At 72.7% G+C, this 57,671-nt stretch carries 39 protein-coding genes (1 of these 39 running past the window's edge); 15 read left to right on the forward strand and 24 right to left on the reverse strand.

Features of this window, described 5'->3' with window-relative positions; genetic code table 11:
- From V6R91_RS00005 to V6R91_RS00045, 9 genes are all read right to left on the reverse strand, one after another.
- A partial coding sequence (locus V6R91_RS00005; protein ID WP_336393544.1) for a DUF5684 domain-containing protein occupies positions 1 to 977 on the reverse strand: 977 nt, incomplete at its 3' end.
- Positions 974 to 3,541 carry a transglutaminaseTgpA domain-containing protein gene (locus V6R91_RS00010; RefSeq protein ID WP_336393545.1) on the reverse strand — a complete coding sequence of 856 codons (2,568 nt, stop codon included), beginning with the start codon at positions 3,539 to 3,541 and terminating at the stop codon, positions 974 to 976. The genes V6R91_RS00010 and V6R91_RS00005, both read right to left, overlap by 4 nt.
- Complete coding sequence (locus V6R91_RS00015; RefSeq protein ID WP_336393546.1) at positions 3,538 to 4,950, reverse strand: DUF58 domain-containing protein; 1,413 nt, start codon at positions 4,948 to 4,950, stop codon at positions 3,538 to 3,540. Before V6R91_RS00015 ends, V6R91_RS00010 begins: the two co-directional genes overlap by 4 nt.
- Positions 4,947 to 5,912 carry an AAA family ATPase gene (locus V6R91_RS00020; RefSeq protein WP_336393547.1) on the reverse strand — a complete coding sequence of 322 codons (966 nt, stop codon included), beginning with the start codon at positions 5,910 to 5,912 and terminating at the stop codon, positions 4,947 to 4,949. Before V6R91_RS00020 ends, V6R91_RS00015 begins: the two co-directional genes overlap by 4 nt.
- A 57-nt stretch (positions 5,913 to 5,969) precedes the next feature.
- Positions 5,970 to 11,930 carry an Ig-like domain-containing protein gene (locus V6R91_RS00025; protein ID WP_336393548.1) on the reverse strand — a complete coding sequence of 1,987 codons (5,961 nt, stop codon included), beginning with the start codon at positions 11,928 to 11,930 and terminating at the stop codon, positions 5,970 to 5,972.
- Positions 11,930 to 13,069, reverse strand: coding sequence for a serine/threonine-protein kinase (locus tag V6R91_RS00030; RefSeq protein ID WP_336393549.1), 1,140 nt, complete (start codon positions 13,067 to 13,069; stop codon positions 11,930 to 11,932). The genes V6R91_RS00025 and V6R91_RS00030 overlap by 1 nt, the downstream gene beginning before the upstream one ends.
- A 157-nt stretch (positions 13,070 to 13,226) precedes the next feature.
- A complete protein-coding gene (locus V6R91_RS00035; RefSeq protein ID WP_336393550.1) occupies positions 13,227 to 13,895 on the reverse strand; it encodes a spermidine/putrescine ABC transporter substrate-binding protein in 669 nt (222 codons plus the stop codon).
- A 69-nt stretch (positions 13,896 to 13,964) separates the two neighbouring features.
- On the reverse strand, positions 13,965 to 14,465 hold the full coding sequence (locus V6R91_RS00040; RefSeq protein ID WP_336393551.1) for a hypothetical protein: 501 nt from the start codon (positions 14,463 to 14,465) through the stop codon (positions 13,965 to 13,967).
- A gap of 70 nt (positions 14,466 to 14,535) precedes the next feature.
- Positions 14,536 to 15,537 carry an ABC transporter gene (locus V6R91_RS00045; protein ID WP_336393552.1) on the reverse strand — a complete coding sequence of 334 codons (1,002 nt, stop codon included), beginning with the start codon at positions 15,535 to 15,537 and terminating at the stop codon, positions 14,536 to 14,538.
- A gap of 166 nt (positions 15,538 to 15,703) precedes the next feature.
- Here V6R91_RS00045 and V6R91_RS00050 point away from each other — a divergent pair, with 166 nt between their 5' ends.
- Positions 15,704 to 16,297, forward strand: coding sequence for a hypothetical protein (locus tag V6R91_RS00050; protein ID WP_336393553.1), 594 nt, complete (start codon positions 15,704 to 15,706; stop codon positions 16,295 to 16,297).
- Positions 16,298 to 16,303: 6 nt separating this feature from the next.
- Here the strand turns inward: V6R91_RS00050 and V6R91_RS00055 are convergent, their stop codons facing one another.
- The gene (locus tag V6R91_RS00055; protein WP_336393554.1) at positions 16,304 to 16,915 is read right to left on the reverse strand and encodes a hypothetical protein; all 612 of its coding nucleotides are present in this window, start codon (positions 16,913 to 16,915) and stop codon (positions 16,304 to 16,306) included.
- 296 nt (positions 16,916 to 17,211) lie between these two features.
- On the opposite strand from V6R91_RS00055, the gene V6R91_RS00060 reads away from it, so the two are divergent.
- From V6R91_RS00060 to V6R91_RS00070, 3 genes are read left to right on the forward strand one after another with little or no spacing between them, the layout of a single operon-like run.
- On the forward strand, positions 17,212 to 18,006 hold the full coding sequence (locus V6R91_RS00060; protein ID WP_336393555.1) for a hypothetical protein: 795 nt from the start codon (positions 17,212 to 17,214) through the stop codon (positions 18,004 to 18,006).
- Positions 18,003 to 18,422 carry a phage holin family protein gene (locus V6R91_RS00065; RefSeq protein WP_336393556.1) on the forward strand — a complete coding sequence of 140 codons (420 nt, stop codon included), beginning with the start codon at positions 18,003 to 18,005 and terminating at the stop codon, positions 18,420 to 18,422. The genes V6R91_RS00060 and V6R91_RS00065 overlap by 4 nt, the downstream gene beginning before the upstream one ends.
- On the forward strand, positions 18,422 to 19,063 hold the full coding sequence (locus V6R91_RS00070) for a DUF3618 domain-containing protein (RefSeq protein ID WP_336393557.1): 642 nt from the start codon (positions 18,422 to 18,424) through the stop codon (positions 19,061 to 19,063). Before V6R91_RS00065 ends, V6R91_RS00070 begins: the two co-directional genes overlap by 1 nt.
- Before the next feature lie 164 nt (positions 19,064 to 19,227).
- Here the strand turns inward: V6R91_RS00070 and rpoC are convergent, their stop codons facing one another.
- The 3 genes from rpoC to V6R91_RS00085 form a co-directional block, all read right to left on the reverse strand.
- A complete protein-coding gene (rpoC, locus tag V6R91_RS00075; protein ID WP_336393558.1) occupies positions 19,228 to 23,100 on the reverse strand; it encodes a DNA-directed RNA polymerase subunit beta' in 3,873 nt (1,290 codons plus the stop codon).
- A 41-nt stretch (positions 23,101 to 23,141) separates the two neighbouring features.
- Positions 23,142 to 26,642 (reverse strand): DNA-directed RNA polymerase subunit beta, encoded by a 3,501-nt coding sequence (gene rpoB / locus V6R91_RS00080; RefSeq protein WP_336393559.1) that lies wholly within the window; start codon positions 26,640 to 26,642, stop codon positions 23,142 to 23,144.
- Between the two features lie 308 nt (positions 26,643 to 26,950).
- Positions 26,951 to 27,301 carry a hypothetical protein gene (locus V6R91_RS00085; protein ID WP_336393560.1) on the reverse strand — a complete coding sequence of 117 codons (351 nt, stop codon included), beginning with the start codon at positions 27,299 to 27,301 and terminating at the stop codon, positions 26,951 to 26,953.
- 199 nt (positions 27,302 to 27,500) lie between these two features.
- Between V6R91_RS00085 and V6R91_RS00090 the strand changes: the two genes are divergently transcribed.
- The 4 genes from V6R91_RS00090 to V6R91_RS00105 all read left to right on the forward strand — a co-directional run bounded on the left by V6R91_RS00090 (position 27,501) and on the right by V6R91_RS00105 (position 37,420).
- Complete coding sequence (locus V6R91_RS00090; RefSeq protein ID WP_336393561.1) at positions 27,501 to 30,119, forward strand: DUF4062 domain-containing protein; 2,619 nt, start codon at positions 27,501 to 27,503, stop codon at positions 30,117 to 30,119.
- Complete coding sequence (locus V6R91_RS00095) at positions 30,113 to 32,749, forward strand: DUF4062 domain-containing protein (protein WP_336393562.1); 2,637 nt, start codon at positions 30,113 to 30,115, stop codon at positions 32,747 to 32,749. Before V6R91_RS00090 ends, V6R91_RS00095 begins: the two co-directional genes overlap by 7 nt.
- Before the next feature lie 177 nt (positions 32,750 to 32,926).
- A complete protein-coding gene (locus V6R91_RS00100; protein WP_336393563.1) occupies positions 32,927 to 35,149 on the forward strand; it encodes a CHAT domain-containing protein in 2,223 nt (740 codons plus the stop codon).
- A gap of 63 nt (positions 35,150 to 35,212) precedes the next feature.
- Complete coding sequence (locus V6R91_RS00105; RefSeq protein ID WP_336393564.1) at positions 35,213 to 37,420, forward strand: caspase family protein; 2,208 nt, start codon at positions 35,213 to 35,215, stop codon at positions 37,418 to 37,420.
- A 168-nt stretch (positions 37,421 to 37,588) separates the two neighbouring features.
- Here the strand turns inward: V6R91_RS00105 and V6R91_RS00110 are convergent, their stop codons facing one another.
- Both V6R91_RS00110 and V6R91_RS00115 read right to left on the reverse strand, forming a co-directional pair.
- Positions 37,589 to 39,220 (reverse strand): 5-oxoprolinase/urea amidolyase family protein, encoded by a 1,632-nt coding sequence (locus V6R91_RS00110; RefSeq protein WP_442928100.1) that lies wholly within the window; start codon positions 39,218 to 39,220, stop codon positions 37,589 to 37,591.
- Positions 39,221 to 39,290: 70 nt separating this feature from the next.
- Positions 39,291 to 40,046: a 5-oxoprolinase subunit PxpA gene (locus V6R91_RS00115; RefSeq protein WP_336393566.1), complete on the reverse strand. Its 756-nt coding sequence runs from the start codon at positions 40,044 to 40,046 to the stop codon at positions 39,291 to 39,293.
- 226 nt (positions 40,047 to 40,272) lie between these two features.
- Here V6R91_RS00115 and V6R91_RS00120 point away from each other — a divergent pair, with 226 nt between their 5' ends.
- Positions 40,273 to 42,153 carry an ABC transporter ATP-binding protein gene (locus V6R91_RS00120; RefSeq protein ID WP_336393567.1) on the forward strand — a complete coding sequence of 627 codons (1,881 nt, stop codon included), beginning with the start codon at positions 40,273 to 40,275 and terminating at the stop codon, positions 42,151 to 42,153.
- 32 nt (positions 42,154 to 42,185) lie between these two features.
- Here the strand turns inward: V6R91_RS00120 and V6R91_RS00125 are convergent, their stop codons facing one another.
- The 3 genes from V6R91_RS00125 to V6R91_RS00135 form a co-directional block, all read right to left on the reverse strand.
- Positions 42,186 to 43,148, reverse strand: coding sequence for an ABC transporter permease (locus V6R91_RS00125; protein WP_336393568.1), 963 nt, complete (start codon positions 43,146 to 43,148; stop codon positions 42,186 to 42,188).
- On the reverse strand, positions 43,145 to 44,149 hold the full coding sequence (locus tag V6R91_RS00130; protein ID WP_336393569.1) for an ABC transporter permease: 1,005 nt from the start codon (positions 44,147 to 44,149) through the stop codon (positions 43,145 to 43,147). Before V6R91_RS00130 ends, V6R91_RS00125 begins: the two co-directional genes overlap by 4 nt.
- Before the next feature lie 105 nt (positions 44,150 to 44,254).
- A complete protein-coding gene (locus V6R91_RS00135; protein ID WP_336393570.1) occupies positions 44,255 to 45,925 on the reverse strand; it encodes an ABC transporter substrate-binding protein in 1,671 nt (556 codons plus the stop codon).
- A gap of 257 nt (positions 45,926 to 46,182) precedes the next feature.
- On the opposite strand from V6R91_RS00135, the gene V6R91_RS00140 reads away from it, so the two are divergent.
- The 3 genes from V6R91_RS00140 to V6R91_RS00150 all read left to right on the forward strand — a co-directional run bounded on the left by V6R91_RS00140 (position 46,183) and on the right by V6R91_RS00150 (position 48,403).
- A complete protein-coding gene (locus V6R91_RS00140) occupies positions 46,183 to 47,046 on the forward strand; it encodes a spermidine synthase (RefSeq protein ID WP_336393571.1) in 864 nt (287 codons plus the stop codon).
- Positions 47,047 to 47,336: 290 nt separating this feature from the next.
- On the forward strand, positions 47,337 to 47,864 hold the full coding sequence (locus V6R91_RS00145; protein ID WP_336393572.1) for a hypothetical protein: 528 nt from the start codon (positions 47,337 to 47,339) through the stop codon (positions 47,862 to 47,864).
- A 44-nt stretch (positions 47,865 to 47,908) separates the two neighbouring features.
- Positions 47,909 to 48,403, forward strand: a complete 495-nt coding sequence (locus tag V6R91_RS00150; protein WP_336393573.1) for a SprT-like domain-containing protein — start codon at positions 47,909 to 47,911, stop codon at positions 48,401 to 48,403.
- Here V6R91_RS00150 and V6R91_RS00155 read toward each other — a convergent pair.
- Entirely contained in the window at positions 48,397 to 49,056 is a 660-nt protein-coding gene (locus tag V6R91_RS00155; protein ID WP_336393574.1) for a 2-phosphosulfolactate phosphatase, read from the reverse strand. The genes V6R91_RS00150 and V6R91_RS00155 overlap by 7 nt on opposite strands.
- Before the next feature lie 121 nt (positions 49,057 to 49,177).
- Here V6R91_RS00155 and V6R91_RS00160 point away from each other — a divergent pair, with 121 nt between their 5' ends.
- Positions 49,178 to 49,726: a hypothetical protein gene (locus V6R91_RS00160; RefSeq protein ID WP_336393575.1), complete on the forward strand. Its 549-nt coding sequence runs from the start codon at positions 49,178 to 49,180 to the stop codon at positions 49,724 to 49,726.
- Here the strand turns inward: V6R91_RS00160 and V6R91_RS00165 are convergent.
- Positions 49,710 to 50,303 carry an NADPH-dependent FMN reductase gene (locus V6R91_RS00165; RefSeq protein WP_336393576.1) on the reverse strand — a complete coding sequence of 198 codons (594 nt, stop codon included), beginning with the start codon at positions 50,301 to 50,303 and terminating at the stop codon, positions 49,710 to 49,712. The two genes, V6R91_RS00160 and V6R91_RS00165, sit on opposite strands and share 17 nt — an antisense overlap.
- Before the next feature lie 169 nt (positions 50,304 to 50,472).
- Between V6R91_RS00165 and V6R91_RS00170 the strand changes: the two genes are divergently transcribed.
- Both V6R91_RS00170 and V6R91_RS00175 read left to right on the forward strand, forming a co-directional pair.
- Positions 50,473 to 52,212, forward strand: a complete 1,740-nt coding sequence (locus tag V6R91_RS00170; protein ID WP_336393577.1) for a hypothetical protein — start codon at positions 50,473 to 50,475, stop codon at positions 52,210 to 52,212.
- On the forward strand, positions 52,206 to 53,516 hold the full coding sequence (locus tag V6R91_RS00175; RefSeq protein ID WP_336393578.1) for a hypothetical protein: 1,311 nt from the start codon (positions 52,206 to 52,208) through the stop codon (positions 53,514 to 53,516). The genes V6R91_RS00170 and V6R91_RS00175 overlap by 7 nt, the downstream gene beginning before the upstream one ends.
- Before the next feature lie 42 nt (positions 53,517 to 53,558).
- On the opposite strand, the gene V6R91_RS00180 is transcribed toward V6R91_RS00175, so the two are convergent.
- The 4 genes from V6R91_RS00180 to V6R91_RS00195 all read right to left on the reverse strand — a co-directional run.
- Positions 53,559 to 54,941: an ABC transporter permease gene (locus V6R91_RS00180; RefSeq protein WP_336395004.1), complete on the reverse strand. Its 1,383-nt coding sequence runs from the start codon at positions 54,939 to 54,941 to the stop codon at positions 53,559 to 53,561.
- Between the two features lie 95 nt (positions 54,942 to 55,036).
- On the reverse strand, positions 55,037 to 55,855 hold the full coding sequence (locus tag V6R91_RS00185; protein WP_336393579.1) for an ABC transporter ATP-binding protein: 819 nt from the start codon (positions 55,853 to 55,855) through the stop codon (positions 55,037 to 55,039).
- A gap of 97 nt (positions 55,856 to 55,952) precedes the next feature.
- Positions 55,953 to 56,591, reverse strand: a complete 639-nt coding sequence (locus tag V6R91_RS00190) for a response regulator transcription factor (RefSeq protein WP_336393580.1) — start codon at positions 56,589 to 56,591, stop codon at positions 55,953 to 55,955.
- Positions 56,588 to 57,671 carry the 3' portion of a sensor histidine kinase gene (locus V6R91_RS00195; RefSeq protein WP_336393581.1) on the reverse strand. The gene runs 98 nt beyond the window's last position, so only the last 1,084 of its 1,182 coding nucleotides appear in the window; the start codon falls outside the window, past its right edge; its stop codon occupies positions 56,588 to 56,590. The genes V6R91_RS00190 and V6R91_RS00195 overlap by 4 nt, the downstream gene beginning before the upstream one ends.

The raw sequence follows: 57,671 nt of genomic DNA on the forward strand, positions 1-57,671 counted from the left end.
GCGTCGGCGTCCGGCTCCGCCGGCGGCAGCGCCGGCCCGGCCGGAGTCGCCGGAGCGGGCGCGGCGGGCGCCTCGGCCGCCGGGACGGCCGGGACGGCGGAGATCGGGGCGGGCGCGCCGGGGAACGCCCCGGTCACCTCGTCGCCGTGATCGGTCGAGTCCAGTGCGAAGCCCTGCCACGGATCGGCGTCGTCCGCGCGACCGGCGGGGGCCGGCGTGGTGGCGACGGGACGCCCCGGCAGGGGCGGCGGCGCCCATCCACCGGCGGGCGGAGCGACGTCCGCGCGCGGCGCGGGTCCGTCCTCGGCACGGCCGGAACCGGACCGGGCGACCGGCGACGCGTCCGCCGCCGAGCTGGGGGCGACGCGTTCGACGGACGGCGAGGCCCCGGCGGACGGCCAGTCCGCGGCGGGAGACGACGCCGCAGCGGGCGACGGAGTCGCGACGGGAGCCGGCGGCGGCGCGAAGGCGGACGCGGCGGCCGGTGCGGGCGGTGCCGGCGGGAACGCACCCGTGTCGGCGTGCGGGGTGGTGGAGGCGAACGGCGGCAGCGGCGGGAGACCGGCGTCGGAGGAGCGGCGCACCCCGGAGCCGCTCTGCTCCCAGCCCACCCAGCGCGCGCTCCCCCAGCCCACGACGGAGGCCCACACCGGGAAGGCGAGGATGGCCAGCACCGTCATCCCCGCACCGAAGCCGAACGCGACGCTGAGGCGGTAGACGGCCAGCGCGAACACCACCAGCAGCGGGATCCAGCCGAGGAAGGGGATGAGGGCGAGGAGCAGGAGCCAGGGCGAGAGGCCGGCGAGGCGCAGCAGCACCACGAGGTTGAGCACGGGGACCCACGCCTGCCACGGCTCGACGCCGGACTTGCGGAACACCGCCGAGAGCGCGAGGGCCGTCCAGACGTAGAGGCCGGCGAACAGCAGCAGGCTGGTCAGCGATCCGAAGAGCGCTCCAGTGGCATCGGTGGCGTTCATGGCGTGGGACGCACGGGCTCGGCCCGGCGTCTCCCCCTTTCGGCGAATCTCGTGCCGACGCGCTTCTCGGGCGCCAGCGGGCGGACCAACGATCTCAACGATACGGTCGCGCGGACCCCTCGCCAGAAGCCCCTTGCGCGACGCAGAGCGCGCCGCTCCGCGTCTACAGCATCCCAGTAGCGGCGGGCTTCCTCGTCCGATACGGCGGCGTGGGAGAAGACCGCGCGATCGGCGTCGCGCGCCAGGGCGATCCCGGCAGGCGTGTCGAAGGCGACGGCCAGCTCCGTGCGGGTGCCCGCGCGGGGCAGCGGGCGGCCACTGTCCAGCGCCGCGTCGACGTACTCGTCCCAGCCGCCCGCGACGCGCGACGCCGGGCTCCGAGCCCGTCGGCGGCCGCGGCGGCGCGCCGCCTTCGCCCCCAGCACCACGAGGAACGGGCCGAGGACCAGCGCCGCCACGAGCAGCGCGATGCCGGCCGTCCGCAGCGCCGGCCACAGCCACGCGAGGTCCAGGCCCGCTCCCTCGTCGGTCGATCGATCGTGGACCGTGTCCTCCTGCGCGGGATCGGGCGGCACGACCTCCTCGACAGTCTCCGGTCGCACCTCCGTCACGTTCTCCGGGTCGCGCTGCTCGGTGACCTCGAGGCTCGGCGACTGCGCGAACTGCGGCGTGACGTCGACCGGCACCCACTCGCCGTCGGCGGACTGCACCTCGACCCAGGCCGAGAGGTCCCGGGCACGGCACGCGCCGTCGTCGCACGTCGCGAGACCGGGCTCGGCCGACGACAGGCGGGCGCCCAGCACGACGCGCGACGGGAAGCCCAGCTCGCGGGCGATGAGGGCCGTCGCGACCGCGAACTGCTCGTCGTCCCCGATCGCCGCGACGTAGTTCCCGGATGCCGCTGCGCGCGGGTCGCTCTCGCGCTCGAGCAGCCGGGCGAACATCGTCTCGATCCGGGCCAGCGAGTGCCCCGATGCGCTCGGCTGGAACCGGTAGTCGGGGAGCGCCCGGGCCCAGGCCGGCGTCGCCTCGTCCTGCGTGAGTCCGTGGCTCAGGTAGCCGCGCTCGCGCAGCAGCGCCACCAGGCCCGCGAGGGCCTCGCCATCCGCGCCGGTCGCGTGCTCGCCGATCCACGCCCGCAGGCTCTCGGGCGCGGCGACCCCGCCGGGGCTGCCCGGCGCCTCGAGTCCGGCGAGATCGTCCGTCGCGGGCTGGACGCCGCGGACGACGTAGCGATCGCCGCCTCGGAGGCCGCCGCCGGCGGTCTGCACACCGGCCGACGCCGACACGTTGTAGTAGAAGCCGTCGGCCAGGGATGCCGCCCTCTCGCCGGCGAACTCGACGGCGGACAGCCGGCCGAGCGTCGGCATCCAGATGCCGTCCCAGTCGTCGATGCGGATGCGGGCGACGACGGGCGAGCCGTCCCCGGCGTCCAGCGACGACGGCACGCGCACGAAGCGACCGGCCTCGACGGCGCCCTCGCCGCCGGAGCGGAAGACCTCGCCGTCATACGCGTCGAGGGTCGCGATGCGCAGCCGCTCGGGCAGGGCGCCCGAGACCGGCTCGACGGTGAAGAGCACGTCGTCGGCCCGGTCGTCGGCGTACAGGGCGCGGTACTCCGACAGCGGGCTGACCTCGGCCGAGACGTCGATGTCGGGGCCGACCGCCGAGCGCAGGACCTCGCGCTCCGCCCCGCGGGCGGCGAACGGCACCACGACGACGGCGATGACGAGAGCCCCCGCGACCATCGACGCGCCGAGCGCCGTGCGCCGGCGGTCCGCCGCCGAGGGACGACGCGAGATGCGGACGCCGCTGGATGCCGCGGCGCGCTGCAGCGCGCGCACGCGCTCGTCGTGGGTGCGCCAGGCCAGCCACAGCAGGCAGGTCGTGAGGCCCGCGACGCCGACCGCGGTCTCGAGCGGTGCGTGGAGGACGACCGGGCCGAGGACGAGGGGCGCGCTCACGGTGGTGCGTCCGAAGAACAGGCCGAACGTCACCATGCCGAGGGCGACGGGCACCGCCGCGTAGGCGACGCGGTCCTCGCGCCAGGCGAGGAGGAGCACGACGCACGTCCCGATGAGGAACACCACCAGCGCCGGCACGAGGAGGTTGCGGTACGCGCCGACGGGCAGCTCGACCGTGAGCAGGTCCTTCCAGCCGAACAGCAGCCCGCTCGCGAGCTCGGCGAGCCCGCGCGCCAGCTCGCTCGGCCCGCCCAGACGCGACGGCACGGCGAGCGGGATCCCGAGCACCAGCACCGCCGCCGACAGCAGGGCCGCGATGATCCAGCCGCTCCAGCGCCGGGCGCGCGCCACGGCCGCGATCGCGCCGCCGGTGACGACGCCGGCGATGACGAGGACCACGAGCCCGCCGGAGCGGTAGATCGGCCAGGCCGCCACCGCGGCGATCGTCGCGATGAGCACCGTGAACACGACGCCGGCCGCGATGCGGGGCGCCCACCACGACCCGCGCAGCCCGAGGGCGCCCGCGTCGCCGCGGGGCGCGGCATCCGTCCCCTCCCGCGCCGGAGGCGCACCTCCCATCGCCGGCTCCCGGGCGCTCACGAGGCGGCTCCCCGCAGGAGGAGGCCGGACAGGTCGTCGAGGGTGCCGACGGTCAGCACGGTCATGCCCGAGAGCGGCTGCATGCGCGGATGCGAGCGCTCGTCGCAGATGACGCCGACGACGGCGGTGTCGGCGGGGAACGCGAGTGCCGCCTGCTGGAGACGCGACAGCGAGACGGCGGAGCCCACCACGACGAACGCGATCGAGAGGCGCTCCGTCGACTCCGCCGTCAGGCGGCAGACCTCGGCCACCGGCATCGTGCCATCCAGCAGCTCGACGCCGCTGAAGCCGTCGAGCATGGGGCGGGGCGCGGCGGCGGGGATCCGGGTGATCGCACGGAGGCGACCGCGCACGACGCGGGGGATCTCGGAGCCGGTCACGATCTGCACGTCGCGGGCGTCGTGCACGGCGCGCAGCCCGAGCGACGCGGCGCACGAGACGGCCAGCTCGAACTCGTCGGCGTCGGCGTACTCCGCCTCGGCCACGGCGAGCACGACGGCCATGCGCGATCGCCGGGACTCCTCGTACTGGCGCACCATCAGCCGGCCGGTCTTCGCCGTCGAGCGCCAGTGGATCTGACGGCGGGAGTCACCGGGCGCGTACTCGCGGATCGCGTGGAACGACATGTCGGCGTCGACGAGGCGCCGCGTCGGGCTGCCCTCGAGGTCGCGGATGAGTCCCGCGCTCGAGGACGGCAGCGAGGTCGTCCTCGGGTGCACGTAGACGTCGTGCACGTCGTGGAACGAGTGCTCGCGACGCAGCAGCCCGATCGGGTCGCTGCGCACGGTCGTCGCCGGACCCACCCGCACGATCCCGCGACGCAGGCCGGGGATGTCCAGCGGCTGATCGACGGCGTGCCCCGGACGCAGCAGCGGCACGCCGAACTCCACGAGACCGGCACCGACGGGGACGTCGATGCGGCCGGGGAGGGCGATGCGGTGGCCGTCGTTGCGGACGGCGATGCTGCCGTGCACCCCGGAGCCGGCGACGACCCGCTCGTGCGTCAGCGAGAGGTCGACGTCGTACGCGCGGGCGCCGAACAGGAACGGCACGGCCGCGAGGAGCAGGAGGAGGGATGCCGCCCCCGCGACCATGAACTCGACCCAGCCGAAGACGATGCCCAGCACCATCCCCGCTGTGGCGGCGACGGCCACGAGGACGCCCGCCGGCCGGATCGTGTCGCCCGCCCATTCCGCGGCGGCCCCGATCGCCGCACCGGCCGCGCGCCAGACCCGTGTCCCCCGCACCGCCAACCGCACGAAGGCGCGTCCGCGGCCCGACGGGGCCACGCTCGTCGCGGTCGCCGTGGCGGTCGTGAGTGTCCGGCCCGTCGTCCCCGTGGACTGGGCCGTGCGGGTGAGCCGCGCCGGGGCGGACCCCACCGCGTCTCGCTGCCGGGCGGTGCTCATACCGCTTCGCGCCTCGCGGGCGGTACGACATCCAGCAGCACCTGTCCGACCACGGTCTCGGGCGTGACGCCGTCGAACTCGGCCTCGGGGTGCAGGATCAGGCGGTGGGAGAGGACCGGCACGGCGAGCGTCTTGACGTCGTCGGGCGTCGCGTACACCCGTCCCTGCGAGGCGGCGCGCGTGCGTGCCGCGCGCGTGAGGGCGAGCGCGCCGCGGATGCTGACGCCCAGCCGCACCTCGTCGGCCGTGCGGGTGCCCTCCACGAGGCGCGCGATGTAGTCCAGCACGAGCGCGTCCACGTACACCTGGGCGGCGAGGTCGGCCATGCCGATGAGGGCCTGCGGCGTGATGATCGGGGTCAGGTCCGCCGTGGCGATCGCCGCGCCGTCGAGGATCCGCACCGTCGCGGCGTGGTCGGGGTAGCCGAGCGAAGTGCGCATCATGAAGCGGTCGAGCTGCGCCTCGGGCAGCCGGTACGTGCCCGCCTGCTCGACGGGGTTCTGCGTCGCGAGCACGAGGAAGGGCACGCCGACCTCGCGCGACACGCCGTCGATGGTCACCCGGCCCTCCTCCATGACCTCCAGCAGCGCGGACTGCGTCTTGGGGCTCGCGCGGTTGATCTCGTCGGCGAGGACGATGTTGGCGAAGATCGGGCCCGCGTGGAACTCGAACACGCCCTCCTTCTGGTCGTACACGCTGAGCCCCGTGATGTCGCTCGGGAGGAGGTCGGGGGTGAACTGGATGCGGGTGTTGGTTCCCTGCACCGACTGCGCCATGGCACGCGCGAGCGACGTCTTGCCCGTTCCCGGCACGTCCTCCAGCAGCACGTGCCCGTCGCTCAGCATCGCCGTCAGGACGAGCTCCACCACGTGGCGCTTGCCGAGCACGGCGCGCTCGACGTTGTCGGCGATCTGCCCGAACGTCTGCGCGAACCAGTCGGCCTGCTCCTGGGTGATGGTCATGTCGTGTCCTTCGTCGTGGGCCCGGGGATCGGGATGGGAGGGGCGGATGCCCGGGGGTCAGGGTGCCGGAGGGTTGCCGTTGTTCGGCTGGCACGAGCCGGAGAACGTCGTGCTGGCCGGTGCGAGGCCCCAGCCCTGGGCGTCCCACGCGGCGGTGACCGCGACGCCCTCGACGCTCGCGGCGCCGACGGGGACGTTCCACGTGCCGGCCTCATGGGCGAGCGGGCGGCCCTCGGCGTCGAAGTAGCGCAGACCCCCGTTGCCGAACGTGAACGCCGCCGACGACCCGTCCGGCGCGTTGGAGGACCGTCCGCTCGCGGTGAGGGGCGACCCCCCGACGCACGAGTCGACCTGCCACGTCGCCTGCACCTGGTACGGCGCGCTGCCCGCGCGCGGGCGCACTGTGGACCAGCCCGTCGCGGTGCCCCAGAACTCGTGGACGTAGCGCACCTGGATGACCGGATCGCGCCCGAAGACGCTCGTGCCCGGGCCCCAGCCCTGGAACTCTGCGCGGTTGCGGTTGGGGAGACGCTCGGTCGTCGTCGGCTCGTCGCGGATCACCCAGTCGGCCCGCTGCTCCGACACGTCCGGCCTGCCGTCGACGACGAACGTCCACCCCTCCGGCGCCCGGCCGGACTGGTGCGCCCGCACGGTCGCGGTCGCCTCTGCGCGCCCGAACGACGTGCCGTCCCACCACGATTCGACGCACATGCGGAAGGCGTACTCCTCGCCGTCGGCGAGGCCGGGGAACGTCGCCGTCTCGCCGTCCTCGAGCACGGTGCAGCGCCGGCCGTCCTGCACGATCCCGTAGCGCAGGCGCGATCCGTCGCCGTTCGCCGTCGCGGCGGCGCGGGCGGTCACGGTCGACGTGCCGTCCCCGTCGGACGCCGAGCTGAGTGTCAGCTGCGGCGAGAGCGGGCTGCCGATCCCGTTCGCCTGCACCGTCGCGGCCGCGCCGGACGCACTGCCTCCGAGACCGGGAGGCAGGTCGAAGCGGGAGTACGGCGTCACCGTCACCGGCGACGAGGTGTTGCTTCCCACCCGGTAGGAACGAACGTCGACCCGCGTCTGGTTGGGGCCGACCGGCACGCGGATGACCTCGCCGGCGGGGCTGGAGATCTCGAGGCTTCCGGTCTCGGCCGTGTCGATCCCCTCGATGGCGAGCGAGACGACGCCGCCGGTGCCGTCGCCCGTGACGACCGGGGCGGCGGTGACGCTCTCCGGCCGCAGCGGGGCGTCGTAGGCCCACGCGACGGTGCGCACGCTCCCGCGCGACTCGCCGACGGCGTTGACGGCCCTGGCCTCGTAGGTGCGCGGTTCGCCGTTCGGAGCGGAGATCGGCGGGCACACGCCGTCCGCCGAGCATCGCACGGCGTCCTGCCCGGCGGCACGGACCACGAAGCCCGACAGTCCGGGGTACGCCAGCCGCGCCTCACCGGGATCCACGCGGAGGGTCACCGTCTCGTCGGCATAGGCGGTCTGCACCAGGCTCGCCGGCGGCTTGGGGTACCCGAGCAGGTCCAGCATCACGCGGCCGTCCCGCTCCGAGTTCGTCACACGACCCTGCGCGTCGCGCACCGAGAAGGTCGCGGTGCACGTCGCCCCCGGGGCATCCGCCGTCCACGTCGCCGTGATGGACGTCGCCGACGCCACCTGGAAGCCCACGCCCGCGCACGCGCCGGTCGGCCGCACCGCGACGACCTCGAGCGGCGTGCGCGGCAGCGGGTTGACCTCGCCGCTCGCGCCGATCACCCCGATGGTGCACGAGCCGCCCGCGGCCTGCGAGCACTGCTGCACGACCGACCCACCCTGCGGGAGGGGGGACGGCGCGGCACCCACCCTCAGGATGAGGCGCGCGGGCGTCACCGAGGTGTGGCTGGTGATGGAGACGAGGACCGCCTCCTCCGAGCCCGGCAGGGCGCGATCGGCCCCCGTCACGGTGAGGACCGACCCCTCCTGCACGACGTCGAACGCGGTGCCGTCGTACTGGACGGCGTAGTCGATGCCGGCCCAGTCCTCGCGCAGCTGCCACGTGGTCATGTTGCGCAGGTCGAACGAAGCCGTCTCGCCCGGCCCCACCGCGATGGAACCCGGGCGCAGCTCGGGCTGCGGATCGCGCGGAACGACGGTGAGGGGCACCGAGATGAGCGTCCAGTCCTCGTCGCCCACGAGGCGCACCGGCACCTGGCAGGCGTCGACCCACGGCGCGCCCGCCCCGGCGTCGTAGCGCACGGCCGTGCCCGATTCGACGGCGCACCGGGCCTCGGGGCGTGCCCCGGAGGCCCGCACGTCGCCGCCGACCTCCACGGCCGTGCCCCGCGGGCGGGCCACCAGGTCGCCCATGTCGAACGTGGTCGTCTCCAGCTCCGCGACCTGGGGCGACGCGGCACCGGCGCGCAGCGTGAGCGCCACGTCGTCATCGCCCGGGACGCGGAGGAAGCCGTAGGTCACGACCTCGCCGGAGGTGCCCTGGCCGGTCACCGCGAAGGGGATCAGCCGCGTGGTCGCGGGCAGCTCGCCCCGCAGCCGGGAGCCGGTCACCGAGACGCCGCTCTGCACGCCCCACAGCGAGACCTCGAGATCGCCGACGTCGCCGCCCGACCACGTCACCTTGCCCTCGAGCACGTCGACACCGCGGCGGAAGTCGTCGCGGGTCTCGACGGTGAGGACGGTGTCGGCCACGATCGGATAGTCCGGCACGCTCTCGCGCACGACGCGGACCACGATGAGTCCTCGCCCGGTGTTGCCCGACGACGACTCGACGTCGTAGAGGAACGACATCGTCCCCGGATCGTCCCCGGCCTCGATCACGACCGTGGTGTCGTCGGCCTCTGCGATCCGCTGCTCCAGGCGGGCGAACTCGGGATTCTCGCTGCCGTCGATCAGCGTCGCGGGGACATCGGGACGGATGCCCGTCACCCGCAGCTCGCCCATCGTCGGGTCGACGTCGTTCGACAGCGGGCTGACCCGGATCGTGCTGCCCTCGCCCGCCTGCACCTGCACGTAGTCCGTGAAGGTCACCGGACTCGGGTTGGCCTCGCCGTCGAGGACGCCGACGCGCGCGGTGCCCTCGGCGGTGTCCCCGAACGCGTCGACCACGCGGTAGCGGAAGGAGACCTGACCGCTGTCGCCGGCCACGCTGGTGTACAGGATCGACGTCCCGTCCGCCGTGATGGTGGCCGCGCCCCGCTCGGGCTGCGTCACGATGCGGTCGAGGGTGACGACGTCGCCGTCGGGGTCGGCGCCGAAGCCGTCGAACTCGATGAGCGCGGACTGGCCGCTCAGCACGCGCCCCTCCAGCGTGTCGGCCGCCGGTGCGCGGTTCGCGTCGTCGTCGATCACCCGCACCCGCACGACGGCGGTGTCGGCGAGCGCAGGCGCGCCCGTCGTGAACACCGAGTACTCGACGGCGTACTCCCCCGGCTCGCCGGGGGCGAGGTAGCGCAGCAGGTCGCCCGAGCCGAAGGCCAGCGCGACGTCGGTGGAGGACCGGACCGACGCGGCGTTGAGGGTCGGCCGTCCCCCGGCCGGGGAGATGTCGTTGTCGAGCACGGGGATGTCGATCTGCGCGCCCGCGCGCACCACCACGGTGTCGTCGACGGCGATCGGTGCGAGCTCGGGCGCGGGTGGGAGCAGATACACCGTCGCCTCGCCCGTCACGCTCGACCCGGCGTCCTCCGTGCCGTCGCTCACCACGTACGAGACGGTGCCGAGCCGGCCCGCCGCGCCGTCCGCGGTGGTGCCCGCCACCCGGAGGTGGTTCTGCCCCACGGCGTCGACGGACAGCGTGGCTCCGGCATCCGCTCTGGCGACCACGTCGCTCAGCAGCAGCACGCGCCGCGTCGGGTTGGAGACCGCATCGAACACCTCGAGGGTCGCGTCCTGCTGGGGGTGCACGAACGCCACCACCGGCGAGGTCGCGAGCTCCGCCGGGGCGTCCGCGGGCAGCAGCGTGATGCGCACGGTGCCGGTCGCCTCGCTGGTGCCGTCGGTGACCGTGAAGTCGACGCGGAAGGTGCCAGGTGTGCGCGCGCTGAAGTCGAAGGACGTCGAGCCGCCGATGACGGTCGCCGTCGCGGCGGCGTCGTCGAGCACGCGGACGGAGTCCAGCGACAGCATCCCCGCCGTGCCGGTGACGTGGTCGGCGACATCGACGGTGATCGCCGAGGCGACCGTGTCGGTGACGGCGAACGACTGGGCGGCCAGCTCCGGCTGCGGCGACACGGTGATCGTCAGGGCCTTCACCGTGGTGCGGCCGCGGGTGTCGGCCACGGTCACGGCCAGCTCGATCAGCTGCTCGCCGCCGTCCCCGCTGTCGCTGTGCTGATAGACCACCTCGCCGCCCGGCGTCGCCGCCACGCTGCCGGGTCCCGTCGTGTTCTGGACCGACAGCAGGAGCAGCGGGTCGCCCTCCGGGTCGACCCAGCCGGGCAGGACGGGGACGGTCACGGTCCCGCCGCGGGCGACCTCCGGCCGGGGCCATTCGACGAGGCAGCGCTCGACGCCGCACCACTCGGGGGCGGAGTCGGCGTCCGGGCCCGCTGCCGTGACCGTGACGGTGGTGGGCTCCGACGTCAGTCCCCCCTCGGTCGTGCCGTCCGTGACGGCGTAGGTGAAGGTCGCCGACCCGGTCGCACCGGGCTGCACGCGCACCGCGAAGCGCTGGCGATCGTCGGTGACCGTCACCGCGCCGAACGCCGGGTCGAGCCCGCTCACCGACTCCGGATCGATCGTGAGCACGTCCTCGTTCGGGTCGTGGTCGTTCAGCAGGACCGGCAGCGACGCGAGGGTGCCGGCGCGGACGCCGAAGGCGTCGGGCTCCGCGATCGGCGGCTTCGGATCCAGCACGACCTGCAGCTGCTCCTCGCTCGGCACCGCCTCCGGATCGGTCCGGTCATCCAGGCTCCAGTCCTGGCTGGAGGCGATCAGCTCGCCGTCGGGCACCGACCACGCCCACCCCGACCGGGTGTCGTTGAGGATGACCGCGGAGCCGCTCGCCACGAAGACCGGCCGGATCTCGTCGCCGAGCTCGCGCTGCCCGTAGTCCAGCAGGATGTCCGCGCCGTCCGATCGCCACAGCCGTCCGCCGGCATCCCCCTGTCCGAGCCATGCGGCGTAGGTCACGCCGTCGTGGGTGACCGGCTGCGCGGGCGTCCCCAGCACGACGCCGTCGGAGCCGCCGACCTCCCGGGTCATCGCGGAACCGTCGGCCGGCACCCGCACCAGGGCGGTCTCGTCGGCCAGATGCACCGCCGAGCCGTCGGGATCCGGGGCGCCGACCACGACGGCGCCGGTGGTGGGGGCGGGAGCGGGTCCGTCCTGGCCGCGCAGCCACACATCGCCGTCCTCCGTGTCGATCACGGCCCACGTGTCGCCGGCCGCGGTGATGGCAGGATCCCCCAGCCCGTCGGCGTCGAGGCGCTCCCGCTCGCGGACGTCGCCGGCGCGCACGTCGTAGCGCATCACCGAGTCGTCGTCGGATGAGTAGGCGAAGAGCATTCCCCGCGCATCGACGGCGATGGCATCCGCGGTGTACTGCGGTGCGTCCTCGTCGCCCGAGCGGAACGGATCGACCTGCACCGCGGTCCCGCTCGAGAGCCGCCCCGCGTACACGGCGCCCGAGTCGGTCAGATAGGCGACGTAGTCGCCGGCGGTCACCGCCTCGGTCGTTCCCGGCGGCGTCTTCTGCGACGACCGCAGCGCCTCCGCGTCGAGATCGGCCGGCATGGCCGCGTCGATGCGGGTCAGCGTGCTGTAGCTGTCGCTGAACAGGTACGCGGCCTCCCCCGTCTGCACGACCTGGTCGGGGTTGCTGATGCTGCGGACCGTGTCCAGCTCGCCGACCGAGGTGTTCACGCGGGCGTAGCGGCGGCCGTCGCCGGTCTGCAGCGCCCACACCGCGGTGTCGACGTCCGGCGTCTCCTGCGCGTCCAGCCCGGGCCATGCCACGCTGACCCCGATCACCGTCGCCACGACCGCGCCGGTCGCCACCAGCCCGGCGATCGTCCCGCGTCGCATCACAGCACCCCTGCGGCCAGGAGCGCCACCACGACGGCGCCGGCGCCCACGGCGAGACCGGCGCCGATGCCCACGACCCACGGCAGCACGGCAGCGGTGCGGCCGCCGGCGGGCGCCGAGATGTCGGTGTCCTCGTCGCGGGCGAGCGACGTGAGCTCGACCCCGCCGCGGACCTTGCGGGTGACCTCGCGGTCGACGCGCGAACGGGCGGGACCCCGCAGGCCCGAGTCCGCGAAGTCGACGGGGACGGATGCCGGCGCCCACTCGGTGCCGGGCACCTCCAGCGGCGTCGGCGAGAGGCCGAGCCCCGCCTGCACGTCGCGCAGCGCCTCGCCGAAGGCGCGGGCCGACTCGTAGCGGCGACCCGGATCGCGACTCATCGCGCGGGCGAGGACGCTCTGCAGGGCGGGGGGCACGTCGGCGCGGGGGATCTCGACGTACGTGGCGCGCGCTATGCGGCGGCGGAGGAGCTCCTTGGTGTTCTGGCCGCGCTCGCGGCGCTCGAACGGGCTGTGCCCGGCCAGCAGCGAGTACACCGTCGCTCCCAGGCTCCACACCTCGCTGGCGACGGTGCCGCTGGTCTGCTCGGCGACGACCTCCGGCGCGCTCCACGGGATGGACATCGCCAGCACCTCGCCGCCGCTCCTGCGCTGCAGCGAGGCCGAGATGCCGAAGTCGGCCAGCACGGGGGTGCCGAACGTCGTGATGAGGATGTTGCTGGGCTTCACGTCGCGGTGGATGAGGCCCGCGCGGTGGGCGGATTCGAGGGCGCTGGCCATGCGCACCCCGATCGTCAGCACCTCCTCGACGGGGATCCGCTCGACGCGGTACCGCTGCGCCAGCGACCCCGGGCAGAACTCCATGACGATGTACGGCCGACCGTCGGCGGAGATGCTCGCCTGATACACGGTGACGATCGACGGATGCGCCGACAGATGCGCCAGGACGTCGGCCTCGGCGTTGAACATGCGCCGCAGCTCGGGGTCGCGCACGTCGCTGGGCAGCACCTTCACCGCGACGTTGCGGCGGGGCATGTCCTGCTCGTACAGGAAGACGTCGGCGAAGCCGCCCGAGCCGAGCGGCCGGATGTAGGCGAGGCCCGGGAGGATCGGAGGCGCCGAGGGGAGCCGTGTGGCCACCGCATCCCCCGTCCGCTCCTGTGCACGACCCGCGCCGCAGAGGCGGCAACAAACCTGGCCATGCTAACAAAACCACCTGCGCGCACCCGCGCTCCGCGCCCCGCCGTGTGGAGGGCATCCCCGCCGCCTGCGCCGCCCTTCGCGGAAGGGGGCGCCGTCAGTCCGGCCGGTGGCCGTCGCCCGGTTCGTGCGGGTCGAACGGCGCGTCGAGCGACTTCGTCAGATCGGCCAGCATGGCCTCGATCTGCGGCTCGACGAATTCGGCGATGGCCCCCTGGATCCGCAGCCGGTGATGCAGCAGGATCGTGCACACCTCGCGGCCGACCATGTTGGCGTAGTCGTCGGCCAGCCCCACCTCCTGACGGAGCGCCGCCTTGGCCTCCTCGCTCAGCGGCGGCAGCGCGGGCACGTCGGCGTCGGCCTCCTCGGCGAGCCCGGCGACGGTGAAGAGGAACGGGGCGCCCGGGAGGGGGTCGGGATCGAGCGGGAGACCCTCGAACTCGGGGTCGAGGCCCTCGGCGGGCCGGTAGCTGCGCGCGCGATTGCGCGCCGCCTGCTGGTCGAGCTCGGCCTGCAGCATCGGGAGGTTCAGCGCGGTGTACTCGGCGACGGCACGATCGACGATCGTCTTGATCCGGGTCGAGAGCCCGTGCTGCACGCCGTGCGGGACGTCGGCCCCGATCCCCGCCGCCGACAGCACGGGGGACCCGAAGCATCGGCGGCACGGGGCCGTCCGGCCGCGGTGGGTGGCCGGCTCCCAGCGCGGCAGCCACGCCAGCCAGGCGTCCACCGCCTGGCTGACCTGGGTCTCGAGGGACCGCTCCACCTGCACAACGCTAGTACCAGGCCCTCGCGCGCGCCCGGATCCCGCGCTGACGTCGCGGTTCGGGCGGCGTCATTCGTCGTACTCGTCCTCCCACGGCCATCGCGGCCGCCGTGCCCGGGTGCGGACGAGGGCGATGCCCGACCACGCGCACACGAAGGCCGACGCGGCGACCGCCAGGCCGAACCAGGAGGTCGCGAGGCGGCCCGCCACCCCGGTCGCGACGCCGAGGTCGGCGCCGGTGAAGAGGGCGCCGAGCCACACCCCGCCGATGTAGGCCAGGAAGCTCGCGGCCGTCGTCCAGGCGGCGCCCCAGAAGGACGGATGCCGCTCCTCGGCCCTGCCGATGGCCGCCCACAGCCCGCCGGCGAAGGCGAGGAGCGCGCACACGACGCCCGCGATCCCCGGCACCTGCCCGAGGCCCGGTGTCGCGATGACGGCCTCACCGGTGGCGAGGCTCGTCATGCCGAGCCCGAAGATGACCAGCGCGGCGAACGCCATGCTCGCGAAGGCGAGCGCGACCGGCGGCCGCACGGACCCGTGCGACTCCCCGCTCCCGCGGTCGGCGGTCATGCGGCCAGCCTACGTCGCCGCACGGATCGACGGTGCGCGGGCGGCGTGCCGGCCACCGGCAGGCCGGGTGCTACACGCGGACGAGCTGCGGACCGGCCTCGAGCGTGCGCTCGTACTCCCGCTGCGCCTCGATGTTGAGCTCGGTGACGCGCTTGCCCCGCGACGCCACCCAGGCGCCGAACCAGATGGTGAGCTCGCGGCCGATGACGAACGCGGCGATGGCGAGCGGCGCGAGCAGCTCCGCGCCGACCAGCTCGGCGCCCTCGCGGGCGGTGAGCTCCCAGAACGGCGCCTGGAACAGAGCCCCCAGGATGTGCCCGCCGTACGCGGCGATGCCCACGAAGATGCCGAAGATGACCCACGCGCCCCAGCGGCCGCGGTTGATGATCGCGCCGAGCAGCCAGAAAGCGATGAAGAACACCACGGTCGGAATCCACAGCGACCATGTGGCGAGCGCCTCCAGGGCGGCGGTCCCCACGTTCTGGATCGTGACGTCGCCGGTCACGGCACCGAAGCCGAGCCAGGCGGCGAGGTACAGGACGGCGAAGGCGAGCGCGGCGAGCAGCCCGATGGCGGCGGCGGCCGCGCGGTTTCCGCGCGGCCGCGGCGCCTCGGGCGCCTGCACGAAGATCGGCTGCGGGGCCGGCGCGGTCGCCCGCTCGTCGACGACGGGCTCGCTGGGCGTCACGACGGGCGCGGCCACAGCGGTCGGCGCCGAATCGGCGGCCGGCGCGGCGGTGTGGGAGCGGTAGTCCAGGGACGCCGCCTCCGGCGTGTCCCACGGGTCGGGCTCGGCGTCCTTCGGCGCGGCGGCGGTCGAGGCGGAGGCGGCCGGCGCGAGGCCGGCGTCCGTGGTCCGCTCGGACGAGGAGGCGAGGTCGTCGCCGCCCTCGGCGGCACGGGCGTCGGCGGAGGAGTCGGTGGCCGAGGCGTGCGCGGCGTCGTCCTCGACGACGGCGCCGCGGCCGGCGGCCTCGGCTTCGGCGAGGCCCTCGTTGGCGCGACCGACGACGTCGTCGACGCCGCGAGGCTCATCCACGGGCTCGCCGTAGGTCGACTTGGGGTCACTCATCGCAGGCACTCCTCACGCAGGGCTGATCCCCGCAGTGGCAGAGTAGCCCGGGGCGGCGCGCATCCCGGGGAGGCGTGCCGTGCGTGTGCGGCGATTGGGTCGCGGCACGGCCGGGGCCCGGCGCGGTGCGGGGGGACCGCGGGACGGATGCCCCTACCCTGGCACCATGGCACCCCGGGCGACACGCGCCGCCGCAGCGGCGGCATCCGTCGTCTGTCTCGCTGCACTCGTCGCCTGCGCACCGGATCCGGGACCCGCCGGCACGGGCGCCGCCGGCACCCCCACCGCCGCCGGCTCGCCCGCGGCGACCCCCACGCCGACCCCCACGTCGTCGGTCGCCGGGCGCGCCGAGATCCCCGACGACTGCCGGGCCATGCTGACGCCGGGCGTGCTGTCGCAGCTCGAGGGGGTGCCGCTCAACGACCCCGCGTTCGGGTCGTCCGGCCCGCAGCCCGGCGGCGGCCTGATCTGCGTGTGGCGCGACCCCGCCGCCGACACGACCGGCCTCATCACGACGATCACCTACATGTCGCGCGGCCCGGCGCTGGACATGCTCAACCAGCTCGTGGCCGAAGAGGGGTACGCCTGCTACACCCCGGTCGGCGGCACCCGATGCGAGAAGACCTGGCAGAACGAGACGTACCCGGTCACCGACGGGCGCACGCTGTTCTGGCGCGATGACATCCTCATCGACACCGTGTACTCGAATCTCGCGCCGAGCGGGTACACGGACGCCGTCGTGGCGAGCATCTTCCGCTGAGCCGGGTCATCCCCACACGGTGCGGTCCAGGCGCGGGCCGTAGTCCTCGGGGTGCCAGCGGGACGCGACGCTGACCAGCCACAGCCCGTCTCGGAGGGTGTGCTCCTCGAGGACGGCACCGTCCTCGCGGGTGCAGGTCAGCTGCTCTCCCGCGCGGCACGCGTAGCCGTCGCCCGAGAGCGCGGCCTCGGCGATCGACGAGGCCTCTGGGTCGATCTTCGCCAGCGTCGTGACGATCTCGCCGTCGTCGAATCGCCACGTGCAGGTCACGAGCACCTCGGGCGACGCCGCATCGGCGAATGCCGTCGCGGACGTGGCCGCCGGCGCAGCCGACTGGTCCAGGAGCGACCCGGGTCGCCACATGAGCTCGTTCCACAGGTCGTCGGCGTACAGCGTGCGGCAGTCGATCGCGGCCCCGCCCGCGGCCTCCTGAGCAGGGGTGAGCGCGGGGGTGGCCTGCGGCTGCGGGGACGTCGCGGCGCGCAGCGTGTCGCCCACCCAGGCGACCGCCACGGGGATCATCGGGAGCGACAGCCACACCAGCACGCCCAGCACCGCGGCGCACAGCAGTCCCACGGGCACCGCGATCCACGAGTTGCGACCACCGACGCGCGCCATGGACCCCACCTTTCGACTCCACGGTAAGCCGGGGACGCGGATGCCGCGGCGCGGCGCGCGAGGAGCCCCGAGGATGCCCTGACCAGCGGCGGGATCGGCGAGCGCGCCGTCGACCTCGCCCGCCTCGAGCGCGGGTCGGAGCGGCGGCGCGCGGGCGGCACAGCATACCCGTCATCCCCCCAGGTCACCACCCCCTCGTCGCGGGGCACCGATCCGACGGACGGTATACGCCACGGCGGATCCCCCAGGACCGGCAGGCAGCCGGCCCGACGCCGCACGTGAGATGGAGGAGCAGCATGTCGACTTACGACACCGACCCGTACGCGAACCGGAGCACGAGCTCGGGCCAGGGCACCGCGGGCTCGGGAGACATGAAGGAGCGCGCCGTCGAGACCGTCGCCGAAGTGGACGCAGGGGCGATGCACGTCGCCGGTGTGGCCGGCGAGGAGGTCAAGGGCGTGGCCCACGACACCAAGCGCGCCGCACGCGGATTCCTCGACGAGACCCGCGCGCAGCTGTCCGACCAGGCATCGACCCAGCAGCGCCGCGCCGCGGGCGCGCTGCGCGGCACGAGCGACGAACTCCAGGGACTCGCCTCGGGCACCGCGACGGGCTCCGGCGGGATGGCGACCAGCGCCGTGCGCGCCGTCGGCGAGCAGACCCGCCGCGTGGCCGACTGGCTGGAGCAGCGCGAGCCCGAGGATCTCGTCTACGAGGTGCGCTCGTTCGCCCGCCGGCACACCGGTGCGTTCCTGACCATCGCGGTCGGGGTGGGCGTGATCGCCGGACGCCTCACCCGGGCGCTCGTCTCCGAGGCCCGCGACGGCGACCGGACCACCGGCACCGCCGGCACGACGTCCGGCCGGCAGCCGGCTCTCGTCACGGGCGTGCCCGCCGGATCGGCCGGCCTGGGCGGCGCCACCGCCGGCGCAGGCACCGTGGGCGCCACCGGCCTCGAGGGGGACACCCCGATCGGCGACGCTCTCGCGAGCGACCCGCTGACCGGCGACCCGCTGACCGCGGGTGCGGATCCGGCAGTGACCGGCGGCGCCGGCGACCAGTGGTCCACCACGGGAGAGGAACGACGATGACGGACATGCCCACGCCGTCTCAGCAGAAGGCGTCCGAGACATCGCTGGGCGACTTGGTGGGCGAGGTCTCGCGCGACCTCTCCATCCTCATGCGCAAGGAGCTCGAGCTGGCCAAGGCCGAGCTCTCGGAGTCGGCCAAGCGTGCCGGCAAGGGCGCGGGCCTCATGGGGGGAGCCGGGTACGCCGGGAGCATGGCGGTGCTCTTCCTCAGCATCGCCCTCTGGTGGGGGCTCGGCGACCTCATCGACAGCCTCGGGTGGTCGGCGGTCATCGTCGCCGTCCTCTGGGCGATCGTGGCCGCGATCCTCTTCGCCGTCGGGCGGAGCCGGCTGAAGTCCGTGCAAGGGGCTCCGCAGACGGTCGAGACCGTCAAGGAGATCCCCGACGCGCTCAAGAGAAATCAGGAGAACCGATGATGAGCAACCCAGAACAGATCCGTGCCGACATCGAGGTGACCCGCGACGAGCTCGGACGCGATGTCGACGCGCTCGCCGACAAGGTGTCGCCCCCGAAGATCATCGAACGGAAGAAGACGCGGATGCGCCAGATGCTGGGCGACGTGAAGGGCCGCGTCATGGGCGTGGCCGACGACGTCGGCGGCTCGGCGTCCTCCACCGGCCACGCGGTCGGCGACAAGCTGGGCGCCGCGGGGGACGCCGTGAAGGACCTCCCGCACAAGGCCAGGCAGTCCGCGCAGGGGACGCCGCTCGTGGCAGGCCTCGTGACCGCGGGCCTCGGGTTCCTCATCGCGAGCCTCATCCCCGCGACCGATGCCGAGCGGCGCTTGAGCACCCAGCTGCGCGACCAGGCGCAGCCGTTCGTCGACAAGGCCGTGGACAAGGCCAAGGGTGCGGCCCAGGAGGTCGCCCAGAACCTCAAGGAGCCGGCGAAGGACGCCGTGCAGGAGGTCAAGGAGTCCGCCACCGCGTCCGCCGAGACCGTCAAGGACGAGGCCCAGCACACCGCGGCGCGGGTCAAGGAGAACGTGGGCGGCGGCGGGTCCAGCGGCTCGCAGACGCCCACGACCCAGTATCCGACCGGACAGGGCCTCGGCTGAGGCATCCGTCCTGATCCGAGACAGACGAAGGGCCCCGGCTGATGCCGGGGCCCTTCGTCTGTCACCTCGGTGACGCGGATCTCGATACGGCGCTGGAGCGCCTACTCGATCTAGACCCGCCTCGCGTCAACGCTCGCTGGCGCTCGCATTGACCCGAGTCGCGTCTAGTTGTAATCGGTGGTGAAACCGTCGGTGGAGAAGCTGTCGAAGTCGACGTAGCTCAGGTCGGCGTCGGTGTACGCGCCGTCCGAGGCGAAGATGCGGTTGGGGTACCGCTCGGACTTCGCCTCCTCCGTCGCCTCGACCGAGACGTTGCGGTACTTCGCAAGCCCGGTTCCGGCGGGGATGAGCTTTCCGATGATGACGTTCTCCTTGAGGCCGACGAGCGGGTCGCTCTTGCCCTCCATGGCCGCCTGCGTGAGGACGCGGGTGGTCTCCTGGAACGACGCGGCCGACAGCCACGACTCCGTCGCGAGCGACGCCTTCGTGATACCCATCAGCTCGGGACGACCCGACGCGGGGCGCTTGCCCTCGGCCACGGCCTCGCGGTTCATGTTCTGGTAGCGCTTGAAGTCCACCAGCTCGCCCGGGAGCAGCGTGGTCTCACCGTGGTCGACCACGGTGACCTTGCGCAGCATCTGACGGACGATGACCTCGATGTGCTTGTCGTGGATCGGCACACCCTGCGAGCGGTACACGCCCTGGACGCCGTTGACGAGGTACTTCTGCACCTCGCGGGCGCCCTGCACGCGCATGACCTCCTTGGGGTCGAGCGTGCCGACCTGCAGCGGCTGACCCACGGTGACGTGCTGACCGTCCTCGACCAGAAGCGTCGCGCGCTTGAGGACCGGGTAGACGTGCGGCTCGTCGCCGTTGTCGGGCGTGAGGATGACCTTCTTCGACTTCTCGGTCTCGTCGATCGTGATGCGGCCGTCGGCCTCGGCGATCGGCGACGCGCCCTTCGGGGTGCGGGCCTCGAACAGCTCCTGCACGCGGGGAAGACCCTGCGTGATGTCGTCTGCCGACGCCGAACCACCGGTGTGGAACGTACGCATCGTCAGCTGCGTGCCGGGCTCGCCGATCGACTGGGCGGCGATGATGCCGACCGCCTCGCCGATGTCGACGATCTTGCCGGTCGCGAGCGAACGGCCGTAGCACTTCGCGCAGACACCGACGGCCGAGTCGCACGTGAGCACCGAGCGGACCTTGATCGACTCGACGCCCGCCTCGACGAGCTTGTCGATGAGCACGTCGCCGACGTCCTCACCGGCCGAGGCGACGACGTCGCCCGACGGGCTCGTGGCGTCCGCCGCCAGCGTGCGGGCGAACACCGAGTTCTCGACGTTCGCGTCGCGCACCAGGGTGCCGGTCGAGTCGAAGGCCGCGATCGTGAACTCGAGGCCCTTGGTCGTGCCGCAGTCCTCCTCGCGGATGATGACATCCTGCGAGACGTCGACGAGACGACGGGTCAGGTAGCCCGAGTCGGCCGTACGGAGGGCCGTGTCGGCCAGACCCTTGCGGGCACCGTGCGTCGCGATGAAGTACTCCGCCACCGACAGACCCTCGCGGTACGAGGAGATGATCGGACGAGGGATGATCTCACCCTTCGGGTTGTTCACCAGGCCTCGCATACCCGCGATGTTGCGGATCTGCAGCCAGTTACCACGGGCGCCCGACGACACCATGCGGTTGATGGTGTTGTCCTCGGGGAAGTTGTCGCGCATGGCCTTCTGGACCTCGTCGGTCGCCTCGGTCCAGATCTTGATGAGCTCCTGACGACGCTCGGCGTCGGTGGTGAGACCCTTCTCGAACTGACCCTGGACCTTCGCGGCCTGCTTCTCGTAGCCCGCGACGATCTCGGCCTTGTTCGGCGGCGTGAGGATGTCGCTCAGCGCGACGGTCACACCCGAGCGCGTGGCCCAGTAGAAGCCGGCGTCCTTGATGCGGTCGAGGGATGCCGCGACCTCCACCTTCGGGTACTCCTCGGCCAGCTTGTTCACGATCTGCGACAGCTTGCCCTTGTCCGCCTGCTCGCGCACGAACGGGTAGCCCTTGGGGAGCGTGTCGTTGAAGATCGCCTGGCCGAGCGAGGCGTCCACGAGACCGTGGCGCTCGTAGCCCTCGGGAGCCTCGCCCTCGAGGAAGGCCAGACCCGGGATGCGGATGCGGACCTTCGCCTGCAGGTCGAGGGTGCCCTCGTCCTTGGCCAGGATGGCCTCGCCGACCGACCCGAACACGCGGCCCTCACCGGCGGCGCCCTCCTTGACCGTGGTCAGGTGGTGCAGGCCGATGATCATGTCCTGCGAAGGCAGGGTGACCGGGCGGCCGTCCGACGGCTTGAGGATGTTGTTCGAGGCGAGCATCAGGATGCGGGCCTCGGCCTGGGCCTCGACCGACAGCGGCAGGTGCACGGCCATCTGGTCGCCGTCGAAGTCCGCGTTGAACGCGGCGCAGACGAGCGGGTGCAGCTGGATGGCCTTGCCCTCGACGAGCTGCGGCTCGAAGGCCTGGATGCCGAGGCGGTGGAGCGTCGGTGCGCGGTTGAGGAGCACGGGGCGCTCGCGGATGATCTCCTCGAGCACGTCCCACACCTCGGGACGCGTGCGCTCGACGGCGCGCTTGGCCGCCTTGATGTTCTGCGAGTGACCGAGGTCGATCAGGCGCTTGATCACGAACGGCTTGAACAGCTCGAGCGCCATCTGCTTGGGCAGACCGCACTGGTGGAGCTTGAGCTGCGGGCCGACGATGATGACCGAACGGCCCGAGTAGTCCACGCGCTTGCCGAGCAGGTTCTGACGGAATCGGCCCTGCTTGCCCTTGAGCATGTCGGACAGCGACTTCAGCGCACGGTTGCCCGTGCCCGTGACCGGGCGGCCGCGGCGGCCGTTGTCGAACAGCGCGTCGACGGCCTCCTGCAGCATGCGCTTCTCGTTGTTGACGATGATCTCGGGGGCACCGAGGTCGATCAGGCGACGGAGGCGGTTGTTGCGGTTGATCACGCGACGGTAGAGGTCGTTGAGGTCGGAGGTCGCGAAGCGACCACCGTCCAGCTGCACCATCGGGCGCAGCTCCGGCGGGATCACCGGGACGACGTCGAGCACCATCGAGGCGGGGCTCATGCCCGTCGCCAGGAACGAGTTGACGACCTTCAGGCGCTTGATCGCACGGATCTTGCGCTGGCCCTTGCCCTCCGAGATCTGCAGGTGGAGACTGTCGGCCTCTGCCTGCAGGTCGAAGCTCTCGAGGCGGCGCTTGATCGACTCCGCGCCCATGTGGGCCTCGAAGTACTGACCGAAGCGGTCCTGCAGCTCGTGGAAGATCTCGTCCTCGCCCTTGAGCTGGCCGACCTCGAGGTTGCGGAAGTCGTCCCACACCTTCTCGAGACGCGTGACCTGGTCATCCGCGTTCTTGCGGATGGCGGCCATCTCCTTCTCGGCGGCGTCCTTGACCTTCTTCTTCTGGTCGGCCTTGGCGCCTTCCTCCTCGAGCGCGGCGAGCTCCTCCTCCAGCTTCTGGAGGCGGGCGGCCACACGCGCGTCGCGGCGGTCGGCGAGCGTCTTCAGCTCGAGGCGGATGTTGCTCTCCTGCGTCGCGAGGTCGCGGTGGCGCGCCTCCTCGTCGACCGAGATCACCATGTACGCGGCGAAGTAGATGACCTTCTCGAGGTCCTTCGGCGCCATGTCGAGCAGGTACCCGAGGCGCGAGGGCACGCCCTTGAAGTACCAGATGTGCGTGACGGGCGCAGCCAGCTCGATGTGACCCATGCGCTCGCGGCGCACCGAGGACTTGGTGACCTCGACGCCGCAGCGCTCGCACACGATGCCCTTGAAGCGGACGCGCTTGTACTTGCCGCACGCGCACTCCCAGTCACGGGAGGGGCCGAAGATCTGCTCTCCGAAGAGGCCGTCCTTCTCGGGCTTCAGGGTGCGGTAGTTGATGGTCTCGGGCTTCTTGACCTCACCGTAGGACCAACGACGGATGTCGTCGGCTGTGGCCAGGCCGATGCGAAGCTGATCGAAAGTGGTTGATTCGAGCACTGGTTCTCCTGTGTCGGAAATTCGTTCGTTACCTGGCGCGCTTAGATCTCGTCGATCGACGACGACTCGAAGCGGCTGGAGATGTTGATGCCGAGCTCTTCGGCGGCGCGGAACGCCTCGTCGTCGGTGTCGCGGAGGTTGACCGACGAGCCGTCGGCCGAGAGGACCTCGACGTTCAGGCAGAGCGACTGCATCTCCTTCATGAGCACCTTGAACGACTCGGGGATGCCGGGCTCCTGGATGTTCTCGCCCTTGACGATCGCCTCGTAGACCTTGACGCGGCCGAGGATGTCGTCGGACTTGATCGTGAGGAGCTCCTGGAGCGCGTATGCGGCGCCGTAGGCCTCGAGCGCCCACACCTCCATCTCACCGAAGCGCTGACCGCCGAACTGCGCCTTACCACCGAGCGGCTGCTGGGTGATCATCGAGTACGGGCCCGTCGAACGCGCGTGGATCTTGTCGTCGACGAGGTGGTGCAGCTTCAGGATGTACATGTAGCCGACCGAGATGGGAGCCGGGAACGGCTCGCCGGAGCGGCCGTCGAACAGCTGCGTCTTGCCCGACGAGTCGATCAGGCGCTCGCCGTCGCGGGTGAGGTTCGTCGAGTCGAGCAGACCCGCGATCTCCTCCTCGAACGCGCCGTCGAACACCGGCGTGGCGACCTTGGTGCCGGGAGCGGCCTCGCGCGCGCCCTCGGGCAGGCGTGCCGCCCACTCGGGGTTGCCCTCGACCTTCCAGCCCTGCTTCGCGACCCATCCGAGGTGGGTCTCGAGCACCTGGCCGAAGTTCATGCGGCCGGGGATGCCGAGCGGGTTCAGGATGACCTGGACCGGCGTGCCGTCCGCGAGGAACGGCATGTCCTCGACGGGGAGGATCTTCGCGATGACGCCCTTGTTGCCGTGGCGGCCGGCGAGCTTGTCGCCCTCGGTGATCTTGCGCTTCTGGGCGATGTAGACCACGACGCGGCGGTTGACGCCCGAGCCGAGCTCGTCGTCGCCGTCCTCCGCGTTGAACTCCTTGACGGCGATGATCGTGCCCTGCTCGCCGTGAGGCACCTTCAGGGACGTGTCGCGGACCTCGCGGCTCTTCTCGTTGAAGATCGCGCGGAGCAGGCGCTCCTCGGCCGAGAGCTCCGTCTCGCCCTTCGGCGTGACCTTGCCCACGAGGATGTCGCCGGGACGCACCTCGGCGCCGATGCGGATGATGCCGCGCTCGTCGAGGTCCTTCAGCAGATCCGGGCTCACGTTGGGGAGGTCACGCGTGATCTCCTCCTTGCCCAGCTTCGTGTCGCGGGCGTCGACCTCGTACTCCTCGATGTGGATCGAGGAGAGGGTGTCGTCCTTCACGAGGTCCTGGCTGAGGATGATGGCGTCCTCGAAGTTGTGGCCCTCCCACGTCATGAACGCCACGAGGAGGTTCTTGCCGAGGGCGAGCTCGCCGTCCTCGGTCGCGGGACCGTCGGCGATGACCTCGCCGGCCTCGACGCGCTCGCCGGCCGAGACCACGACGCGCTGGTTGTACGAGGTGCCCTGGTTCGAGCGGTCGAACTTGCGCAGGAAGTAATCCTGCGTGCCGCCCTCATCCAGCTGCACCGTCACGACGTCCGCCGAGACCTCGACGACCACACCGGCCTTGTCGGCGATCACGACGTCACCGGCGTCGATGGCTGCGAAGCCCTCCATGCCCGTGCCGACCACCGGCGACTCCGAGCGCAGCAGCGGCACGGCCTGGCGCTGCATGTTGGCACCCATGAGCGCGCGGTTGGCGTCGTCGTGCTCGAGGAAGGGGATGAGCGAGGTCGCGACCGACACCATCTGGCGCGGCGAGACGTCCATGTAGCCGATCTCCTCGGCGTGGAACAGGTCGACCTCGCCGCCCTGGCCGCGACGGGCGAGGACGCGGTCCTGCGCGAAGCCGCCGTCGGCCTTCAGCTCGACGCCGGCCTGCGCGACGATGTAGTCGCTCTCCTCGGAGGCGGTCAGGTAGTCGATCTGGTCGGTGACCTTGCCGTCCACGACACGGCGGTACGGCGTCTCGATGAAGCCGAACGCGTTGATGCGCGCGAACGAGGCGAGCGAGCCGATCAGGCCGATGTTCGGGCCTTCCGGGGTCTCGATCGGGCACATGCGGCCGTAGTGCGACGGGTGGACGTCACGGACCTCGACGCCCGCGCGCTCACGCGACAGACCGCCGGGGCCGAGCGCCGACAGGCGGCGCTTGTGGGTCAGACCCGCGAGCGGGTTGTTCTGGTCCATGAACTGCGACAGCTGCGAGGTTCCGAAGAACTCCTTGATCGCGGCCACGACGGGGCGGACGTTGATCAGGGTCTGCGGCGTGATCGCCTCGATGTCCTGCGTGGTCATGCGCTCGCGGACGACGCGCTCCATGCGCGACAGACCCGTGCGGACCTGGTTCTGGATCAGCTCGCCGACCGCGCGGATGCGACGGTTGCCGAAGTTGTCGATGTCGTCGATGTCGAGGCGGATCTCCGCCTGCTTGCCACCGCGCACGCCGTCGAAGGTCACATCGCCGCGGTGCAGGCGGACGAGGTACTTGATCGTCGCGACGATGTCGTCGACCGTCAGCACCGAGTCGGTGAGCGGCTTGTCGACACCGAGCTTGTGGTTGATCTTGTACCGGCCGACCTTGGCGAGGTCGTAGCGCTTCGGGTTGAAGTAGAAGTTGTCCAGCAGCGCGCGGGCGGCCTCGGCGGCGACCTGCTCGCCCGGACGGAGCTTGCGGTAGATGTCGCGGAGCGCGTCCTCCTTGGTGAGGATCGTGTCCTTCGAGAGCGTCTCCTCGATCGAGTCGAAGCCGGCGAACTCGGCGAGGATGTCCTCGCTGGTGAGGCCGAGGGCCTTGAGGAACACCGTCACCGACTGCTTGCGCTTGCGGTCGATGCGGACGCCGACCTGGTCGCGCTTGTCGATCTCGAACTCGAGCCAGGCGCCGCGGGACGGGATGACGCGCGCCGACACGATGTCCTTGTCGGACGTCTTGTCGGGGGTCTTGTCGAAGTAGACGCCGGGCGAACGGACGAGCTGCGACACGACGACGCGCTCGGTTCCGTTGATGATGAACGTGCCCTTGTCGGTCTGGAGCGGGAAGTCGCCCATGAAGACCGTCTGGGTCTTGATCTCACCGGTCTGGTGGTTCATGAACTCGGCCTCGACGTAGAGCGGGGCCGCGTAGGTCTTGCCGCGCTCCTTGCACTCCTCGATGGAGTACTTCTCGGGCTCGAGGTACGGGTTCGTGAACGAGAGCTGCATCGTCTCGCTCAGATCCTCGATCGGCGAGATCTCCTCGAAGATCTCCTCGAGTCCAGAGACCTCGGGGACGTCGGTGCGGCCGGCGGCCTTCGCCTCGGCGACACGGGCCTTCCAGGCCTCGTTGCCGACGAGCCAGTCGAAGGACTCTGTCTGCAGCGCGAGAAGGTCGGGGACCGTCAGCGTGTCGGAGATCTTGGCGAACGAGAGGCGGGATGCTCCGCGTCCGTTCTTAGGGGTGGTGGTGGGGTTGGATGCGTTGCGCGCAGCAGCCAAGGGGATTACCTCCGTGGGCCCGTGTCGGGCTCGTTTCCTTGTCGTCAGGTGGAGTGCTCAGTCGTCCCCGAAGCCCGCGCGGCACTCCTCACGTGAACGAGAGGGGGCGCAGGCACAGCCGACCACCATATGAGGGCAGGGGGAATCCAAGAGCGCAAAGACCAACTATACGTCGCATGACGCGCCGTGTCCAGTCAGATTCTTGAAAACTTCCGGATGCTGCGGTATAAGGCCGCAGAACGCCGACGGCCGCCCCCGCGGCAGTGCGGGAGCGGCCGTGACGAGCCGGCGTCGACCGGCGTCGTGCTCTAGTGACCGCCTCCGCACTCCTCGCTCGGCGAGGGCACGAGTTGGTCGATGCCCAGCTCCTTGGACAGCGGGCGCTGGAACATCCCGTAGTTCTGCACGCCGTGGTGGCGATCCACGCCCGCGGGCGACTGATTGCCCCGCAACGCGAGGATGTCGTCCGGGAACGGGATGACACCCTCGATCGAGTCGGCGGTGTCCAGTCCGGAGAACGCGCAGATCGAGGCCGGCGTGTCGTGCCCCGCGATCGGAGTCTCTTCCCCGTTGCCGTTCACCTCGCCCGCCATCGCGGCCCCGCCGCTGCCGAGCACGAGCCCGAGCGCCATGACGGCGCATGCCAAAGTCTTCCTCATCGAATTCCCCTCCCAGTGGTGACGCCCGACGAACCCCTGCGCGGGCGGACGGCCTCCCCATCGGCGCCGTCCCGCCGCACCCTACTCCTCGCCCCACCAGAGCGGAAGAGTGCCGCAGCGGGGGCGAAGCGGTGGTGGTCGGGAGCGCTGCGCACACCGAGTGATGGCGCATTCCCCCGGATGGGGCCAATATATGCACATGACTGGGGTGGAACACCCCGTGATCCGCACGCCCGACCAGCGGATCCGGGTGTTCGTGAGCTCGACGCTGCGCGAGCTCGCGGAGGAGCGCGAAGCAGTGCGGTCGGCGATCGAACGACTGCGCCTGGCGCCGGTCATGTTCGAGCTGGGCGCCAGGCCCCACCCGCCCCGCGACCTCTACCGCTCCTACCTCGCCCAGAGCGACGTGTTCGTCGGCATCTACGGCGACAGCTACGGCTGGGTCGCCCCCGACGAGAACGTCTCCGGACTCGAAGACGAATACAACCTCGCCCCCCGCGGCATGCCCAAGCTCATCTACGTCAAAGACACCGACACCCGCGACGACCGACTCAAAGACCTCATCTCCCGCATCCAGGCCGACGACACCGCCGCCTACCTCCACTTCCACTCCGCCCAGGACCTCGAAGACCAGGTCGCCGGCGACCTCGCCATGCTCCTGGCCGAACGCTTCGATCAGTCCCGCAGGCCGGAGCCGATCAGCGTGTCCACCGCCCCGCTCGCCGCCCGCGTGCCCGCGCCGTACACCGAGACGATCGGACGAGGGGGCGAGCTCGCCGAGATCCGGGCCCTCCTGGCGGGCGGCCTGCATCGGGTGGTGAGCCTCATCGGCCCGGGAGGCATCGGCAAGAGCCGCCTCGCGATCGAGGCGTCGCACGCCAACGCCGACCTCTTCCCCGACGGGGTGTACTTCGTGCCGCTGGAGAGCGTCCTCGAGCCGGGGCTGCTGCTTCCGACGATCGCCTACGTGCTCGGCGTCCGCGACACCGGCGCCGCTGCGCTCGAGGAGCGCATCGCCCAGGCGGTCGCCGACCGGCACGTGCTGATCGTGCTCGACAACTTCGAGCAGATCGTCGAGGAGGCGCCGGTGCTCGTGCGCCTCTATACGCTCGCGCCTCGCGCCTGCTTCCTGGTCACCAGCCGGACGGTCCTGCGCATCCGGGGCGAGCGGGTGTTCGAGGTGGAGGCGCTGGAGACGCCGCGCGAGGACGTGCCGGCGACGCTGGCCCAGGCCGAGGCATCCGCCGCCTGTCAGCTCTTCGCGGAGCGGGCCGCAGTGGCGCTCCCCGGCTTCACGCTGACCACGGACAACGCGGCCGACGTCATCGAGATCTGCCGGCGGCTGGAGGGCCTGCCGCTGGCGATCGAGCTGACGGCGGCCAAGATCCGGCTGCTCTCGCCGCACGACATCGCCGAGCGTCTCGGGCGGAGCCTGCCGCTGCTGTCGACGTCGGTGCGCGACTTGCCCGACCGGCATCGCACGATGCGGGCCACCATCGACTGGAGCGTCGGGCTGCTCGATGCCGAGCAGCGCGCGATGCTCGAGGACCTCGGGGTCTTCGCCGCGCGCTTCACCCTCGAGGCGGTCGAGGCACTGGGCGCGGGGCGCTCGTGGGGAGAGCAGGCTATCGAGACGCTGGCCGCCCTCATCGACGCCTCGCTCGTCCAGCGGGTCGAATCCGGAGGCCGGACGGTGTTCTCCCTGCTGGTGATCGTCCGCGAGTACGCCGTCGACCTCCTCGAGTCCCGCGGGGCCGCGGACGAGATGCGCAACGCCCATGCGGACTACTACCTCGACCTCGTGAAGCGGATCGCGCCGCGGCTGCGCGGCTCCGAGCAGATCGCCGCCGTCGCCGACCTCGGGCTCGAGGTCTCGAACCTCCGTGCGGCGGCCCGCCACCTCGTCCAGGCGGGACGGCTGGACGACGCCGGCGACTTCGCGTGGACGCTCCTGGCGTACTGGTGGATCTGCGGCTTCTTCGCCGACGTCGGGCTGTGGATGCAGGAGCTGATGGCCGCACAGCTTCCCATCACGCCCCGCACCCGCGCGATCGCCATGTTCTTCCCGCTGTGGGCGGGAATGTGGCAGCGCCCGAGCGACCAGGTGGTCGACGGGCTCGGCGAGTCGGTGCGGCTGTTCCTGGAGTCAGGCGACGAGCAGTCCGCCGCCATGGCCCTCGCCGCGCGGGCGTCCACGCGGATGCAGTTCCCCGACCTGGATCCCGAGGTCGCACGTGGCGAGCTGCACGACGCGATCACCACGCTGCACGCCGTGGGGGACAGCTGGGCGGAGTCCCTGGCGGAGACGGTTCTCGGCCAGCTCGGCATCGTGGTCGGCGACATACCGGAGGGCATGAGGCACTTCGATCGGGCCGTGGAGATCGCAGATGCCGCCGACGACGCCTTCACGCGCGTCGTGTCCGGCAACAACCGCGCGCGCCTGCGGTTCCTCCTCGGCGAGCGGGATGCCGCCGAGGAGGAGTTCATCCTCACGCTCTCGCTGTCGATCCGGCTGCACTTCGTCGACGGCGCCACGTACGGGATCGAGGGGATGTGCGCCGTGGCGGCGGTCCACGGCGACGGCTGGCGTGCCGGCGCCCTCGCGGCGGTGGCCGAGACGATCCGCGAGTCGACCGGCATCTACGACATCGCCGGGTTCGCCATACACCTCGAGCCGCTCGCGGCGCTCCGCGAGGCCGACCCTGCGAGCGTCGAGGCGGGCGAGCAGGCGGGAAGGGAGATGACCCTCGCCGACGCCATCGCGATCGCGATCCCCGATGCCGACGCGCGCGTCGCGCAGAAGGTGCCGTCGTGGTGACGAGCGGGCAGCAGCATCCGGTGATCCGCACGCCCGATCAGCGGATCCGGGTGTTCGTGAGCTCGACGCTGCGCGAGCTCGCGGAGGAGCGCGAAGCAGTGCGGTCCGCGATCGAACGGCTGCGCCTGGCGCCGGTCATGTTCGAGCTCGGCGCAAGGCCCCACCCGCCCCGCGACCTCTACCGCTCCTACCTCGCCCAGAGCGACGTGTTCGTCGGCATCTACGGCGACAGCTACGGCTGGGTCGCCCCCGACGAGAACGTCTCCGGACTCGAAGACGAATACAACCTCGCCCCCCGCGGCATGCCCAAGCTCATCTACGTCAAAGACACCGACACCCGCGACGACCGACTCAAAGACCTCATCTCCCGCATCCAGGCCGACGACACCGCCGCCTACCTCCACTTCCACTCCGCCCAGGACCTCGAAGACCAGGTCGCCGGCGACCTCGCCATGCTCCTGGCCGAACGCTTCGACGAGTCGAAGGCGCCGGTGACCTCCGAGCCGGATTCCCGGCCGAACCTCGTCGGGCGGGTGCCCGTGCCGTACACGACGACCATCGGGCGCGAGGACGACATCGACGCGGTGCGCACGCTGCTCTCGCGGGGGAGCGATCGCGTCGTGAGCCTCATCGGGCCCGGCGGCATCGGCAAGAGCAGGCTGGCGATCGAGTCCGCGCTCGCGTGCGCGGACCTGTTCCCCGACGGGGTGTACTTCGCCCTGCTGGAGGGCGTGCTCGAGCCCGGACTGCTGCTCCCGACGATCGCCTACTACCTCGGCATCCGCGACAACGGCGAGACCGCGCTCGAGGAGCGCATCGCACTCGCGCTCGAGGACCGGCACGTGCTGATCGTGCTCGACAACTTCGAGCAGATCGTGGCTGCCGCACCCGTCCTGGTGCGGCTGTACACCGTCGCCCCGACGGCGACCTTCCTCGTCACCAGTCGCATCGTGCTGCGGATCCGCGGCGAGCGCGTCTACGAGGTGCCCCCGCTGACGACGCCGGCCGCCGACCGCCCCGCGAGCCTGGACCGGACCACGCGCACGGCGGCGGTCTCGCTGTTCGTCGACCGGGCCCGCGCGATCGACCCCCACTTCGACGTCACCCCCGCCAACGCGAACGACCTCGCCGACATCTGCCGCCGGCTGGAGGGACTGCCGCTGGCGATCGAGCTCGCGGCGGCGAAGGTGCGCATCCTCAGCCCCGCCGGCATCGCCTCACGCCTGGAGCAGAGCCTGCCGCTGCTCACCGCGGCCGTGCGCGACCTGCCCGAACGGCACCGCACGATGCGAGCGACGATCGACTGGAGCGTGAGCCTGCTCCCCGACGCGCAGCGCGCGCTCCTGGAGGATCTCGGCGTGTTCGCGACCCGGTTCACGCTGGAGGCGGTCGAGGCGCTGGGCGCCGGCCGCTCCTGGGACGGCGAGGCGCTCGATGCGCTGGCCTCGCTGGTCGACGCCTCCCTCGTCCAGCAGGCGGAGCTGGGCGGACGCCGCGTGTTCTCGCTGCTGGCGATCGTCCGCGAGTACGCCGTCGGCCGCCTGAAGGAGCGCGGCGACGCCGACGAGGTGCGACGCGCCCACGCCGACCACTACCGCGCCCTCGTCGCGCGCATCGCGCCCGACCTCGGCGGCCCCGGGCAGGCCGAAGCGGTCGCGCGGCTGGGGCTCGAGCTGCCGAACCTCCGCGCGGCCGTCCGGCACCTCGTGTACACGGACCGCCTCGACGACGCCGGCGACTTCGCGTGGAGCCTGCTGATCTACTGGTGGATCTCGGGATTCTTCGCCGAGGTGAGGGTGTGGATGCTGGAGCTGCTCGAGAAGCAGCACGAGCGGCCGATCACACCGCACACGCGGGCGATCGCGTGGTTCTTCGCCCTGTGGGGCGAGATGTGGCAGCGACCCAGCGAGCAGGTGGTCGCGGGACTGGGCGAGTGCGTGCGGCTGTTCACCGAGTCCGGGGACGAGGATGCCGCCGCGATGGCGCTCGCGGCCCGGGCGACAGCGCGCGTGCAGTTCTCCCCGCTCGACGCCGACAAGGCCGAGTCCGAGCTCCAGCAGGCGGTCGTGACGCTTCGCGAGCGCGGCAACACGTGGGCGGAGGCGATCACGGAGGTCTCGCTCGGCCGCATCTCGTGGGTGCGGGGCGCCGCGGACGACGCCCGCGCGCACTTCGACCGCGCGACCGCGGTGGCCGAGGCAGGCAGCGACCTGTTCACGACGTCCGTGGCGGGCAATCTCCGCGCCCGGCTCAACTTCCAGCTCGGCCGCATCGAGGAGGCCGAGCGCGAGTTCGTGCACACGCTGCTGGTCTCCGTCGGGCTCCACTACGAGGAGGGCGTCGCCTACGGGCTCGAAGGCGTCTGCGCCGTCGCCGCCGCCCACGGCGAGGCATGGCGCGCCGCGGCGCTCGCGGTCGCCGCCGGCGAGATCCGGCGGCGCATCGGCATCTTCGACGTCGAGGCGTTCACCGTCCACACGCCGTATCTCGAGATCCTCCGCGGGCGCGACCCGCAGAGCGTGGCTGCGGGCGAGGCCGCCGGCGCCGAGCTGACGGTGGCCGAGGCGGTGCAGCTCGCGCTGTCGGAGGAGGAGTTCCAGGCCGTCGCCGACAGGCTGCAGGCCTGGTAGGCCGGATGCCGCATCCCTCGCGGTGGCGGCATCCGCTCTCCCGGTGTATCAGCCGCGCGTTCCGGGGACTCTGGTGCGTCAGGGAGCGTGCTCGTATGCTGTGCACCGACTGCGCTCCTCGGATCGCAGGGGTGACGGCGCTCGTGGGGAATCGGGTGCCGGAGCGAGGGGGTCGAGATGGCTCTGATTCCGGATGCGCCGCGCGCCGTCGTCGACGTCGCAGGCGATGCCGACGCCGTGGCGGCGCACGTCCAGCCGCACCCGGATGCCGCACCCGACCATCGCGGGATCACGACGCTGGCCGACGCCACGGTGCGCGGGCTCACCGGCGGCACGGTGACGGTCCGCGTGCGCGGGTCGGACCACTTCCGCTACGCCGCCATCGTGGTGCAGGGCGGGAGAGCGCGGTTCCTCCCCCTGGCGCCGCGCGAGGACGTCTTCGCCGTCGAGCTCGCGGTGGAGGCCGGCGAGGTGATCCACCTGACCGTCGTCGCCGGCGCATCCGAGGGCGCGATGAGCAGGCTCGAAGCGGACGTCGACAGCGGCGGGATGGGGATGGGCGGTGGCCCGGAGTCCGCCGCCGAGCCCCCGCCGCCGCCGGCGATGCACGAGGTGCCGGAGTTCGCGCCCGACGAGGAGTTCACCCCCGACGGGGAGTTCGAAGGCGGCGGCATCGGCGGCCGCGGGGTCGGCAGCCGCTCCCCCGGACTCGCTCCCCCGCCCGACCTGCTGCCCGCGCCGTCGGCGCCGCCCGCGCCGGCACCGCCCGCGATGGCGCCGCCGCCCGGCCGGACCGTGTCGGGCGGCGGCACCGCTCCCGCCGGCTCGCTCGACGGCGCAGAGCCGGTGCCGGCGTTCGTCGACGCCGAGGTTCCCGCGCAGGTCGTCGAGGGTGTCGCGTTCGACGCCGTCGTGCGGCTGTCGCTCACCGAGCTCGCACCGACGAGAGGCACCTCGCGCAAGAAGGCCACGGCCCGCTTCGACCCCTCGCGGGACATCGAGGTGGGCGTGCAGCTGCGGGGCTTCGCGTTCGCGGACGGCACCCCGGCCGTCGTCACGACGACGTTGCCCTCGAGCGCCGACGAGCCGCGCCGGCTGGTGTTCCGGCTGGTCCCGGAGGAGCCCGGGCGCGGCCACATCACCGTCACCTTCACGCAGCCGCCGGGCGTCACCCCGCTGGCGGTGCTCGCGGTGAGCGCCGCGATCCTGCCGGCCGACGAGGCGCCCGACGACCCGGCGCCGGATCCACGGCTGGTCGAGTCATCCGTCGCCGTCCCGCCCCGCGAGATCGCCGACCTCCCCACCATCGCCGTGGACGAGACCATCTCGCGCGGCAGGTCGGAGCTGGCCATCACGGCGAAGATCGGGCGGACGGTGAAGCGGCACGTCGTCCGCCTGGACGACAAGCCGGCCTACGTGGAGGGCGTGTACGCGGAGCTCGCGCGGATCCGCCGCGAGTTCGTGGCCGAGGCCGAGGACGACCCGGACGAGGCCGCCGAGACCGTCCGGCGCGAAGTGCGCTCGCTCGGCGCCAGGATCGCCGAGGAGCTCCTCGGCGACGAGATCAACGAACTGCTGTGGCGCAAGCGCCGCCGCCTCTCGCAGGTGGTGCTGCAGACCTCGGGGGAGCTCGACATCCCGTGGGAGATCGTCCACCTGGTGCCGGTGGGGACGCAGCGCCCCGACCCCGACCGGTACTTCCTCGGCGACCTCGGGCTCATGCGCTGGATGTACGGGACGCCGCGGCCGACCGTGGTCCCTGTGGATGCCGGCCGGGTCCTGGCGATAGCGCCGGAGTACGTCAATCCGGATTACCGCCTGCCGCGTGCGGGCGAGGAGGTGTCGGCGCTCGGCACTCTCCTCGCCACCGCGCCCCGCTCCGCCTCGGATCCCGCCCAGCTGCGGGATGCCATCACCGGCGGCTTCGATCTGCTCCACTTCGCCGGCCACGGCCGCTGGCGCGACGCGGCCCCGCTCGGCCAGGAGATCGCCTTCGCCACCTGGTCGGAGGACGACGACGGCTCCGGCGCATACACCGACTCGGATGCGCGGCGGGACCTCCCCGAACCCGACGGCGTGCAGGCCACGGCATCCGCCCCGTTCGTCTTCCTGAGCGCGTGCGACGTCGGCCGGCTGCGGTCGGGGGCGACCGGGCTGGGCGGCTTCGCCGAAGCGTTCCTGCGCGGCGGCGTCGGCGTCTTCATCGGGTGCTCGTGGGCCGTCCGCGACGACGTCACCGCCGCCTTCGTGCGCACCTTCTACGAGCAGACGCTGCGCGAGCACGCCACGCTCGGCGAGGCGGTCCTGGCCGCCCGCCGTGCCGCCCGCGACGCGGGAGACCTGACGTCGCTCGCCTTCACCGTGTTCGCCGATCCTCGCGCGAGGCTCGAGCCCCGCTGACCGCCGCCGACCGAAGTCGGCTCACCGCACCACCCGCCACTCGAACAGACAGGACGTGACACCATGGCCGACACGACCACCGCCGCCCGCGCCGCGGATCTCCGCCCCGCCGACCTCGCGGCCCTCCGCAAGCACGTCGTGCACACCGCCGACGGCAAGCTCGACGAGAGGTCCAGCGCCAAGCCGGCCGACGTCGACGCGTTCGCGACGACCGCCGACGACGTGCGACGCATGGTCGAGGTCGACCTCGCGGCGTTCGTCGAGCAGCAGGCGAAGAAGGCCTCCGCCCGCGACGTGCCGCCCCCGGTGCCGGTGCTGATCTGGGCGCACGGCGGACTGACCGACAAGGCGGCGGGTCTGCGGACCGCGCACCACCAGTCGGCGTGGTGGAAGAAGAACGGCGTCTACCCCATCCACCTGGTGTGGGAGAGCGGGCTCATGACGACCCTCGCCGACGTGCTGTCGGGGCGGGCGACAGGCTCGCGCGGTTTCACCGATCTCACCGACCGCGCGGTGGAGGCCGCGGCGCGCGTGCTGGGCGGACGCAAGTTCTGGGACGACATGAAGCTCGACTCGGCGGCCTCGTGCCTGCCCGCCCTCGCCGACGGGACGCGAGGCGGCGCGGACATCCTCGCCGCGGCGCTGCGCGAGTACATGGCCGCCAACCAGGGCGCGATCGAGCTGCACATCGCCGGGCACAGCGCCGGCTCGATCTACCACTCGCACTTCGTGCCGCGGCTCTTCGACGGCGACGACGCCGTGGACCACGTCGCGAGCGTCACCTTCCTCGCTCCCGCGGTGCGCGTCGACACGTTCGAGGCGACGCTGCTGCCGCTGGCGGAGACGGGGAAGATCAAGGACCTCGCGATCTTCACGATGGACGAGACGCACGAGAAGCGGGACAACACCGGCGGCGTCTACCGCAAGTCGCTGCTCTACCTCGTCTCGCGCGCGTTCGAGGCCGAGCGGGACGCCAAGATCCTCGGACTCGAGGAGCACCTGCGCCGGGCGGGCCGCACGATGGGATACCTCGGCGACGACCCCACCCGCCTCGTGCTCGGACCGGTGGCGCGCGGGCGCCGCAGCCGCACCCAGGCGACGTCGCACGGGGCGTTCGACAACGACGTCGAGACCATGATGAGCCTCGCGCGCCGCGTCCTCGGTGTGCCCGACAGCGACGAGCCCGAGCGGCTCACGGTGTTCCCGACGCGGGGCCGCGGCGTCGAGCTGGAGCCCATGCGCCCGCCGCGGCCGGAGCCGACCGGCGTGCGCGGGGCCGTGCCGCGCAAGCTGGCGCTGTGCGTCGGCATCGACGCATACCCGAAGGACCCGCTGAGCGGGTGCGTCGCCGACGCCGAGGCGTGGGGCGAGGCGTTCCGGAACGCGGGCTTCGAGGTCGAGTCGATCCGCAACGCCGACGCGAAGCGCGACGAGATCCTGCGCGCCATGCTCGACAAGGTCTCGGCGGCGCGCGACGGCGACATCGTCGCCATCCAGTTCGCCGGCCACGGCACCTTCGTCCCGGACCTCGACGGCGACGAGACCGACTCCTTCGGACCCAGCGACGAGGCGCTGTGCCCCGTGGACTTCCGCGACGGCAACCTCATCATCGACGACGACCTCGGCGCGATCTGGGATGCGATCCCCGACGGCGTCGCGGTGTCGCTGTTCTTCGACTCCTGCCATTCGGGGACCGTGAACCGGGGGCTGACGCGGTCGGAGTTCACCGAGAAGAGGATCCCGGCCGGAACGAAGGCGCGCATGACGGTGCTGGACTCCGAGGAGGAGGACGCCTACCGCGCCCAGCGCGCCGCCGCCCTGTCGGACCCCTTCCGGCGCGCAGCGTGGGCGCGGGTCGTCGAGATCGAGACCGACCGCGCCGCGGAGCCGCCCAGGCCGCACGAGGCGAACCGCGAGGTGCTCGTGAGCGCCTGCCAGCCCAACCAGGTCGCGCTCGAGACGAACGGCCGCGGCGTGTTCAGCACCGCCGCGCTCACGGTCCTCGGCAAGAGCCCGACCCTGAGCTACCGCGAGTTCGTGAAGGCCGTCTCCGACATCATCGACGACGACTACGAGCAGCGTCCGCTGCTGTCCGCGGCCGAGGAGCTCGGCGCGCGCCCGCTGCTGTCGTCGCTGCGCGACACGGCGTCGATCGCCGCGCCCGCCGGCGTCGAGACCGACGGCCGGCGCAGCGCCGCCGACGCCCGCACGGCCGCGATCGTGGCAATCCTGCGGGCCACGGCCGATCTGCTGGAGGCGGGGTCCGACTGAGGCGGCGGGGGCGGCGGGGGCGGCGGGGGCGGCGGGGGCGGCAGAGGCGGCGGGGTAGAGGCGGCGGGTCGCGGCATCCGAATTTCGGACAATCACGCGATTTCCGGATGCCACACCCCGCCCCGCTCCGGAAACCCGCAGCAACTCCGAATTCCGGATCGGCCCGGCTCAGACGACGACACGGGCGTGGCGGAACCGGATGCGCGTCCCGGGCCTGGCCTGCGCGACGAGGTCGAGCGAGGCATCCGTCACCACGGCGATGACCGGATAGCCGCCGGTCACAGGACCGTCGGCGAGGAGGATCGTCGGCCGCCCGCTCGGGGGCACCTGGAGCGCTCCGGGCACCATGCCCTCGCTGGCGAGCTCGCCCCCGCGCACCCGCACGAGCGCGGGGCCGTCGAGGCGGGCGCCGACCCGGTCGGCGTGGTTCGAGACGGTCCACACGGTGTCGAACAGGGCCTCCAGCGCCGCGAGGGCGAACCAGTCGGCGCGCGGTCCCGGTGCGAGCTCGAGCTCGAGCTCGTCGTCGTGCGGCGCACCCCACGCGGCCGGCGGCGCGACGGGGATCGGCGCGGAGACCTCGTCCCGCACCCCGACGACGTCGCCGGCGCGCAGCGCAGCCGGGCCGAGCCCCGCCAGCAGATCCGTCGCGCGCGAGCCGAGCGCGTGGGGCGCGTCGACGCCCCCTCGGGCCGCGAGGTAGCCCCGGGCGCCGTGGACGAACCAGTCGAGGTGCAGCTCGGCACCCGCCGGCCACGCGTGAGCCTGGTACGGGTCGATCTCGCGGCCGTCCAGCCGCACGACGCCCCACGCACCGGTCACCGACACCCACAGGTCGCGCTCGGCGACGGCGCGCAGCCCGCCCATCGTCACCTCGAGACCGGCGGCGCCCTCGGGATTGCCCAGCAGCCGGTTCGCCGTGCGCAGTGCGGCGCGGTCGAGCGCCCCCGACACCGCCACGCCGACCGATGCGACCCCGGGTCGCCCGAGATCCTGCACGGTCGTCAGCAGCCCCGGCTCCAGGATCCGGATGCCGCCCGCCGCCACCGCTCCGGATCCGCCCGCGGCCGCCTCACCGGGTCGCCCGCCCGCAGCCTCACCCGATCCGCCGTCCGCCGCTTCGCGCGGGGGGCCATCACCCGGCCGCGACGCCCCGAGTCCCCGCGCCGATGCCTCGCCCGGGACCGCCGACCCCCGCCGCGCCGGCGGACGGAAGCGGACGCGGGTCCCCGGCGCGAGCAGGGCCGGGGAGGCGGCATCCGGGTCGAACAGCGGCGCCGGGGTGGTGCCGATGAGGCGCCAGCCCCCCGGAGTGTCGCGGGGGTAGGCCCCCGTGAAGGCCCCCGCGAGCCCGACCGCCCCGGTGGGGACCCGCGTGCGCGGCGTGTCGAGCCGCGGCACGTCGAACGGCCAGTCGTCGCTGACCAGGTAGCCGAAGCCGGGAGCGAATCCCGTGAACGCGACCTGCCACCGCGCCGCGGCGTGCGCGCGCACGAGCTCGTCGGCGCTCACTCCCAGCAGTCGTGCCGTGTCGGCGAGGTCGGGGCCGTCGTAGACGACGTCCAGCTCCACCTCGCGCGTCGCGGACGGGCCTCGCGGCGCGGCCTCCGCCGCGGCAGCGAGCGCCCACGTCCGCGCGGCCGGCAGCGCGAGCACGCGCGGGTCGATACGGACGAGCACGGTGCGCGCGGCCGGGACGAGGTCGACCACGCCGTCCGGCCGGCCCTCGGCCAGCGCCGCGTGGAGCGCGAGGACCTCCTCGAGCGCGTCCACCTCCAGCAGGAAGGCGCGCTCTCCCATGGGCCGGACCCGGGGAGTCACCGCCCCGCCTCCCCCGCCCGACGCCGGCGGCGACGCGCGCGGCGAGGGGTCACCACGGCGCCCTCACCTCGACGCCTGCCGCGTCGAGCGCGGCGCGCACGGCGCGGGCCATGTCGACGGCGGCGGGAGAGTCGCCGTGGACGCACAGAGAGGCCGCCTCCGCGGCGATCACCGAGCCGTCGATCGCCTCGACGACCGCCTCGCGGGCGAGACGCACCGCGCGTGCGGCCACGGCCTCCGGATCCTCGAGCAGGGCGCCGGGCCGCGCCCTCGGCACGAGCGATCCGTCGGGCAGGTAGCTCCGGTCGAGGAAGGCCTCGTGCACGAAGGGGAGGCCGACGGATGCCGCGGCGCGCGCGATCTCGCCGGGCATCCCGAGCACGGGGAGGGGCCGGCCGAGGAGCGCCGCGCGATCGGCGACGGCGCGGGCGACGGCATCCGCCTGCTCCCGGTCCCTCGTCACCGCGTGATAGAGCGCGCCGTGCGGCTTGACGTAGCGCAGGTCGGCGCCCGATGCGACGAGATCGGCGAGCTGGCGGGCGACGATGAGCGCGAGGTCGGCGGGGTCGAGCACCACCGACACGCGGCCGAAGTTCGCCGTGTCGGGATAGGAGGGGTGGGCGCCGACGGCGACGCCGTGCCGCCCGGCGCGGGCGACCGCGTCGCGCATCGACGCGGCGTCGCCCGCATGACCGCCGCACGCGACGCTGGCGCTCGAGATGACGGCGAACATCGCTTCGTCGTCGGCCGTCGGCACGCCGCCGACGGTCTCGCCGAGGTCCGCGTTGAGGTCGATCGCCGCCATGTGCTCCACGGTACTGCCGCCGGTCGCCTGCCGGATCAGTGAGCACAACTCCACGGATCCGGCGGTTGCGGGCGACAAATGCCCGCTGTGCCGGAGCCGCCGGCGCGAGGGTGTGGAGATGTGCGCAAGACCGTCCGCTCGTCCCTCCGAGGGCACGCGTTACGGATGGGTAAAGGCTGTCGCGCTGTCCGTGCGCAACGCGGCGACGCGAGGCAGGATGGAGCCCATGGCCCGATCCTCCGAACGCGCCGTCGCGGGAGCACCGCTGATCCAGGTGCGCGACGTCGCCGTCGAATTCCAGACCATCGACGGCCCGGTGCACGCCGTCGAGGGCGTCGACCTCGACCTCTCCGCCGGCGAGACGCTGGCGATCGTCGGCGAGTCCGGATCGGGCAAGTCCACGTCCGCCATGGCGGTCATCGGCCTGCTGCCGGGCAACGGCCGGGTGACCAAGGGCAGCATCCTGTTCGAGGGCGAGGACCTGGTCGGCGCCCCCGAGTCGGTGATGCGCACCATCCGCGGGCGGTCGATCGGGCTCGTGCCGCAGGACCCGATGTCGAACCTCAACCCGGTGGCGAAGATCGGCACCCAGATCGCCGAGACGCTCCTCGCGCACGGCCTCGCCACGCGCCGGGACGTCGACCGCAGGGTGGTCGAGACGCTCGCCGCAGCGGGACTGCCCGACGCCGCCGACCGCGCCAAGCAGTATCCGCACGAGTTCTCCGGCGGCATGCGCCAGCGCGCGCTCATCGCGATCGGCCTGGCCTGCGACCCGAAGCTCCTCATCGCCGACGAGCCCACGAGCGCCCTCGACGTCACGGTGCAGAAGACGATCCTCGACCAGCTGGAGCGCATGACCGCCGAGCGGGGCACCGCCGTCATGCTCATCACGCACGACCTCGGACTGGCCGCCGAGCGCGCATCGCGCGTCGTCGTGATGAACCGCGGGCGCATCGTCGAGCAGGGCCCCGCGCGCCAGATCCTCGAAGATCCGCAGCATCCGTACACGCAGGCGCTCGTCAAGGCGGCGCCGTCGGTGGCGGCCGTCCGGCTGCGGCCCGAGGTGTTCCGCACCGCCGCACCGGAGGCTCCCGAGCCCGACATCGCACCGGCAGGAACGACGGATGCCGCGACCGCCGTCACCGGCCCGACGCCCGCCGAGCACCCCGCCGCGCACCCCGCCGAGGCGCACGCGGCGGCCGACGCGCCGGCCCCAGGGCCCGGCTCGGGACCGGCCCTCACCGGGCCGACGCCCGCCGAGCACCCCGTGGCGCCCGCGGGCGCGCACTCGGCCGGGGACGGCGGCGCGACCGCGGCGCCCGACTACATCGTCGAGGTCGAGGACCTCACCAAGATCTACCGCGTGCGGGGCAGCAAAGAGGACTTCGCCGCCGTGAAGGACGTCTCGTTCGCGATACCCCGCGGCGAGACGGTCGCGATCGTCGGCGAGTCGGGGTCGGGCAAGACCACCACCGCGCGCATGCTGCTGAAGGTGATCGAGCCGACGTCCGGCGCCATGCGCTTCGACGGCGTGGACGTGGCGACGCTCAAGGGCCGGCAGCTGCGCGACTTCCGCCAGCGCGTGCAGCCGATCTTCCAGGATCCGTACTCGTCGCTGAACCCGATGTTCTCCATCGAGCGCATCATCTCCGAGCCCCTGGAGTTCTACCGGCGCGGCTCGTCCAAAGAGCGCGCCGCGCGCGTGCGGCAGCTGCTGGACGATGTCGCGCTGCCGCAGACGATGCTGCGCCGCTACCCGTCCGAGCTGTCCGGCGGCCAGCGGCAGCGCGTCGCGATCGCGCGGGCCCTCGCCCTCTCCCCCGACCTCATCGTCTGCGATGAGCCGGTGTCGGCGCTCGACGTCCTGGTGCAGGACCAGGTGCTGACGCTGCTGCGAGACCTGCAGCGCGAGTACGGCCTGAGCTACCTCTTCATCTCGCACGACCTCGCGGTGGTGCGGCTCATCAGCGACTACGTCTGCGTCATGAAGGATGGGCAGCTGGTGGAGGCGGCATCCTCCGAGGAGATCTTCACCAACCCCCGCGACCCGTACACGCGGCGCCTGCTGGCCTCGATCCCCGGCAACGAGCTCGACATCGCCGTCTGACGACGCCTGCCGCCCCGGCCCCACCGCCCGGGTCAGCGCGCCCGGGTGCGCGGGTCCATCGCCTCGCGCAGCGCCTCGCCGAAGAGCGTGAAGCCGAGCGCGGTGATGGTGATGCAGATGCCGGGCAGGAACGCCAGCCACGGCGCGACGGCCAGCTCGAGCTGCGCATAGGTGAGCATGCGGCCCCACTCGGCGGTCTGCGGCACGTCGCCGCCGAGGCCGAGGTACGACAGCGCGGCCGCCTCGATGACGGCCGTCGCCAGCGACAGCGTGCCCTGCACGATGACCGGTCCGACCGAGTTCGGCAGCACGTGGCTCATCGTGATCTTGCCGCGCCCGAGGCCGAGCGTCTGCGCCGACAGCACGTAGTCGGCGTTGCGCTGCTGGAGCATCGAGGCCCGGAGCAGGCGCGCGAACACCGGTACCTGGGCCACGCCGATGGCGATCATCAGCGAGGCCTGCGTCTGGCCGAGGACCGCCGCCACCGACACCGCGAGCAGCAGCGACGGCACCGACAGGAGGATGTCGACGATGCGCATGACGAGCGTGTCGACCCACCCGCCGAACATGCCGCACAGGAACCCGAGGATCATGCCGCCGATGAGGCCGATCGCCGTCGAGACGACGCCGATGATCAGCGTGGCGCGCGCGCCCCAGATGAGCTTGGACAGCACGTCGCCGCCGAAGCGGTCCAGGCCCAGCGGGAACTCGGGGATCTCGCCCGGCCCGGGGATGTGCGTCGGCGTGATGTACCGCTGGCCGGGAAGCTCGGTCGGACCGTACGGCGCCAGCCAGGGCGCGAGGATCGCGACCAGCACGAGGAGGGCGATGATCGCGCCGCCCACCCACGCGCTGGGGTTGCGGCGCAGGCGCCGGAAGACGTCGCGCCAGAACCCGCCGCCGCCGGTCTTGGCGGCCAGCAGCTCCTTGTCGTCGACGGCGGTGTCGTCGACGGGCCCGCCGCTGGGGGCGGGGGGAAGCATCGCGGATGTCATGAGACCCTCACTCTCGGGTCGATGAAGCTGTACGACACGTCGACCGCCAGGTTGATCAGGGCGTAGCCGATCGCGATGAAGATGATGAACCCCTGCAGCACGGGGTAGTCCCGCGTGAAGATCGCACGTGCCAGGAACGAGCCGATGCCCGGATAGGCGAAGACGGTCTCGGTGAGGACCGCGCCCGAGATCAGCAGGCCCACCTGGAGGCCGATCGTCGTGATGACCGGCAGCATGGCGTTGCGCAGGATGAAGCGGCTGCGGATCGTCGACCGCGAGATGCCCTTGGCCATGCCGGTGCGCACGTAGTCGGAGTTCTGCACCTCGAGCACCGACGCGCGGGTGATGCGCACGATGATCGCGAGCGGGATGGAGGCCAGCGCGATCCCGGGCAGGATCAGGTGCAGGAAGGCGTCCCACGCGGCATCCCACTCCCCCGTCAGGATGCCGTCGAGCACGTAGAAGCCGGTGTAGTGCGTCGCGTCGAGCCGCGGATCCTGCCGTCCCTCGGACGGCAGCCAGCCGAGCTGGACGGCGAAGACCCACTTCAGCATGAACGCCAGGAAGAAGACCGGGATGGTGATGCCCAGGAGGCTCGCGCCGACCAGGACGTGGTCGGACGCCCTGCCGTGGCGGCGGGCGGCGAGATAGCCGAGGGGGATGCCGATGCCGACGGCGAGGATGATCGCGAAGACGCTCAGCTCGATCGTCGCGGGGAGGCGGCGCAGGAACTCCTCGATGACCGGCTGGCGCGTCTGCAGCGAGACGCCGAAGTCACCCGACAGGAGCTGGCCGAGCCAGGTGAAGTACTGCACGAGGATCGGCTCGTTGAAGCCGTACTGCTCGTTGATCTGCTCGACGGCCTCAGGCGTCGCCCGCTCGCCCAGCAGGGCGACGGCGGGCCCGCCGGGAAGGGCACGGACCCACAGGAACAGCAGGATCGACAGGCCGAACAGGGTGGGGATCAGCAGGAGCAGTCTGCTCCCGATGGTGCGTAGCACGGATGCTCTCTCCGGGGGACGGGCGGCGCGGGTGCGCCGTCGGGTCGGGCGGGGAAGCCGGAGCGGATGCCGCGGCCCGGGGCCGCGGCATCCGCTCTGCCTTCCTTACTCGCTCAGCTCCACCATGTTGTACACCTCGTCCTGCACGGGGCTGGCGGGGTACGAGGTCACGCGCTCGGCGAAGGCCAGCGTCGGGACCGGGTGCGCCAGCGGGACGCCCGGCAGGAACTCCATGATCTGCTCGTTGACGGCGAGGTACGCCGCCTCCTGCTCGTCGGCGTTCGCGAGGCCGCGGGCCTCGGTCAGCGCTGCGGTGAGCTCCTCGTTCGTGAAGCCCCACTCGTTGCCGGGGGTGGCGAAGAACGTCCCGACGAAGTTGTCGGGGTCGTTGTAGTCGCCGGTCCAGCCGAGCAGGTGCAGACCGTGGTCGGCGCCGCCCTGGATGCGGTCGAGGTAGGTGGGGTTCCAGTCCTCGCCGACGGGGGTGACCACGATGCCGACGGCCTCGAGCTGCGATGCCAGGTTCGTGAAGATCTGCTCCGGGTTGGGCATGTACGGGCGCGACACGTTGACGGGGTAGTTGAACTGCAGCGTCAGCGGGTTGGCCTCGTCGTAGCCCGCCTCGGCGAGCAGCGCCTTGGCCGCCTCCGGGTCGTAGTCGTACGTGGTGACGTCCTCGTTCCACCCGATGACGACGGGCGGCATGAACTCGCGGGCGACCTCGGTGCCCTCCGGGAGCACCTGGGTGACGAGCTGCTCCTTGTCGATCGCCTGGGCGATCGCCTGACGCACGCGGATGTCGGCGAGCTCCGGCACAGCCTGGTTCATCGCCAGGTACAGGATGTTGAACGGCTCGCGGTTGACGAGCTTGAAGCCGGCCTCCTCGAGGGAGGCGAGGTCCGCGGGCGCGACGAGGTCGTAGCCGTCGATCGAGCCGGACTCGAGCGCCTGGCGGCGGGCGGTGGTGTCGCCGATCACCTGGAAGATGATCTCCTGCACCTGGCCCTGCTCACCCCAGTAGTCCTCGTAGGCGCTGAGGGTGACCGATTCGCCCGGTGCCCACTCGTCGAACTTGAAGGGACCGGTGCCGACGGGGTGGCCCTGCGCGTACTCGCTGAGCACGGGCGCCTCCGCCGTGCCGCCGACCTCATCGGCGCTGAACTCCTCCAGGGCCGCGGGGCTCTGGATCGCGAACGACGGCAGCGACAGTGCGGGGATGAAGCCCGCGAACGGCTGGGTCAGCGTGATGACCGCCTCGGTGTCGCTCGTCGCCTCGCAGCCGCCGTAGATCGACGTGCCGGTCTCGGCGTAGCCGCGCATGAGCTTGCCCCAGTAGTACGAGAGGCTCTCGGTGGCGGCCAGGCCGGTGAAGTTGTTCATCCGGTCGAAGTTGAAGCACACGGCCTCGGCGTTGAAGTCCGTGCCGTCGTGGAAGGTGACGCCCTCCTTCAGCTGGAAGGTGTACTCGAGGCCGTCCTCGGACTGCTCCCAGCTCTCGGCGAGCCCGGGGGCGGGGTCGGCCGAGCCCGGCTCGACGCCGACGAGGCCCTCGAAGATCTGCCGCGAGACGCGGAACGTCTCGCCGTCGTTCGCCATCGCCGGGTCGAGGCCTGCGATGTCGCCGGAGGAGCCGAAGATGAACGTCGAGTCGACGTCGGCGGCCTCGTCGGTCGCGCCGCCCTCGTCCCGCTGGCTCGCGCAGGCGGTGAGGACGACCGCGCCGACGGCGATCGCTGCGGCGCCGGTGAGCCAGCGCCTTCTGGCGGTGTGGAGCATGTGCTGTGCACCTTCCATGTCGTGTGGGCTCCGCTGCACATCGATGTGGAGCAGAGGTGCGCGCAGCCCTCATCGGGGAGTGATCCTCCGACGCTACCCGCGCGGAACCCCTCCGTCGGTTACGCCTGTGTCTCGATTCGGTTTCGGTGAAGACGGATGCCGCTTCCTCAGCGTTCTGCCAACCCCATCCGCACGCTCGCGCGCAGAAGTGTCAAACCGGCGCGTCGCAGGCACGGGGTGCGGCTAACGTGGTGGCCATGGCACGCGCGAGGGACGAGCCGGCCGCACCGACTGCTCGACTGTCGGACGGCACGCTGGCGCGGATCGTGCGCTCGCCCTTCGGCGGCGGCTGGGAGCTCGACGTCGACGGCACGCCGCAGTCGCACGTGGACCTCGACGATCCGACGCACCTGCACTTCGAGTACATCGCGCGCATGGGGGCGGTGATCGACCAGCTGCGGATGCCGGGGCAGCCGCTGACGGCGATCCACCTGGGCGCGGGCGCGCTGACCATCCCGCGGTACGTCGAGGCGACGCGGCCGGGGTCCCGGCAGCAGGTGGTCGAGCTCGAGCCGGCGCTGTGGGATCTCGTGCGCGAGAACCTCCCCCTGCCGCGCGGAGCGTCGGTGCGAGTTCGGATCGGCGACGCCCGGCAGGCGCTCGGCCGCCTGCCCGCGGGGCTCGTCGGCGCGGCGGACCTCTTCGTGTCGGACGTGTACTCGGGCGCCCAGACGCCCGCGCATCTGACGACGGTGGAGTTCTTCACCGAGGCGGCGCGCTTCCTGGCGCCGGACGGCGTGCTGCTGGTCAACGTCGCCGACGGCGCGGGCCTGGCGTTCGCGCGCCGCGAGGTCGCCACGGTGCGCGCCGTGCTCGAGCACGTCGTGGTGCTCGCCGAGGTGCAGACCCTGAAGGGACGCCGCTTCGGCAACCTCGTGATCGCGGCCTCGCGCGCCCCGCTTCCGACCGAGTGGCTGCCGCGGCTCATGGCCGCCGGCCCCCACCCGGCCAAGGTGGCCGAGGGCCGCGAGCTCGACGACTTCGTGCGCGGCGCCCGGGTGGCCACCGACGCCGATGCGACGCCCTCACCCAAGCCCTCGGCATCCGTCTTCACCCGCTGACCCCCCACCCGCCCGCCTTTCCCCTCCCTCCCTCCGCCGACCCCTCATTCCCCTCCCTCCCTCCCTCCGCCGAGATACCGCGAACTCGGCGAGGTACCACGACATGGGCGCCGACGGCATGGTCGTTCGGCGAGACCGCGGTTACTGGGTGAGAGGAGGAAGAGGAGAGGGGCGGGGAGGGACGGGGACGGACGAGGGGGCGGATGCCGCGACTCGGCGTGGCACGACGGAGACCCACGCGGCGCCAGGCACACTGGATGCAGCCATCGGCGCGGCGAAGGGAGTCAGACGTGAGCTACATCCGCGGGTACGATCCCGACACCCTCCGCGAGCAGGTGGATCCGCGCCAGTGCAAGGAGCGGCTGGAGGAGATCGGCGAGCAGCGCAGCCTCCCCGCCCTGCTCGAGCGGGTGTGGCTGCTGAAGGTGCTCGACCGCCTCGACGACGCGCTGGTCGTCTCGGAGCAGTCGGTGCGCGTGGCCCGCATGGCCGGCACCCGCAAGGACCTGCTGCGGGCGCGCATCCTGCACGCCACCGTGCTGCAGGCGCGCGAGGCCTACGCCGCGGCGGATCAGGAGCTGACGACGTGCGCCGAGGAGGCCGAGGGGCAGGGCTGGGCCGGCATCGCCGCGTTCGCGCTGCAGCACCGCGGCAAGGTGAACTACGACGCCGGCGACTTCGAGGCGGCGCGCAAGGACTTCAAGCGGGCGCTGTTCCTCCGGCAGGAGTCGGGGGCGACCGAGGACCAGCTCGAATCGACGCTGCTCGCGATCGACGCGGCCGACCGGCGCCGCGCGGCGGCCTCGGTGGCCAGCTGACCCGCCCCGGCCCGAGTGTCGGAGATACGTTCTAGTCTCGCGTCATGTCGGAACTGCATCGCGTGCGGCACTGGGCCGAGGCCCTGATCGCCGCCCACCTCGACGGGTCGTGGACCTTCGCGTTCGACAACGCCAAGCGCCGCGCCGGGCTCTGCGACTACTCGCGCAAGCGCATCAGCGTCTCGCGCTACCTCGCCGCGCGGTACGACGACGACACCAACCACCAGACGCTGCTGCACGAGGTCGCGCACGCGCTGGCGGGCCCCCGGGCCGGGCACGGCCCCCGCTGGAAGGCGGTCGCGCGCGACCTCGGCTACGCCGGCGGCACCACGCACGACGGTGAGACCGCGGTGGAGCTCGCGCCGTGGATCGGCGTCTGCCCCGCCGGGCACGTCGCCTACCGCCATCGCAAGGCCACGCGCCCGACCTCCTGCGCGAAGTGCGCGCCGCGATTCGACGAGCGCCACGCCTTCACCTGGACCCGCCGCGACATCACGCGTGCGACGCGGCTCGCTGCGATGACGCCGCGGGATCAGTAGGCGACGAAGCGGCCCTCGCGCAGCACCGGGACGACGGATGCCGCATCCACCGCGGCCGCGTTCAGCACCTCGTCGCGCGACGCCGCCTGCGGGTGGTCCGGGCGGCCCAGCAGCTCCTGTCCGGAGGCGCTGGCGGTGAGGAGGTGCCGCACCGCGCCGCGCAGCCCGCGGAACGCCTCGCAGGCCGCAGCCGCCTCCGGCGACGTGTGGTCGATGCCGACCGTGCCGAGCGCCTCGATGACGGCACCGGCGCCGAGCTGATCCTCGACGGCGAACCGCAGCGGCGCTCCGCTCCACCGGCCGGCGAGCTCGCCCGCGGCGATCACGGCGATGCTCGTGCGCTCGGCGCGACGGCGCTGGATATCGAGCACCGCGTCGGCGACCGCGCGGGCGTCACGCAGGCACCCGAGCAGCACGGTGGCGCCGGTCCCGGCCGCCGCCGCCGCGACGGCCGCGCCGTTCAGCGACACCGCGTGCGCGGAGGCGTCGAGCGGCGGGGTCTCGCCGCGGGCCACGGCATCCGTCACCGTCGTGGAGAACCGCAGCACGTCGACCACCACGACGACGTCGGCCGGGGCGAGCCGGCGAAGCCCCTCGACACCCCAGTCGTGACGGACCTGGTAACGCTGCTGGTCGAAGGGGCTCTCGGGCATCCGTCCAGCCTAAGCCGACGCGATCGCGGGTCCTCGGCCGGCCCCCGGCGCGGACCGCCCGTGCTCAGCCGAAGCGCGCGAGAGCCGCGACCATCCGACACACAGGGTGCGACACTGGAGCATGCGGATCCTGCTGAAGTTCGTGATCGACTGCGACCCCGACGCGGCGTGGCGGGCGCTGCACTCGCCACGGGCGGTGGCCGAGCTGTACGGTCCGGTGCTCGGCCTCGAGCCCCTCGTGCCCAGTGGGCTGCCGACCTCGTGGTCGCCCGGCGATGACGTGCCGGTGCAGCTGTCGGCGTTCGGCTCGGTGCCGGTCGGCCGCCAACTGATCCACGCGAGCGAACGGCGCGTCGACGGGCCGGGCGGCGAGGTGCGCATCTTCCGCGACAGCGGCATCCCGCTCACGGGGCCCCTCGCGAGCCTCGACGTCTGGGACCACCAGATGGCCGTGGCGCCGGCACCGGGACAGCCGGGCAAGACCCTCTGGCGCGACCGGCTCGTGATCGGCGGACCCACCGCCGCGCTCCTGTGGCCGATGCTGTGGGCGACCTGGCAGTGGCGCGCCGCGCGCATCCGCGCCCTCGCGCCCACGTGGGCGCACGACCCCGAGCCGGCGGATGCGACCGAGGCCGCGGCATCCGGCTCGGACGTCACTCCTGCGGGATGACGGTCAGCACGCGCGCGACGTATTCGAGGAACTTCCGCATGAACGTGCGGAGGAACTCCTCGGTCTCGGGGTCGGTCACCCGCGCGTCGTCGTCGATGAGGCCGGGCGTGACCTGGATGTAGGCCTCGGGCGACGTCATCTGCCGTGCGTTCAGGTAGCTCAGCGTGCTGCGCAGCGTCTGCTGGCCCACGGCCGTGCCGATCTTGCCCGGTGACGCCCCGATGACCCCGGTGGGCTTGTCCTCCCAGGCGTTCTGCCCGTACGGCCGGCTGCCCCAGTCGATCGCGTTCTTCAGCGGGCCGGGGATGGACCGGTTGTACTCCGGCGTCACGAAGAGCACGGCGTCGGCGGAGTCCACCGCCTCCTTGAAGTCGGTCGCGACCTGCGGGTAGTCGCCGTCGAGATCGCGGTTGTACAGCGGGAGGTCGGCGTATCCGATCTCGAAGAACTCGAGCTCCCGCGGGGCCAGGCGCTGGAGCGCCTCGGCGAGGCGGCGGTTGACGGATTCGCGCGACAGGCTGCCGATGACGATGCCGACGCGGTAGGGCGGTTCGTGCTCAACGATGTCGATCTTCATGGGGTCAGCCTGCACCCGCCGCCGGATGGCCGCACCCGCCTTGACGGACGCCGCGGAACCTGGCACCCGGCGCGACCGGCCCCGCGGGTATCAGCGTGCGCGCGCCACCCCTCTTCCGCATCGGGGCGGTCCACTGCAATGTGGTCCCAAGACCCTGGGGAGGTGCGACATGGCCGACGAAGTCCAGTACGCCGAGCCCGCCGACGAGCCGCGCACGCACGTGACGCTGCGGCTCATCGCGCAGGACCCCGCGGTGAGCGGCGACGACGGGCGCATCCTCACCGCGAACGTGAAGGTGCCGTGGTCGCGGATGGAGGACGGTCCCCGCGGATCCCGGCTGCACGTCGTCGACTACGACACGGCGACCGGCCGCTACGTCAAGCACGCGCCGCTGGGCAGGGAGGATCTGTTCGCGGATGCCGCGGACGACGTGCTGCGCACCGATCTGGCCTTCCACGCGCAGCACGTCTACGCCACCGCCGCGCGCACGCTCGCCACGTTCGAGACGGCGCTCGGGCGCCGGCTGCCGTGGGGCTTCCGCAGCCACCAGCTCTTCCTCGTGCCGCACGCGTTCCCGGAGGCCAACGCGTTCTACTCCTACGACGACAGGGCGCTGCTGTTCGGCTACGTGCCTCCGGTTGACCCCCGCGGCGAGGCGGTGTACACGTGCCTGAGCCACGACGTCGTGGTGCACGAGACGACCCACGCTGTGCTCGACGGCCTCCGCCGGCGGTTCCTCGAGCCGAGCCTGCCCGACCAGGCGGCCTTCCACGAGGGGTTCGCCGACATCGTGGCGCTGCTGTCGGTGTTTTCGATGCGTCCGGTCCTCGAGCAGGCGCTCGGGCGGCCCGACCGCAGCGGCCGGATCCCCCGCAGCCGCGTCGAGCGCGAGGCGCTGCGGCGGAGCATGCTCGCCCGGGTCGCCGAGCAGATCGGCAGCGTGCTGACCCAGGGTCGCGGCGCGCTGCGCCAGTCGGCGCTGAACCCGCCGCCGCAGGACTGGGCGAAGCTTCCCGAGTTCCTCGAGCCGCATCGGCGCGGCGAGGTGCTCGTGGCGATCGCCTTCGACGTCCTCATCGAGATCTGGGTCAAGCGCCTGCAGGCGCTGTTCTCCAGGCCCCGCGGCGAGGGGGCGACCGGCCGGATCACCCTCGACCGGGCGCGCGCCGCCGAGGAGGGCGCCAAGGCGGCGTTCCAGCTGCTCACGATGCTGATCCGGGGTCTGGACTACCTGCCGCCGGTCGAGTTCGACTTCGGCGACCTGCTGAACGCCGTGCTGCTGGCCGACAACGAGGTCGCGCCCGACGACGACCTGGGCTACCGGCAGCTCCTGGTGGAGGGATTCGCGCGCGCCGGCATCCAGCGCTCCGCCAACCGCGTGACCGACGTGCTGGAGTCCGAGCTGCCGCCCTACTACCTGGGCATCAACTTCGCCGGCCTGCGCAGCGACCGCGACGAGGTGTTCCGGTTCCTGTGGCAGAACGCCCGCCGCCTGGACGTGTCGACGGACTACTACACCGTGATCGAGTCCGTGCTGCCCACGCAGCGGATCGGCCCCGACGGGCTGATCGTCCCCGAGTCGGTGGCGACGTACGTCCAGATGGCCGAGATGACCGCTCGCGAGTTCACCGACGAGTCGGGGCTGCAGCTGTCGCCGGCCATAGACCCGCGCACGCCCGTCCAGCTGTTCGGCGGCGGAACGCTCATCTTCGACCAGTTCGGCCGCCTGAAGCTGCACGTCCACAAGCGTCTCGACGACTGGCGCCGCCAGCAGAAGCGGCTCGACCACCTCGCCCGGACGGGCCGGCACGACGCCTCGCGGCGCCTCGGGTTCTCGGACAGCGCCGCGCGCGGGCAGACGTTCGCGCAGCTGCACCGCACCGAGCGCAGCTCCGGGGAGACATGGTGAGCGCCGCCGTCCGCACGCGCGTGCGCATGTACCAGGTCGGCTTCGGCGACTGCTTCCTGGTGTCGATCGAGTACGACGGGCCGCTCGAGGACGGGCGCGCCGCCCGGCACATCCTCATCGACTACGGCACCAGCCATTCGCCGCGGGAGGGCATGGCCCGCGGCCGCATGGCGGACGTCGCCGCGCTCGTCGAGGAGCACACCGGCGGCCACCTCGACGTCCTCGTGGTGAGCCACCGTCATCGCGATCACCTCAGGGGATTCGAGGTCGACGCCGGCGCGGCGATCATGAGGCGGCTCGCTCCGACGCTCGTGCTGCGGTCGTGGACGGAGGACCCTGAACTGTCGGCCACGGCGGACGGCCCGGACGCCGGCGCCGCGCCGGCCGGCCTCAGCCGCGCGTCGGTGCGCTACGCCGCGCTCCTCGCGCAGGCGCAGGAGCACGTCGCCCGGCTCGCGGGGCTCGCCGGCCTCGACGACGAGGTGCGGACGGCCGCGGAGGACCAGCTCAAGAACGCCGAGGCCGTGGCCCTGCTCGACGAGCTGTCGCGCGACGGCCGCGGGCGCTATCTCCACGCGGGCATGGAGTCCGGGATGGAGGCGCTGATCCCCGGGCTCCGGGCGACGGTGCTGGGCCCGCCGACGGTCGACCAGGATCCGCGGGTCGCGAAGCAGCGCGAGGACGATCCGGAGTACTGGCTCACCGCACTGGACGCCTCTTTGCGCATGGTGGGCGCCGCCGCCGACGCCGGCACCCCGGCGCCCATGACCCACGGCCCGGGCCCGGTCCGCTGGCTGATCGACCGCCTGGCCGATCAGCGGACCGCGTCGGCCGCGCGGCTGGTCCGCGACCTCGACGACGCCCTGAACAACACCAGCCTGATCCTGCTGCTCGAGATCGGCGGCCTGTCGCTGCTCTTCCCCGGCGACGCCCAGATCGAGAACTGGCGGCACACGCTGGACCAGCTCCCCGGCGAGCCGCGGCTGCGCGAGCGGCTTGCACGGATCGACCTGTACAAGGTCGGCCATCACGGCAGCCGCAACGCCACGCCGCGCTCGCTGCACGCGCTCTGGAAGGACCGCGCCGACAGCCTGCCCCGGCTCGCCGCGGTGATGTCGACGCGGCAGGGCGTGCACGGCAAGGGCGACAACGCGGTCCCGCAGACGCACCTGGTCACAGCGCTGCAGGAGGTCGCCGACCTCTACTCCACCGACGACCTCGTCGGCGGCGAGGAGTACGTCGAACTGGTGTCGGAGGTCTCCGGGGGACCGTTCCGGCCGGTCCCGGCGGCGGGGAACGGATGACCGGATGCCGCGGCCCGCGCGCGCGGGCCGCGGCATCCGTCCTCACTCGGCGAGCGCCTCGACCGCCGCCACCCGCGTCGCGAGCCGGGTCGGCACCACCGCCGCGACGAGGGTGAGCACCGCGGTGGCGGCCACGATGATCGCCACGGGAAGCCACGGCACCGCGGGCGCGACCAGCGTGGGCGCCGAGAACGACGGCGGCATCGGCACGGAGCCGAGGAGCGACTGCGCGCCCGCCCAGCCGTACGCGATCCCCAGCACGAGACCGGTCACCGTGGCGGCGATCGTGATGTGCGCCGCTTCGAGCAGCACCATCCGACGCACCTGACCCGTCGACACGCCCAGCGCCCGGAGGAGCCCGAGCTCACGGCGGCGCTGCACGACGCCGATCGTCAGGAGGTTGACCAGCCCGACGGCCGCGATGACGGCCGACACGGCGACCAGGCCCATCATGATCCCCGCGAAGGTGTCCAGCAGCGTCGTGAGCTCGTCGGGCGCGTCGCCGCCCGCCGACGTCGTGAGCACCGCCTTCACGGTCTCGAGGGCGACCGCGAACATCGTCACGAGCGTGACCCCCATCACGACGCCGATGGCCATGCGGCTGGATCGCTCGGGGTACCGCAGCGCGTTCTCGGCCGCGAGCCGGGCGGTCGCGGACGATCCGAACCACCTGCCGACGAGCCGCAGCACCGGCGGCATGACCAGGGTCGCCCCCAGTGCGAGCCCCGTGAAAGAGAAGATCCCGCCGAAGAAGGCGATCACCACGCCGAGGGGGCTGAGCAGGCCCAGCGCGATGCCCGCGACCAGCAGCGCGCCGCCGATCGCGAACAGCGCCACGGCGGCGCCGTTGCGGGGGCCGCGGCGCGCGAACGCGTCGTGGGATGCCTCCACCGACCCGCCGAGCGCCTGCAGCGGCGTCACGGTGAGCACGCGGCGGGAACCCGCCCACGCCGCGGCCCACGTGGTCAGGGCGACGACGGTCGCCGGGACCACCAGCACCGGCTGGACGACGGCGTACTGGACGCCGTCGATGCCGAGGTATCCGACGGCGAGGGCGACCCCGGCCCACGACACCAGCGTGCCGCCGACGAGTCCGAGCAGCGCGCCCACGATGCCCACCGCGAGACCCTGCCGAGCCACCTCGGCGCGCTGCGACCGCGCCGATGCGCCGATGAGCCGCAGCAGGGCGATCCGGCGGGTGCGGCCGGCGATCACCGTGGCGAACGTGTTGGCAGTGACGATGGCAGCGACGTAGACGGCGACGCCGATGAGCAGGACGCTCATGATGCCCAGCACCGCGGCGAGCGTGCCGCTGTCGCCGATGAACGGGTCGGCGCGGAGGACGGCCGCGATGAACCCGGTCGCGCTGAGCAGGATCGCCCCGAACGCGCTCGAGATCGCCGCGACGAGGATGCTCGCGCCCATACCCCGCTCGCGGAGCCATCCGAGAGGCGCCGCGACCGCGGCCCCGGCCCCGCGGGTCGCCGGCGTGCGCTCCGCCGTCGGCGCTGCGACGGCGCTCACGAGGCGGCCTCCGCGACCGGAGCCGCGGCGACCGGCGCCGCCGCCACCGGCGCCGCCGCGCCGAGCTCGGAGGCCAGCATGTACGCCGAGATCTCCTCCGCGCTCTGGCGGGGCTTGTCGGCGACGATGCGGCCGTCGCCGAGGAACAGGACGCGGTCCGCGTGCGAGGCGGCGACCGGGTCGTGGGTCACCATGGCGATGGACTGGCCCTGGTCGCGGCTCGCGGCGGCGAGGAGCGCCAGCACCTCGCGGCCCGAGCGGGAGTCGAGGTTGCCGGTGGGCTCGTCGGCGAACACCAGGTCGGGCGCCGTTGCGAGGGCGCGCGCGATCGCGACGCGTTGCTGCTGGCCGCCCGAGAGCTGGTGCGGCCGATGGCGGAGCCTGCTCGTCAGCCCCAGGCGCTCGACGAGCCCGTCGATGCGGGACCGCTCGAGCGTCGTCGGGCGGCGTCCGTCGAGGTCGAACGGCAGCAGGATGTTGCCCAGCGCGTCGAGCGTCGGCACGAGGTTGAACGCCTGGAAGACGAAGCCGACGCGCCGCCGGCGCAGGATCGTGAGCTCCAGATCGCTGAGGCCGGTGATGTCGGTGTCGCCGATCCATGCCCGGCCCGAGGTCGGGGCGTCGAGCCCGGCCATAATGTGCATGAGCGTGGACTTGCCCGAGCCCGACGGGCCCATGATGGCGGTGAACTCGCCGCGACGGATGCCGACGGTCACGCCGTCCAGTGCGCGGACCGTGCTCTCGCCGGTGCCGTAGGTCTTGGTGAGCTGGTGGACCCGGGCGGCGAGGCCCAGATCGGTCGAAGAGATTTCCATGTCCTCGACGGTAGGAAGCGCCTGCTGTCGCGCGCGTCCGCCTGGCGAGGCATCCGTCTACATCCCCGGGATGATCCTCCCCGCCGCATCCCGCCGGTCAGACGAGGTCGTGCTCGAAGGCGAAGACGACCAGCTGCACCCGGTCGCGGAGGGCGAGCTTGGTCAGGATGCGGCTGATGTGCGTCTTCACCGTCGCCTCGGAGAGGAACTCCCGCGCCGCGATCTCGGCGTTGGACAGGCCGCGCGCGGCGAGGGCGAAGATCTCCCGCTCGCGCTCGGTGAGCTCGCCGTAGGCGGCGGGGACCGGGCGGGCGGCGGCATCCGTGAATCTTGCGAAGAGCTCCCGGGTGGCGGATGCCGCGATCACGGCCGATCCCGCGTGCACCGTGCGGATCGCCGCGAGGAGGAACTCGGGGTCGGCGTCCTTCAGCAGGAAGCCGCTCGCACCCTGGCGGATCGCCCGCGCCGCCGCCTCGTCGAGGTCGAACGTCGTGAGCATGACGATGCGCGGAGGCTCGGGGTCGGTGAGGAGCTCGGCGGTGGCGGCCAGTCCGTCCATGACGGGCATCCGGATGTCCATGAGCACGACGTCGGGCCGGGTCTGGCGCACGGCGTCGACGGCCTCGCGGCCGTCCGACGCCTCGGCGACCACCTCGAGGTCGGGCTGCGAATCGACGAGCATGCGGATGCCGGCGCGGAAGAGCGCCTGGTCGTCGACCAGCGCGACGCGGATCATGCGAGTCCTCCGATCGGAATCAGTGCGGTCACCGCGAACGCGCCGTCCTCGTCCGCCGCGTCGAGCCGGCCGCCGGCGAGCTGGGCGCGTTCGCGCATGCCGATCAGGCCGTGCCCCGCCTTCGGCGTGCGCGGGCCGGACGGCAGCGGGTTGCGCACCCCCAGCTCCACACGGTCGGCGAGCCACGCCAGCCGCACGTCGACCGGACCCCCGGGCGCGCCGTGTCGCAGGGCGTTGGTGAGCGCCTCCTGGAGGATGCGGTACACGGCCAGCTGGACCGCGCCCGGCGGCTCCCCGGGCGGTGCCGGATCGACGTCGACCCGCAGCCGCACGCCGGCGGCCCGCACCTGCGCGTAGAGCTCCTCGAGGTCGGCGAGCGTCGGCTGCGGGCCGTCGCCCTGACGGTGGCGCAGCTGCCCGAGGAGCAGCCGCACATCGGCGAGGGCGGAGCGCGCCGTGCTCGCGATCGTGGCGAGCGCCTCGGTCGCGACCGCGGGATCGGATCCGGCCGCGTAGCGTGCGCCGTCCGCCTGGGCGACCACGACCGCGAGCGAGTGCGCGACGACGTCGTGCATGTCGCGCGCGATGCGCACGCGCTCCTGCTCGGCGATGGCCTCGGCCTCGGCCCGCTGCTGCGCCTCGCGGTTCTCCCGCGCGCGCACCGCCGTCCGCACGAGCGCGCCGATCGTCCACGCCAGGCCCAGCGCGAAGGCGGCCGCCACGAGCATCACCAGCGCGAGCGGCAGCGTCTGCCAGGTGAGGCCGCCGGAGTACAGCGGCCCCGCCGCGAGGTAGACGGTGATCACCAGCGCGCCCACGAGCGCCGAGACAAGGCCCGCCCAATAGACGCGGGAGCCGCCATAGGCCGCCGTGGCGTACAGGACGGCGAAGATCGCGACGTCGGCGAAGCCCGGCGGGCGCCCGAATCCCATCTGCAGCAGTGCGCCCGCCCACGCAAGCCCCAGCGCGAGCGCCGGTGAGAGGCGGCGCACGGCGAGCGCCGCACCGAAGAACAGGGCGATGACGAACGCCTCGAGCGCCGGGAACGTCCCCTGCAGCGGTGCGCCGTAGCCCGTCGCG

The sequence above is a fragment of the Microbacterium sp. CCNWLW41 genome, assembly GCF_037083505.1.

Bases quoted from the DNA above. Each gene is read 5' to 3' on its own strand.
- V6R91_RS00015 (WP_336393546.1), bottom strand. From the start codon at position 4,950: ATGAGCACCGCCCGGCAGCGAGACGCGGTGGGGTCCGCCCCGGCGCGG.
- V6R91_RS00020 (WP_336393547.1), bottom strand. From the start codon at position 5,912: ATGACCATCACCCAGGAGCAGGCCGACTGGTTCGCGCAGACGTTCGGG.
- V6R91_RS00025 (WP_336393548.1), bottom strand. From the start codon at position 11,930: ATGCGACGCGGGACGATCGCCGGGCTGGTGGCGACCGGCGCGGTCGTG.
- V6R91_RS00040 (WP_336393551.1), bottom strand. From the start codon at position 14,465: ATGACCGCCGACCGCGGGAGCGGGGAGTCGCACGGGTCCGTGCGGCCG.
- V6R91_RS00045 (WP_336393552.1), bottom strand. From the start codon at position 15,537: ATGAGTGACCCCAAGTCGACCTACGGCGAGCCCGTGGATGAGCCTCGC.
- V6R91_RS00050 (WP_336393553.1), top strand. From the start codon at position 15,704: ATGGCACCCCGGGCGACACGCGCCGCCGCAGCGGCGGCATCCGTCGTC.
- V6R91_RS00055 (WP_336393554.1), bottom strand. From the start codon at position 16,915: ATGGCGCGCGTCGGTGGTCGCAACTCGTGGATCGCGGTGCCCGTGGGA.
- V6R91_RS00060 (WP_336393555.1), top strand. From the start codon at position 17,212: ATGTCGACTTACGACACCGACCCGTACGCGAACCGGAGCACGAGCTCG.
- V6R91_RS00065 (WP_336393556.1), top strand. From the start codon at position 18,003: ATGACGGACATGCCCACGCCGTCTCAGCAGAAGGCGTCCGAGACATCG.
- V6R91_RS00070 (WP_336393557.1), top strand. From the start codon at position 18,422: ATGAGCAACCCAGAACAGATCCGTGCCGACATCGAGGTGACCCGCGAC.
- V6R91_RS00085 (WP_336393560.1), bottom strand. From the start codon at position 27,301: ATGAGGAAGACTTTGGCATGCGCCGTCATGGCGCTCGGGCTCGTGCTC.
- V6R91_RS00090 (WP_336393561.1), top strand. From the start codon at position 27,501: ATGACTGGGGTGGAACACCCCGTGATCCGCACGCCCGACCAGCGGATC.
- V6R91_RS00100 (WP_336393563.1), top strand. From the start codon at position 32,927: ATGGCTCTGATTCCGGATGCGCCGCGCGCCGTCGTCGACGTCGCAGGC.
- V6R91_RS00105 (WP_336393564.1), top strand. From the start codon at position 35,213: ATGGCCGACACGACCACCGCCGCCCGCGCCGCGGATCTCCGCCCCGCC.
- V6R91_RS00110 (WP_442928100.1), bottom strand. From the start codon at position 39,220: ATGGGAGAGCGCGCCTTCCTGCTGGAGGTGGACGCGCTCGAGGAGGTC.
- V6R91_RS00115 (WP_336393566.1), bottom strand. From the start codon at position 40,046: ATGGCGGCGATCGACCTCAACGCGGACCTCGGCGAGACCGTCGGCGGC.
- V6R91_RS00120 (WP_336393567.1), top strand. From the start codon at position 40,273: ATGGCCCGATCCTCCGAACGCGCCGTCGCGGGAGCACCGCTGATCCAG.
- V6R91_RS00125 (WP_336393568.1), bottom strand. From the start codon at position 43,148: ATGACATCCGCGATGCTTCCCCCCGCCCCCAGCGGCGGGCCCGTCGAC.
- V6R91_RS00135 (WP_336393570.1), bottom strand. From the start codon at position 45,925: ATGCTCCACACCGCCAGAAGGCGCTGGCTCACCGGCGCCGCAGCGATC.
- V6R91_RS00140 (WP_336393571.1), top strand. From the start codon at position 46,183: ATGGCACGCGCGAGGGACGAGCCGGCCGCACCGACTGCTCGACTGTCG.
- V6R91_RS00150 (WP_336393573.1), top strand. From the start codon at position 47,909: ATGTCGGAACTGCATCGCGTGCGGCACTGGGCCGAGGCCCTGATCGCC.
- V6R91_RS00155 (WP_336393574.1), bottom strand. From the start codon at position 49,056: ATGCCCGAGAGCCCCTTCGACCAGCAGCGTTACCAGGTCCGTCACGAC.
- V6R91_RS00160 (WP_336393575.1), top strand. From the start codon at position 49,178: ATGCGGATCCTGCTGAAGTTCGTGATCGACTGCGACCCCGACGCGGCG.
- V6R91_RS00165 (WP_336393576.1), bottom strand. From the start codon at position 50,303: ATGAAGATCGACATCGTTGAGCACGAACCGCCCTACCGCGTCGGCATC.
- V6R91_RS00170 (WP_336393577.1), top strand. From the start codon at position 50,473: ATGGCCGACGAAGTCCAGTACGCCGAGCCCGCCGACGAGCCGCGCACG.
- V6R91_RS00175 (WP_336393578.1), top strand. From the start codon at position 52,206: ATGGTGAGCGCCGCCGTCCGCACGCGCGTGCGCATGTACCAGGTCGGC.
- V6R91_RS00180 (WP_336395004.1), bottom strand. From the start codon at position 54,941: ATGGGCGCGAGCATCCTCGTCGCGGCGATCTCGAGCGCGTTCGGGGCG.
- V6R91_RS00185 (WP_336393579.1), bottom strand. From the start codon at position 55,855: ATGGAAATCTCTTCGACCGATCTGGGCCTCGCCGCCCGGGTCCACCAG.
- V6R91_RS00190 (WP_336393580.1), bottom strand. From the start codon at position 56,591: ATGATCCGCGTCGCGCTGGTCGACGACCAGGCGCTCTTCCGCGCCGGC.